Source organism: Kitasatospora sp. NPDC056181 (assembly GCF_042266225.1).
Lineage (GTDB): Bacteria > Actinomycetota > Actinomycetes > Streptomycetales > Streptomycetaceae > Kitasatospora.
Window position 1 is genome coordinate 1 of record NZ_JBHJUK010000035.1, and the last position, 57,671, is coordinate 57,671.

Below are 57,671 nucleotides of genomic sequence, written 5' to 3' on the forward strand. Positions count from 1 at the left end.
GCCGGCCGCCGGGGCCGCCGCGCCCGCCCCGGCGGCACCCGCGCACGCCCCCCCCGCCGGCCCGGCGCCGCCCCCGCCCGCGGCCGGGATGCCGCCCACCCGCCGCCGCGAGTTCCTGGCCGGCCGGTGGGCGGCGCGGCGGGCACTGCGCGCGGCCGGGGGCCCGGGGGGCGAGATCGGGCGGGCCGGGCGCCGCCCGCTGGCGCCGGCCGGCTGGGCGCTGTCCATCAGCCACTCGGCCGGGCTCGCGGTGGCCGTCGCCGCGCCGCTCAGCCGGTACGCCGCCGTCGGCTGCGACCTGGAGCTGCGTCGGCTGCCGGCCGCAGCGGCCCGCCTGGTGCTGACCGGGCCGGAGCGCGCCTGGGCCGGCGACGCCGGTACGCCGGGTGCGGAACACCGGCTGCTGGCCCTGTTCTCCGCCAAGGAGGCGGCCTTCAAACTGCTGTGCGGGCTGCGGCCGGAGACCTTCGGCGCGCTCACCGTGGCCCGCCTGAGCGCCGACCCGCCGCCGGCCGGCGCCCGGCCGCGGGTCTTCCGGCTGCGGCCGATCCTGCCGGGCGTACCGGACCCGCCGGGCGCACCGGACCCGCCGGGCCCGCCGGGTACGGCCCGGGCGCCGGGCACGCCGCCGCCCGCGGCACTGGTACGGGTCGGCGCCGCGGGCGACGGGGTGTTCTGCTGGACGGCGCTGCCCGCTAACGTCCGGCGTTGACCAGCACCGCCATGTTCCCCGGCGGGTGCTGGTTGTCGTGGATGAGCTGGTGCGCCAGCCCGACGTCCTCGAAGTCGAAGGTGCGCGACAGGCACGGGTCGACGAACCCCTGCTGGATCAGCGCCGAGACCTCCCGCGCCTCCCGGGCGCTGGCCACGTGCGAGCCCTGCAGGCGCTTCTGCCGCATCCACAGGAACCGCAGGTCCACGTCGCCGTTGTAGCCGGTGGTGCCGCCGCAGATGACCACCATGCCGGCGTTGTCGCACAGGTACATCGAGGTCGGGATGGTGTCCTGGCCGGAGTGCTCCAGCACGATCCGCGGCGCCCGCCGCTCGCCCAGCACCTCCCAGAACCGGCGGCCGAACGCCCGGGCCCCCTGGAGCCAGTGGGCCATCGCCTCCTGGTCGGTGGCGTCCGGCAGCCGTCCCCAGTGGTCGAAGTCGCGCCGGTCGATCCAGCCCCGGGCGCCCAGGCGCACGCAGAACTCGCCGCGCTCCGCGTTGGAGACCACCGCCACCGGGACGCCCCCGGCGTGCCGGACCAGCTGGATCGCGATGCTGCCCAGGCCGCCCGCGCCGCCCCAGATCAGCACCGGGTCGCCGGGCCGGACCGAGTGCGGCTCCCAGCCGAACAGCTGGCGGTAGGCCGTGGCCGCGGTCGCGAGGTAACAGGCGGCCTCGGCCCAGGACAGCCGGGCGGGCTTGGGGTGCAACTGGTACTCGCCGACCACCGCGAACTGCGCGAAGGAGCCGTAGTTCTCCTCGTAGCCCCACACCCGCTGGCTGGCGGAGGTCGCCGGGTCGGCGCCGAGCCGGATGTCCTCGGCGTGCTCGTCCCAGGTGCTGGCGAGCACCACCACCGCGTCCCCGGGCTTGAACTGCCGCACCCCCTCGCCGGTGGCCCACACCACGCCGGACAGGTCGGAGCCGCCGATGTGGAAGTCCTCGGTGGCGCCCTGCTTCTGCCGCGCCGCGATCACGTCCAGCGGGTAACCCTGCGCCGCCCAGACGTTGTTGTAGTTGACGCCGGCCGCCATCACCTTCACCAGCACCTGGTTGCGGCCGACCGGCGGCACGTCCACCACCTCGGTGCGGAAGGCGTCCGCGGGGCGGCCGTAGCGCTCCCGGCGGATCAGCGAGGCGTACATCTGCCGCGGCGTGTGCCCCAACTCGGGGGCGTCGCCCAGTTCGTAGAGGTCCTTCTCGGCGAAGGGGACCTGGCTCGGCTGGATCACCGGGAGACTCCTTGGGTGGTGGAACCGGGGGCGGAAGCGGCGGCCGCGTGCTCGGCGGCCGCCAGGCAGGCACGGTGGGAGGCGGCCGGCAGCACCTGCCGCCAGCCGGCCGGGGGCTCGGCGAAGACCGGCCAGAGCGAGTGTTCTCCAGCGGCGTTCACCAGGAGCACGTGCGACGCCTCGTCGCCGCGGTCCTCGAACGGACTGCGCATGGGTCTCTCCTGTCTTACGTGGTCGTTCACGACTTCAGCGCGGCGGCCAGCACCGCGCCGATCTCGGCCATCGGCCCGGGTTCGGTCATGCCGTAGTGGCTGCAGGCGACCGGGTGGTCGTGCAGGGTGCCGGTGACGTACGGGCGCCAGGACTCGGCCTTGCCGGGCCTCAGCGACGGGTCGACCGTCCCGTCCGCGGCGGGCCGGTCCGCGCTCGCGGTGAAGAAGAGCGCGTCGCCGTCGAAGACCCCGGGTGCGAAGCCGGGTGCGATCCGCAGGTTGTTGCGCATCACCTCGGCGATCCGTTCGGCCTCCGCCCCGGTCACCGGCGAAGTCCCGCCGTCGGTCCCGGACAGCCGCGCCAGCACCCCGGCCACGGTCGGCAGCGGCCCGTCGCCCGGCTCCAGGCCCGCCACCCGCAGCAGCAGCGCCGCCACCTGGGACTCGATCTGCTCCTCGGTCCAGTGCAGGCCGTACGGCTGCGGCGCGTCCAGCATCGCCAGCAACTCCACCTCCTCGCCCTGCCGTTGCAGGGCGCAGGCGATGGCGTGCGCCACGAAACCGCCGTACGACCAGCCGAGCAGCCGGTACGGGCCGTGCGGCTGCTGTTCGCGCAGCAGCGCCACGTAGGCGTCGGTCATCGCCGCGGCGTCGGAGGCCGGCGAGCGCCTTCCGTCCAGCCCGAGGGCCTGGATGCCGAAGACCGGCTGGTCGGCGCCGAGGTGGGGCAGCAGCCCGGAGTACCGCCAGGACACGCCCGCCCCCGGGTGCACGCAGAACAGTGCGGTCTGCTCACCCTCGGCGCGCAGCGGCAGCAGCGGCGCGAAGGCCTCGGGGCCGCCGCCACGGCCCGCGGCCGCGATCAGCCGGGCCACGGTCGGGGCCGACAGCAGCGCGGCGGCCGGCACGTCCAGCACCCCGGCCTCGCGCAGCCGGCCGACCAGCAGCACTCCGCGCATCGAGTCGCCGCCCAGGTCGAAGAAGTTGTCGTCGACGCCGATGCCCTCGACACCCAGCACCGCCTCCCAGACCTCGGTGGCCGCCTGTTCCAGCGGGGTGCGCGGCGGCACCTGCTCGGTCGTCAGGTACGGGCGCGGAGAGCGTCCGGCGGGGGTCCCGGCAGGGCCGTCCGCCGCCCCGGCCGGGCGGGCCCCGGGGGCGTCGATCCAGTACCGCCGGCGGTCGAACGCGTAGCCGGGCAGCGGGACCGGACGCACCTGCTCGGCCGGGTCCGGCTCGGGCAGCGCGGCCACGCCGGCGCTCCACAGCCGCCCGAGTGCGGCCGCCAGCACCTGCCCGTCCGGGCTCTCGGCCTTGGCGTGCCGCATCGTGGTCACCCCCACCACCGCGGCCTGTTCGCCGAGCGCGGCGCCGGCCAGCTTCAGCAGGGTGTCACCGGGGCCGATCTCCACCAGCACCGGGTTGCCGCGCTCCCACAGCGTCCGGACGCCGTCGGCGAACCGCACGGTCTGCCGGGTGTGGGCGACCCAGTGCTCCACCGAGCCGGCCTGCGCGTCGGTGGCCCAGCCGCCGGTGACGTTGGTGACGTACGGGACGCGCGGTGGGCGCAGGGGGGACGAGCGCAGGTGCCCGGCCAGCTCGCCGAGCACCGGGTCCAGCACGGCGGAGTGCGCCGCGGCCGGCATCCGCAGGCGGCGGAACGTCACCCCCGCCTCCGCCAGCCGCCGTTCCAGCTCCGCCACGGCGGCCACCGGGCCGGCGACCGTGCAGGCGGCCGGGCCGTTGACGGCGGCCAACGAGACCCCCTCGGTCAGGAACGGCCGCAGCTGCTGCTCGCCCAGCGCCACCCCGACCGTGGCACCGCCGCAGGCGGAGATCAGCCGGATCCGCTCGTGGACCAGCGGCAGCATCTCCTCCAGGGTGAACACCCCGGCCAGGCAGGCGGCCGTGTACTCGCCGAGCGAGTGCCCGATCATCGCGTCCGGGCGCACCCCGCGCTCGGCGAGCTCCGCGGCCAGCGCGTACTGGGTGACCACCAGCGCCAGGAACGCCTCGGCGGCCGCCGGGTCCACCTGCTCGAACAGCGCGGTGCGCAGGTCCCCGCCGAGCCCGGGCCGCAGGATGCGGGCGCACTCGTCCACCGCGTCCCGGTACACCCCGCCGGCCCGGTACAGCTCGGTGCCCATGCCCACGTACTGGGTGCCACCGCCGGGGAACAGGAACGCCACCGGCCGCGGCGCGCCGTCCGCCACCTCCACCGGTTCGGGCAGCGGCGCGCGCAGCGCGCCCACCGCCTCCCGGGCACTGCGTACGGCGACCGCGGAGCGCAGCCGCATCGCCGGCCGGTGCCCGGTCAGCGTGTGGGCGACGTCGGCCAGCCGTAGCCCGGGGTCGTCCGCCAGCCGCCCGGCCAGCGCCTCGGCCTGGCCGCGCAGGGCGCCCGGGGTGCGGGCCGACAGCGGCAGCACCCGCCAGCGTTCCTGCTCCGGCGCCCGGGAGTCCGCCGGGACGGCCGGCGCCTCCTCCAGCACGACGTGCGCGTTGGTGCCGCCCACGCCGAAGGCGCTCACCGCGGCGCGGCGCGGGTGCCGGCCGGCCGGCCAGTCCTCCAGCGCGGTCGGCACCCGGAACGGGGTGGCGGTGAAGTCGATCAGCGGGTTGGGCCGCTCGAAGTGCAGGCTGGGCGGGACCTGCCGGTGCTCCAGCGCGAGGACGGCCTTGACGAAACCGGCGATGCCCGCCGCCGCGCCCAGGTGCCCGATGTTGGTCTTCACGGAGCCCAGCGCGCAGTAGCCGCGCTCGTCGGTGGTCTGCCGGAACGCCTCGGTGAGCGCCGCGACCTCGATCGGGTCACCCATCGCGGTCGCGGTGCCGTGCGCCTCGACCAGGCCGATGGTGTCCGCGGTGATGCCGGCCGCCACCTGCGCGGCCAGGACCGCCTCGGTCTGGCCGACCGGGCTCGGCGCGGTGAAGCCGACCTTGCGGCGGCCGTCGTTGTTCACCGCCGAGCCGCGCACCACCGCCCGGATCCGGTCCCCGTCGGCGATCGCGTCCTCCAGGCGCTTGAGCACCACCACGCCCACCCCGTCGCCGGAGGAGGTGCCGGCCGCGTCCGCGGCGAAGGCCCGGCAGTACCCGTCCGGCGAGAACGGACCGCCGGGCACCCAGCGGTAGCCCAGCAGCGCCGAGGGGTTGACCGACACCGCCCCGGCCAGGGCGGTGTCGCAGCGGTAGTCGATGAGGTCCTGGCAGGCCTGGTGGACGGCCACCAGGGCCGTGGAGCAGGCGGTCTGCAGGGACAGGCTCGGCCCGGTCAGCCCCAGTTCGTAGGAGACCCGGGTGGCCAGGGTGCCCAGCGAGTTGCTGGTGGCCGCGTGCACCAGGGCGACCGAGCCGGGCCGGCCGGCGTACTGCGGGTGCAGGTGCGCCGGGTAGTAGCGGCTGTCGCCCGCCCCCGCGTACACCCCGACCTGCCGGTCGCCGAAGCCGCCGGCGTACCCCGCGTCCTCCACCGCGTGGTAGGCGGTCTCCAGCAGCAGGCGCTGCTGCGGGTCCACCACGGCGGCCTCGGTCGGGCTGTAGCCGAAGAACGCGGCGTCGAAGAGGTCGATGCCCTCCAGGGCGGAGACCCTGCGGACCACGTCGGGGTCGGCCAGGTCCGCCGGGTCGCCGCCCGCGGCCAGGAACTCCTCGTCGCCCACCAGCCGCATGGAGTCCCGGCCGGCGGCCAGGTTGGCCCAGAACTCGGCGACGTCGGCCGCGCCCGGGAACCGGGCGGCCATGCCGATCACCGCGATCAGCGGCGGGTCGTCGACCGTGCTCGGGTCGGTGGTGGCCAGGTGCTCGTCAGGCATGGTTGTCGCCCTTCTGCTGTGCGGTGGTACGGCGGGCGGCCTGCGCGGTGCGCCGCCGCTGCGCCTGCTGGCGGGCCCGGTCCAGAGCCGAGGGGACGCCGGGGGCGCCGGCGGCCGGCGGCCCGGCGGGTCGGCCGGCGGCGCCGGTCTCCGGTACGCCGGCGGCGGGCGCGGTGTCGTCGGCGGTGCGCACGCCGGTCTCGGCGAGGTGCCGGGCCAGATCGCGCACCGTCGGGTGGCCGAACAGGTCCACCACCGTCAGCTCGGTGCCCAGCGCCTCGTTCACCCCGGCCTGCGCGGCCACCAGCAGCAGCGAACTGCCGCCCAGGTCGAAGAAGTTCTCCTCCCGGCCGATCCGCTCCCGGCCCAGCACCCGGGCCCAGAGCCCGGCGATGGTCTCCTCCAGCCGGTCCGCCGCGCCGTCCGGGGCCCCGGACGCGCCGGGCTCGGCGGACCCCGCGGCCCGCAGCACCCAGTGCCCGTCGACGTCCAGCGTCCGGGCCGCCCCGGCCGCGCCCGTGCACACCGCTCCCAGGTCCGCGCCGTCGGCCAGCACCACCCGGCCGGCCAGTCGCTGCACCGGGCGGGCCGGGCCGGCCAGGTGCGCGCGCACCCAGGGCGCCGTGCGGTCCGCGCCGATCAGCAGGTGCGGCTCGGCCAGCGAGGCCGCCAGGTCGTACGAGCGCAGGGCCGCCACCGGATCGAGGGCGCGGTAGCCGCGGGCCTCGGTCAGCGCCGCCAACCGGTAGCCCTCGCTCATCCCGCGTCCCTTCCAGGCGCTCCAGGCGAGACTGCGCACCGGGCGTCCGTCCCGCCCGTGGCGCACCGCGAGCGCGTCGAGGAAGGCGCAGCCCGCCGCGTAGGCCGCGTTGAGCGAGCCGCCGAAGAAGCCGTTGACCGACGAGAAGGCGGTGTAGGAAGCGCCCAGCTCCGCGGCCAGCCGGTGCAGCACCCAGCCGCCCTCGACCTTGGCGGCCAGCGCGGCCCGCCAGCGCTCGGGATCCAGCTCGGTGATCGGCGCCTCGTCCCGGGCGCCGGCCAGGTGCAGCACGCCGGTCAGCGGCACCGACCACGCGTCGCGGGCCCGGTCCACCGCGGCCCGCAGCTGCACCGGGTCGGTGACGTCTGCCGTCTCGTAGCGGACCTCGCCCAGCGCGCGCAGCCGCCGGTACGCCTCGATCCGTTCGGCCGCCGGGCCGTCCGCGGCCGGCCCCCGCTCCCGGTCGGGCTCGTCGGGCAGGGCGGTGCGGCCGACCAGCAGCAGCCGGGTGCCGGGCGTGCGCAGCAGGTGGGCGGCGAGCTCCGTGCCGACCCCGCCCAGGCCGCCACTGACCAGGACGAAGCCGGGCGCGTCGGGGTCGGCGCTCTGCTCGGACAGCTGTTGTTCGGGCAGCCGTTGTTCGGCCTGCTGATGTTCGGCCGACTGGTGTTCGGCCGACGGCTGTTCCGGCAGCGGCGCCAGCCGGCGCAGGTGACGGACCCCCGACCGGTGGGCGACCTCCGGCTCACCGGGCGGCAGCGCCAGCTCGGTCAGCAGTGCCCCGGCCGCCGCCTCGGCGTCGACGTCCGCCGCCAGATCGAGGTGGACGGCGCCCAGCCAGGGCAGTTCCTCGCGCAACGTGCGCAGCAACCCGCCGGCGGCCGCGTGCAGGTAGCCGCCCCGCTCGGCCGGCAGCACCGGGTGGGCACCGGCGGTGGCGAAGACCAGCGGCAGCCGGGCGGTGCGGTGCGCGGCCCGGGCGGCCAGTGCCCGGGCCAGCGCGAGCAGCGACTGCGCGCCGTCGCGCTGCGCCTCGACCAGCTCCGCGACGCTGTCGGGCTCGCGGTCGGCGCCGTCCAGCGCACCCAGGTGCAGCACGGCGTCCACCGTGCGGCCGTCCTGCGCGAGCCGGTCCAGCAGCCGGGCCAGGTCGGCCTCGTGGTCCGGTCGGACCCGGTAGCGGGCCGCGTCGGCGCGCTCGAAGCCGGGGCCCGCCGTCACCACGGTGCAGCGGCCGTCCGCCGCCCGCAGCCCGGCGGCCACCCGCTCCGCCACGGCGCCGGCCCGCTCGCCGCGGCCGGCCAGCACCAGGGTGTGCCCAGGGGTGCCGCCCGGCGCGCTGTGCGGCCGGGCGGGCTGCCACACCGGGCGCAGGAACCAGTCCGGGACGGTGACGGCGGTGCCCAGCAGCTCCTCCGCCTGCCGCAGCACCTCGTCGAACTGCCCGGCCTCGAAGCGCTTGCGCAGCTGGGTGCGCTGGATCTTGCCGATCTCGGTCTTGGGGATCACGGCCGCCGCGACCGGCAGCAGGTGGGCCGGGCTCACCCCGATCTCCCGCGTCACCTTGCCGCGGATCTCGCGCAGCGCCGCGGCGGCGTCCACCCCGTCGGCCAGGTGGACGAAGAGCGCCAGCTCGTCGGTGCCCGCCGACGGATCCGGACGCACGGCCACCGCGGCGGTGAAGCTGCGCACCACGGTGGTGAGTTCCTCGACGCAGGCCTCGATCTCGTGGCTGTAGTGGTTGACGCCGTTGACGATGATGACGTCCTTGGCGCGGCCGGTGATGTACAGCTCACCGGCGCGGAGGAACGCCAGGTCGCCGGTCTCGAACCAGCCGTCCGCGGTGAACGACTCGGCGTTGGCCTTGGCGTTGTCGTGGTAGCCCGAGGTCACCGAGGTGCCGCTGACCTGCAGCCGGCCGACCTCGCCCTCGCGCAGCACCCGGTCGGTGCCGTCCACGATCCGCATCGCGAAGCCCGGGTACGGCAGGCCGCAGCTGACGAAGGACTCGTCGGCCCCGGTCGGTTCGCCCGGCAGGCTGACGTCGGTGACCACCGAGCAGGTCTCGGACATGCCCCAGCCCGGGTGCATCACGTCCTGCGGCAGGCCGAACGGGCGCAGCACGTGCAGGAAGCCGCGGGCGGTGGCGGCCACCACGACCTCGCCCGCGTTCATCACCAGCCGCATCGGCGACAGGTCCCAGCGGCGGCCGGCCATCCGGTCGGCGTGCTCGGCCACCAGACCGAAGGCGAAGTTGGGCGCCCAGGTGACGCTCACCCGGTGACGGTCGGCCAGGTCGAGCCAGCGCAGCGGGTCTTGGAGCAACCAGCCGGTCGGCGCGTGGACCTGACGACAGGTCAGGTAGACGTCGCGCAGGTGGAACATCACCACGCCGGTCACGTGGTCCAGCGGGATCCAGTTGAGCGAGACGTCGGCGGCCGACAGGCCGTTGGTGACGGCGGCGGCCGCCGAGCGGGTGAGCACGTTGCCGTGGGTCAGCCGCACCGCCTTGGGCAGGCCGGTGCTGCCCGAGGTCATCAGCATCAGCAGCAGGTCGTCCGGCCGCGCCCGGTACCAGTCCAGGTCCTCCGGGCCCCGGCGCAGCGCGTCCACCGTGGCCAGCCGCAGCTCCGGCCAGCCGCGGCGCTGCGCCAGGCCGCGCAGCCCCGGCTCGCCGGCCGTGGTGGTGACCACCGGCGGCATGCCCAGCATCCGCCAGATGCCCTCCAGCTTGGTCAGTGCCGCCGACGCGGCCTCGTAGGAGGCGGGCACGGTCAGCGGGACGGCCGTGATGCCGCCCAGGATGCAGCCCCACAGCGCGGCGACGTAGTCCTCGGTGTCCTCGCACTGCAGGATCACCCGGTCGCCGGGGCGCAGCCCGAGGGCCCGCAGCCCGCCCAGCACCCGGGACGCCTCCGGGACCAGCGAGGCGTAGCTGCGCCGGGTCTCCGAGCCGTCCGCGCGGACGTGCACCACCTCCGCGTGCTCCCCGGCCGTGGCGGCGCGGCGCAGTGCCGCCGCCCAGCTGCCCACCGTCGGCTCCGGAAGCTCGGGGCCGGTGCTCACCGCGAGGGGCGCGTCCGTGGTGGCCGCCGCCTCGGCGGCCTGCTCCGCCACCGGCCGCCGCCGGGCGGTGGCCGGTCGCCGGGTGCCCAGCTCCTCGGGCGCGTCCTCGAGTTCGACGGTGGCCGCGCGGACGCCGGGCAGCGCGGCCAGCGCGCGCTGCCACTGTTCGGCGGTCACCCGGTCCAGCGGCGGCAGGCTCAGCAGCGCGGCGGTGTCCAGCGCGCCGTCGGCGTCGTACGGCAGGGTGCCGACCGCGGTCAGCCGGGCGTCGGCGCCGAGCGCCCGTGCGGCCTGTTCGGCGGCCCCCGCGCGGGCGGGCACCGCGAACAGCCGTGCCCGGCCGTCCGGTTCGCGGACGGCGGCCACCGCGCGCAGCCCGCCGGCGGCCAGTGCGGCGCGCTCCGGCGCGGCCGGGTCGGGGCCGGGCCGGGCCGGACCGACCGCGCCGTGCGGTGGCGGGGGAGCGGGCAGGGCGCCGAGCCGCTGCGCCGGGTCGGCGGCGACCGCGGCCAACAGCCGGTGCAGCGCCTGCGCCAGACCCTGGACCGTGGCGGCGTCGAACAGCTCGGTGGCGTATTCCAGATGGCAGTCCAGGCCGGCCGGGGCGCCCTGCTCGTCGGACCGCTCGACCACGTCGAGGAACAGGTCGAACTTGGCGGTGCCGGTCGCGGTGGGCCGCAGCGGCGCCGTGACCGGGCCCAGCCGCAGCACGGCCTCGCCCGCGTTCTGCAGTGCCAGCATCACCTGGAACAGCGGGTGCCGGGCCGGGTGCCGGGGCGGGTTGAGGGCCTCCACCAGCAGCGGGAACGGAAGGTCCTGGTGGTCGTAGGCGGCCAGGTCGACGGCCCGCACCCGGGCCAGCAGGGTGCGGAAGTCCGGGTCGCCGGAGGCGTCGGTGGGCAGCACCAGGGTGTTGGTCAGCAGGCCGACCAGGTCGTCCAGCGCCGGGTCGGTGCGGCCGGCGACGGGCGTGCCGATCGCGACCACCGGGCCGGCGCCCCACCGGGTGAGGAGTGCGCCCAGCGCGGCCTGCAGCACCATGAACAGGCTGGCCCCGCCGTCCTCGGCGAGCCGCAGCAGTGCCCGGTGCAGCTCGGCGTCCACGGTCAGCGTGCGGGCCGCGCCGCGGTCGCCGGGCCGGGTGCCACGGGGCCGGTCCGCAGGCAGTCCCGCGTCCTCCGACAGGCCGGCCAGCGCCTCGCGCCAGAAGGCCAGTTGCTGCTCCAGCAGGCCTGCCCCGGCCGGTGGCGGGGCGAGCAGGCGGCGCTGCCAGAGCGCGTAGTCGGCGTACTGCACCGGCAGCGGGCGCCATCCCGGGCCCCGGCCGGCGGCCCGGGCCGCGTAGGCCGCGGACAGGTCGTCGGCCAGCGGGCGAAGCGACCAGCCGTCACCGGCGCTGTGGTGCAGGACCAGGACCAGGACGCGGTCCTGGCCGGTGCCCAGCAGCCAGGCACGCAGCGGCAGTTCACCCGCCAGGTCGAAGCGGTGGCGCAGTGTGGCGGTGAGCTGCGCGGCGACCTCCTCGGCAGGGCAGTCGACCTCCGTCAGCTGCGGGGCGCGCTCCCCGGCGGGCAGCACCCGCTGCCGGGGCCGGCCCTCCGTCTCGATCAGCAGGGTGCGCAGGCTCTCGTGCCGGTCGGCCAGGTCGGCCAGCGCCGCACGCAGCGCTTCGACGTCCAGCTCGCCGGCCAGCGGTACCACCAGGGGGATGTTGTAGGTGGCGCCGGAGGCGTCGATCCGGTTGAGGAACCACATGCTCTCCTGTCCGTGGGAGAGCGGCAGCAGTTCGGGACGCGCGGCTGGCGCGAGCGGCGGGCGGGCCCCCGGCCGCGGACCGTCGGGCGTCAGCCGCCCGGCCACCCCGGCGGGCGTCGGGGCGTCGAACAGCGCCGCCACGGGCACCTGTTGACCGGTCTCCAGGCGCAGCCGGGAGAGCAGTCGGGTGGCGCTCAGCGAGTGGCCGCCCAGGGCGAAGAAGCTGTCGTCGCGGCCGACGCTGCCCCCGGGCAGGGCCAGCACCTCCTCGAACAGCCTGCAGACCAGGGCCTGTTCGGCGGTGTCCGGGGCCCGGCCGCCGGCCGCGGCGGCGAAGTCCGGCGCCGGCAGCGCGGCCGCGTCCAGCTTGCCGTTGCCGGTCAGCGGCAGCGCCTCCAGCAGCACGCAGGCGGCCGGGACCAGGTGTTCGGGCAGCAGCCCGGCCAGGTGGGCCCGGAGCGAGCCCGGGTCGGGCCGCTCGCCGGGCGCCGGTACGACGTACGCCACCAGCACCCGGTCGCCGCCCAGTTCGCGGGCCACCACGGCCGCCTGGGCCACCGCGGTGTGACCGACCAGGGCGGCCTCGATCTCGCCGGGCTCGATCCGGAAGCCGCGGATCTTGACCTGCTGGTCGGCCCGGCCCCGGTACTCCAGGGTGCCGTCCCCGGCGCGCCGGGCGAGGTCGCCGGTGCGGTACATCCGGGAGCCGGGTGCACCGAACGGGTCGGCGACGAAGCGCTGCACGGTCAGCCCCGGCCGGTCCAGGTAGCCGAGCGCCAGGCCGGGACCGGCGACGTACATCTCGCCCACCGTGCCGGGCGGCACCGGCTGCAGGCAGTGGTCCAGCACGTACACGCGCAGGTCGGCGAGCGGGACGCCGATGGTGCCCCGCGGGTTGGGCTCCTCGACCGCTTCCCGGGTCACCCGGTGGTGGGTGACGTGCACCGTGGTCTCGGTGATGCCGTACATGTTGACCAGCTCCGGGCAGCGGTCCCCGTGCCGCTCCAGCCAGGGGCGCAGGTGCGCGGCCTCCAGCGCCTCGCCGCCGAGCACGACGTAACGCAGGGCCAGGGGTTCCGCCTCGGCGGGTGCCTCCTGGTCGGCCCGCACCAGCTGGTGGAAGGCCGAGGGCGTCTGGTTGAGCACGGTGACGCGCTCGCGCCGCAGCAGCTCCAGGAAGTCCCCCGGCGCACGGGAGACCGCGTACGGGACGACCACCAGACGGCCGCCGTGCAGCAGCGCGCCCCACAACTCCCAGACGGAGAAGTCGAAGGCGTAGGAGTGGAAGAGCGTCCAGACGTCCTCGGGTCCGAACGCGAAGTGCTCGGCGGCGGCGAACAGTCGCAGCACGTTGCCGTGCGGGACCGGCACGCCCTTCGGCCGGCCGGTCGAGCCCGAGGTGTGGATGACGTACGCCACGGTGTCCGGGGTGAGCGGCGCGGTCCGGTCGGCGTCGGTGAGGTCGGCGGGGGAGAGCGCGGCGAGTTCCCGCTCGTCCTCCGGGGCGCCGAGCACCACGGGCGTCGGGCCGTCCGCGGGCAGCTTCGCGGCGCTGCCGGCCTCGGTGACGGTGAGCAGCGGTGCGGCGTCCGCGGTCACCAGGCGCAGCCGCTCGGCGGGCTGGGCCGGGTCCAGCGGCAGGTAGCCGGCGCCGGTCTTGAGCACGGCGAGGACGGCGGTGACCAGCTCGGCGGTGCGCGGCAGGGCCAGCGCCACCAGGCGGCCGGGGCCGGCGCCGCGGGCCGCCAGCAGACGGGCGAGCCGGTTGGCCCGGTCGTTCAGCTGGGCGTAGGTCAGGGTGCCCTGCTCGTCGGTGACGGCCGGTGCCTGCGGGGCGAGGGCCGCCTGCTCCTCGAACCGGGCCGGCACGGTGCCGCGGGCCGCTGCGGTGAGGGCGGCGGGCAGCGGCGGCGCCGGGGCGAGCTCGGGCAGCTGCCGGTGCTCGTGCGGCAGCAGCAGGGAGGTGCGGGCGAGCGGCAGGCCGGGCTCGGCGGCGGCCAGTTGGTCGAGCAGGTGCACGAAGCGCTGCTGGTGCGCGGTCAGCTCCTGGTCGGTGTAGACCGCGGGGTTCGCGTCGAAGGCCAGCCACAGCCCGGGACCGTCCTCGGCGGGGCGCACGTTGATCTGCAGGTCCTCGACGGCGCCGCCGGTGAGGTGGTGCGAGGTGCACGGGTGCCCGCCGAAGCGCAGGTCCTCGCTGAACGGGATCAGGTTGACCACCGGCCCGTACAGCCGCCGGCCCCCGTCGAGCAGGCCCAGGTCACGGCGCAGGTACTCGCCGCGGTACTGCTGGTTGCGCCGCAGGGCGGCCAGCTCGGCGGTGACCTCGCGCACCAGCTCGCCCACGGTGGTGGCCGGGCTCACCGTGACCCGCAGCGGCAGGATGTCGGAGGTGGTGCCCGGTGTGCGCAGCGCGGCCGAGCCCGGGCGGCTCATCGTGGCCAGCCCGAGCACCAGGTCCTCCGCGCCGGTCGCCCGGTGCAGGTAGGCGGCCACCGCGGCCAGCAGCAGGTCGGTGCGGGAGGCGCCGAACCGGCCGGCGGCCGCCGCCAGGGCCTCGGCGTCGGGCAGGACGGTGGCGCTGCGGCGGAACGGGTAGACCGGCGGCGCGGTGCGCCCGCTCAGCCGCACCGGCGCGGGTGCGTCGGCGAGGCGGTCGGTCCAGTACGCGCGGTGCCGGGCGAAGCGCTCCGAGGAGCGGTACGCGGCGTCGGCCTCCAGGAGCGGGCCGATCGGGCCGAACGGATCCGGCGGGACTTCATCGCCCGCGGCCAGCGCGCTGTAGGTCTCGGCCAGCCGGCGGGCCACCAGCTTGTAGCTGTAGCCGTCCAGCAGGATGTGGTGGGCGCGCAGGGACCAGGCGTAGTGGTCGGTGCCCAGCGTGAACAGTGCGTGGGTGAACAGCGGGCCGCTCTCCAGGTCCACGGCGGCGGCCAGGTCGGCGCGGATCCACGCCTCGGCCGCGGTCCGCGGCTCGGGCTCCGCGCTCACGTCGACCCGGTGCAGCGGCCAGTCGGCCGGCTCGGCGGGCAGCACGCAGCACGGTCCGTCCGGGGTGTCGCGGAAGCGCAGTGCGAAGGTCTGGGCCTCCGCCACCGTGCGGCGCAGGGCGGTCTCGAAGAGCGCCGGGTCGATGCGGCCGTGGATCTCGACGTACTCGGCGGTGTTGTAGGCGCCATTGGTCGGGTCGAGCCGCTGGGCGAACCAGATTCCTTCCTGGGCGCCCGACAGCGGCCGGAGTTCTTCCTCATGGACTGACATGGCACCAACCTTCAGCGCGGAGCGGGAATACCGCCGGAGAGACCGGCCGATGTGATCGAGCAGGAGTCGGGGCGCGCGCGAGGAAATCTGCCGGCGTACCCGAGGAAAGCTCAAGGAAAGAAGGGTGAAATTCGGGCCCAACGGAGCCCGGCGTGGAGAGGCGTCGCCCCGGTGAATGCATTGGCGACGGTGATCACTCAGAGCCTCATTATCAGGAGGCACCCTTGTCAGGTCAAGGTCAACTTCGGTGGGGGCAACTGGGACAGAAGTGGACAACTGATGCGTTCGGCCAGCTCGGATGTGGATCTCCCGGCTCCCGTGTCGGGGTGGATTTGGCCGAGAACTCGCTGGAAGACGCGATTCGGCCATGTCTGAGAGGCGACCTTGGCGCATACGTGACCAGGTGAAAAGCTGAGCGCGCGGACTCCTTCAGCGGGTCCGCCGCAGCTACGGGGGATACGAATTGTGCTGCGGAAATGCGGATTCGGCTGGACCTGATCCGGTCGCCGTCCCGCAGGACCGAACAGTGCTCCGTTCCACAGCTCGAAAGGCTCACCATGCAGCGCTTGCTATGCCCCGTGGAAACGCTTTACGTCGGCCAGCGGAGCCGGGCCGTCATTTCCTGCGCGGTGTCGGGCGGGGTCGACCCGCAGGTGCTCACCGCGGCCTTCGCGGACCTGACCGCCCAGCACCCGCCACTGCGCTGCCGCATCGCACGCGAGGACGCCGGGTTCGTCCTCCAGGAGCTCGACGCCCCGCCGCGCCTGGTGGTGCGGGAGGGCGCCGACGACGGCTACGGCGACGAACTCAACGCCCCGCTGCCGGTGGGCGGGCCGCTGGTCCGCGCCACGCTGCTGCGCGGCGCCGGTACCGACACCCTGGTGCTGGTCATCGACCACGCCATCACCGACGGCCACAGCGCCATCGCACTGCACCACGCGCTCTGGGAGCGCTACGGGCAGCTGCTCGCCGCACCCGGCACGGCCCCGGAGCCGTGGCGCACCGACTGGCCGGCGCCGCTGACCGAGCAACTGCCGCCCTGCCCCGAGGAGGAGGTCGCCCGGTACTTCGACCGCCGCGTGGCCGCCGCCCGGTCCCGCCCGGTCGAGCTGCTGCCCTACGACGCCGCGGGCGGGGCCGAGGGTGGCCGGATCGAGGTTGCCCGACTGCGGCTGAGCGCCGAACGGACCGCCCGACTGCGCATCGCGGCAGCCGCGTTCGGGGTCTCGGTACAGGGACTGATCGCCGGCGCCCTGCTGGTCGCCGCCCGGCGGCGGCTGCCCGGTGAGGGTCCGCGGACGCTCGGCTGCCTGTCGCCCGTCGACGTGCGCTCCCGGATGACGCCCCCGGTGCCGCGCGAGCTGATGATCGCCGCCGTCACCTCCAACGTCCAGGCGCTCGACGTCGCCCCGGACAGCGAGCCGATGGAGCTGGCCCGCACGGTGACCGGCGGGCTGCGCCAGGCCCTGGAGGCCGGCGAACCGCTGTTGGAGGTGCGCATCATGCCCCGGGTGGCGGAGTTCCCGCCGCTGATGGCCGGCACGGTGATCGCCACCAACATGGGAGCCGTCGCGGCCCCGCCGCTGCCCGAGGGGCTGGAGCTGCTCGACGTGCGGCTGGTGCCGGCGCGGGAGCAGTACTTCCCGCAGGCCGGGCGCAGCCCGCTGATGGCCTGTGTGACCACCTTCGACGGGCGCCTCGCGGTGGAGTTCCCCTACTGGACCGAGTGCTTCAGCGCCCCCTTCATGGCCCTCCTGCGGGACGACGTGCAGTCCACGCTCCTGGACCTCGCCGCGCTCGGCGGGCCGACCGGGAGCGCCGCGTCGTGACGGCGGTCGACACGAGCCCGGCCGCGACCGCGGCGCCGCTGCTCGCGCGGGCGCAGGCCGGCGACCGGCAGGCGCTCAACGACCTGCTGGCCCACATCGCGCCCTACGTCTCCCGGGTGTGCACGCCGATCGCCCGGCGGCACGGCCCGGACGCCGTCCAGGAGGCCCTGCTCGCGGTCTACCGCGGTGTGCACGGCCTGCGGGACACCGGGGCGTTCTACGGCTGGGTGCGCGCCATCGCCGTCCGCGAGGCGGTGCGCGCCGCCCGGCTCTCGGTGGACTCCACCGCGGACGCGCTCCCCGAGGTCACCCAGGACGCCAACCCGTTGGACGTCGTGCACATCGACGACATCCTGGACCGCCTCTCCCGTCAGCACCAACAGGTGCTCTCGCTCAGGGTGTTGGGCCTGAGCGAGGAGGAGATCGCGCATGCCCTGCAGCTCCCGGTCGGCACCGTCCGCTCCCGCCTGCACCGGGCCCGGCGCCGCTTCCGCCAGCACTGGAACGCCACGCCGATCTGCTGACCCGGCTCCCGGCGGACGCCCTTCGCCCGCTGCGGCCCGCGGGCCGCACGGCCCGTGCACGCCGGGAGGGTCCGGCCCGTTGCGGGGTCGGCTCGGGTCAGGTCCTCGGTACCAGGGTGTTCTCGTTGGTGCGTCCGGCGCTGAAGTCCTCGATGTTGCGGGCGGTGGCGTCGATGATCTGGCCGACGGCGGTGCGGGTGAAGTAGGCCTGGTGCGAGGTGACCAGGACGTGGGGGAAGGTGACCAGGCGGGCGAGGGTGTCGTCGCTGATGCCCTCGACGGAGCGGTCGTAGAAGAAGACGCCGGTCTCCTCCTCGTAGACGTCGAGGCCGACGCCGGAGAGCCGTCCGGCGCGCAGGGTCTCGACCAGGGCGGCGGTGTCGACGAGGCCGCCCCGGCTGGAGTTGACCAGGATCGCGTCGTCCTTCATCCGGGCCAGCGCGGCGGCGTCGATCAGGTGGTGGGTGGCGGGCAGCAGGGGGACGTGCAGGCTGATCAGGTCGGCACGGGCGAGGAGGTCGGGCAACTCGGTGTAGGTCATGCCGAGTTCGCGGCAGGCGGGGTTCTCGGCGATGTCCCAGCCGAGCAGCTCGGTGCTGAAGCCGTGGGCGATCCGGGCGAAGCACTCGCCGATCTTGCCGGTGCCGATCACGCCGACCGTCATGCCGTGGACGTCGCGGCCGAGCAGGCCGTCGAGGCGGAAGTCGAACTCCCGGCAGCGCAGGGCGGCCCGGGTGAGCCGGCGGTTGACGGCCAGGGCCAGCGCCCACGCGTGCTCGGCGACCGCGTAGGGGCTGTAGTACGAGACCCGGGCCACCGTGAGGCCGAGTTCGGCGGCGGCCTCCAGGTCGATGTTGTTGAATCCGGTCGAGCGCTGGGCGATCAGCTTGGTGCCGCCGGCCGCGAGGAGGGTGAGGGTGCCGGCGTCCAGGACGTCGTTGACGCTGCTGCTGACGCCCGGGTAGCCGGCGGCCAGCGGGGCGGTGTCCCGGTTGAGGAAGACGCTCAGGCAGCGCAGTTCGTGCCGGCCCGTGAACGCCTGCTCCAGCAGGGGCCGCTCGTCGGCCTGAACGCCGTACGCGAGGATCTCCATCGGCTGCATCCTTCCCGTGGTGGTCTGCTCCACCGGCCACGCTAGCCCGCGGCCGCGCGCGGCGTGCGGGAACGACACCGGCCCCGGGCGGTTGCCCGGGGCCGGTGGGGGTGGGGGAGGGTCAGAGGACCGTCTCCGCCTCCAGGTAGCGATCCTGCGGCACGGTCTTCAGCTCGGCGACGGCCTCGCCCAGCGGCACCAGGTTGATGTTGGTGCCCTGCAGCGCGGTGATGTGGCCGAAGGCGCCCTTGTGGACGGCCTCCACGGCGTGCCAGCCGAACCGGGTGGCCAGCACCCGGTCGTACGCGGTCGGGGTGCCGCCGCGCTGGGTGTGGCCGAGGATCACCGGGCGGGCCTCCTTGCCGAGGCGGTGCTCCAGCTCGCGGGAGAGCTGGGTGGCGATGCCGGTGAACCGCTCGTGACCGTAGATGTCCTTGCTGCCCTCTTCCCAGTGCATGGTGCCGGCCTCGGGCTTGGCACCCTCGGCGCAGACCACGATCGCGAACTTCTTCTGCCGGTCGAAGCGCTCGCGGACGACGGCGGTCAGCTTGTCGATGTGGAAGGGGCGCTCCGGGACGACGATCGCGTGGGCGCCGGCGGCCATGCCCGCGTTGAGCGCGATCCAGCCCGTGTGGCGGCCCATGACCTCGACGACCATGACGCGCTGGTGCGACTCGGCGGTGGTCTTCAGCCGGTCCAGGGCCTCGGTGGCGACCGAGACGGCGGTGTCGAAGCCGAAGGTGACGTCGGTGCACGCGATGTCGTTGTCGATCGTCTTCGGCACGCCGACGATCGGCAGGCCGGCGTCGCTCATCAGCTTGGCGGCCTTGAGGGTGCCCTCGCCGCCGATCGGGATGACGGCGTCCAGGCCGAGGTCCGCGCAGTACCGCTTGGCGCGTTCGACGCCGTCGCGCAGGTGGCTCGGCTGCACCCGGGAGGAGCCGAGAATGGTGCCACCCTGGGCCAGGATGCCGCTCACCGAGTCCAGGGTGAGGGGGCGGTGCACGCCCTCCAGGAAACCGCGCCAGCCGTCCTCGAACCCGATGATCTCGTCACCGTGGTCGACCACCCCCCGGTGGACCACGGAGCGGATCACCGCGTTCAGGCCGGGGCAGTCACCGCCGCTGGTCAGCACTCCAATACGCATTGCTTTGCAACTCCCGAGCAGAACCGAGGAACGGCCGGACTACAGGCTGGGACGACGAACCGTCACCGTAGCGGCCCCGTTCCACGCCGTGATGGCGGGGAGATGACCGTGGGGTGAAGGACCGGCCGATCCGGACAGAACATCCGAAACCGGCCGCGAAGTCGAGCATACGGCCCCTGCGTCCGGCCGGGCAGGAGCCGACGCGGGAGCGGCGCCGTCGGCGCCCCCGCGCGGAAGTGCAGCCTGCTGCCGAGGAGGGTGTGCAGCCGGCAACCCCATTGTCGTACGTCCGGGCCCGTCCGTGGACCGGGTGACCGCATCGCGGGCACCCGGTCGGGGCGGACCGGCGCACGACGGCGTGTGTTACGCGGGGCGCGAAGTGGCCGCGATGCGCTCGGTGCGCAGCGCGTCGTACCAGGTGGTGTCGGCCGGCGGCAGGGCGTTGACGTCCAGTGCCAGCTTGATGAGCATGTCCGCCACGGCGGGGTTGCGGGCCATCACCGGCCCGTGCAGGTAGGTGCCGAAGACGGTGTCCCGCCAGGCGCCCTCGGTGCCGTCCCCGGTGCCGTTGCCCCGGCCCGCGGTGACGGTGGCCAGCGGCTGGACGCCCTGGCCGAGGTGGGTCACGCCCTGGTGGTTCTCGAACCCGGTCAGCTGCGGCAGGCCGAGCCGCGGGTCGACGTCGGCCAGCACGTCGCCGACGCACCGGGCGCCCTCGCCGCGGGCGGTCCAGACGTCGAGCAGGCCGAGGCCCGGCTCGCGCTCGCCGAGGTCGTTGACGAACTCGTGACCGAGGATCTGGTAGCCGGCGCAGACGGCGAAGATGATCGCGCCGTTCTCGGCGGCCCGCACCAGGCCGCTGTCGTTGCGCAGCCGCTCGGCGGCCAGTCGCTGCGGGCGGTCCTCGCCGCCGCCGATCAGGTAGATGTCCCCGCTGGTGGGCACCGCCTGGTCGGAGCGGACGTCGATCCGGGTCACGTTGAGGTGGCGCTGGCGGGCCCGGCGCTCCACGACCAGGGCGTTGCCCCGGTCGCCGTAGGTGCTGAGCAGGTCCGGGTAGACCCAGACCACGCGCAGGCTGCTCTCACTCATCCTCGAAGGCCTTCCATCGTGAAGTGGGCTGCTGGGCCGGGCATCAGCCGGCCACGACCTTCCGCAGCTGCTGGAAGGCGGTGTAGTTGGCGATCGCCTCGATCCGGCCGGGCGGGGCCATCCGGACGGCCTGCTCCAGCGACTCCACCACGTGGAACTGCAGCCCGGCGACCTCCAGACGGACGGCCAGGTCCAGCTTGCGCTGGCCCATCACGAAGACGGGGTGCCCGGCGAGGCGCTCGTAGTCGACGTCCCAGAGCCAGGAGGTGTCGGTGCCGTCGGCGTCGAGCGCGTTGACGGAGAGGATGACCGGCGCGGGCGGGCCGTCGATCAGCGAGAAGGTCTCCAGCCAGCCGGCCGGGTTCTTGGCGAGCAGCAGCCTTATGTCGCGGCCCTGGTACTGCACCACGTCGTAGCGGCCGGCCACGGCCGTGACCGACTGCATCCGCTCCAGCGCGACCTGCGGGGCGACGCCGAAGACGGCGGCGACGGCGGCGGAGCTGGTGGCGTTGGCCAGGTTGGCCCGGCCGGGCAGCTGGAGCGAGATCGGCCAGGCGCCGCGCTGCGGGTCGATCACGTGGGTGCCCTGGAGCGCCCAGTGCGGGTTGGGACGGCGGAAGCCGCACTCCTGGCAGAACCAGTCCTCGCCGGGGCGCTGCATCACGCCGCCGCACGCGGGGCAGGACCAGGCGTCCTCCTTCCAGGCCTGGCCGGCGGCCACCCAGACCACCTTCTTGCAGGAGGAGGCGGCCCAGGTCACCAGCGGGTCGTCGGCGTTGGCGATGACCACGGCCTCGGTGTCCTGGAGGCCCTCGCGCCACTTCTCGGCCATCATCCGGGTCTCGGCGGCGCGGTCGAGCTGGTCGCGGGAGAGGTTGAGCAGGGCGATCGCCTTCGGGCGGGTGTCGCGGGCGACCCCGGCCAGGTACTTCTCGTCCACCTCGATGACGCCGAAGCGGGCCTCCGAGCCACCGGCCAGGGCGGAGGTGATGCCGGCCGGCATGTTGGCGCCCAGGGCGTTGGAGACCACCGGGCCGGCGGCGCGCAGCGCCTCGGCGATCAGCCGGGTGGTCGTGGTCTTGCCGTTGGTGGCGCTGACCAGCACGACGTCCAGGTGGTCGGCGAGCGTGGCGAGCAGGTCGGGGTCGAGCTTGAGGGCGACCTTGCCGCCGATCACCGAGCCGCTTCCGCGGCCGGCCTTACGGGACACGGCGGCGGCCACCTTGCCGGCCGTGACCGCGATCTTGGCGCGGGCCGGCAGCGAGGCGTCGCGTGCGCCTGTGGGCTCCGATTCGGTGCCTGCCATGCTCAGTGGTTCCTCCTTGCTGCGGCACCGCCCGGGGCCGGATAACGAGCCGTTGGGCGGCGGGGACGGGGCCAGCCTACCGACTCCGCCACCCGGCTCGGCGATCCGGACCCCGTGCCGCCTGCTCCGGAGGCCCTGCCGGGGCCGTCGGCGGGCCCCTGACGCGGCGTCAGCAAAGACGGTGTACGGACGGGCCTTTCGCCGCTGGGGACGCCGTTCCGGGGGTCCTGCGGTCCCCGCGGGCCGGGGCGCGGCGGGGCCGGACGGCGCGGTCGCCGTCCGGCCCCGGGGTGTCCCGTGAGGATGTGGTGAAGAAACGACTACCGGCCCGGCCGGGTCGGCCAGGGCACGGGCAGCTCCTCGGTCGCCTCGGCCAGGTGCGCCGTGATCACCAGGGTGCCCTCCTCCACCTGGTAGTCCAGCGGGGCGGCCAGCTTGCGCATGGTGGCGATCAGCCCGGTGTTGGAGGACTGCGTGACGGCGTACACCGTCTCCACGCCCGCCTCCAGGGCCAGCGCCGCCATCCGCCGCATGAGGTCCAGGCCCAGCCCGCGCCGCTGCCAGGCGTCCTCGACCAGCACCGCGACCTCGGCGCCGTCCCCGTCCCACATCAGGTGCCCGAGGGCGACGATCCGCCCGTCCGCCGCCTCCACCGCGAGGGCCTGGCCGTGCCGGGCGTCCAGCAGGTGGTCCAGGTAGCGGTCGGCGTCCCGGACCGGGCCGTGGTAGCGCTTGCGCAGGGTGTCGGAGGAGCAGCGGTGGTGCATGGCCAGCGCCGCCTCCTTGTCGCCGGCGTCCGCGCGCCGCACGGTCAGGTCGGCCCCGGCGGGCTGGGCCAGCCGGGCCCGGACGTCCGGGACCCGCGGGCCGAGCAGGGTGTCCAGCTCGACCAGGGCCTGCGCCCGGGCGAACTCGGTCGGGGTGAACGGCAGCTGCGGGCGGCTGAGCTCGATCAGGTCGCCGGACGGCACCGGCAGGCGCATCACGTGGCCGTCCACACCGGCGCCGTCGCGCCCGGCCGCACCCGGGTACTGCCGGATGGTGCACTGCCCGAAGAGCTGGCGCAGCGCGATCGGCAGCTCGGCGGCGTCCAGCGCGGTGCGGGTCGCCAGCGCCAGCACGTGGGTGGGCACGTCGACCAGGTCGTGCGCGTCGGCCGGGGCGCTCCAGATGTCGTGCCCGCCGGCGGCGGCCACCAGTGCGGCCAGGTCCGCCCGGGTCAGCGACTGCGGCGCGCGGACGAAGAACTCGTCCACGGTGCCGGTGGGCAGCGGGTGCGACTGCATCGAGACGATGTTGACCTGCCGCTGCGCGAAGGCCGTGCAGACCCGGGCCAGGCTGCCGGGGGAGTCCTGCACCGTGGTGCGCACCCGCCAGAGCGTGGTCTGCTCGAAGTCGTGCAGCGGCCCCTTCAGCGGCTCCTCCGACACTCCCGGCTCTCCCGACACCCCCCGCGCCCCCGGCGCGGCCGGGGGTGCGGGCGCGTCCGGGGCCGGCGGCCCGTGCAGCTGGTGGCGGTGTGACCACCAGGTGTGGAAGAGCGCCGTGGCCACCAGGGCGACCGCGGAGGTGGCCAGCACCACCGGGCCGTCCGGACCGTGCACCACGACCTTGGCCACCAGGTCGGCCGCGGTCACCGAGAGGAAGACCGCGGCGAGCTCCACGGTGTCGCGGCGCCAGCGGTGGGTGCGGGCGCCGCGCCGCTGGGCACGGGAGGGGGTCGGCGTCGAGGAGGCGGTCGGTTCGGTCGTCGTCAGCTGCTCCGTGTGCTCCATGCCGTCAAATCTGCCGCTCCGGTGTTTCGCGATCACGAATCCTCCGTGACCTGTCGGTTAATGTCTCCGGGCCCCGGTTAAGGCAGCTCGCGGGCGGCGGCCTTCACCTCGGCCAGCAGCAGTTCGAGGTCGGCCTCGGTGGTGGCGGCGTTGAGCAGGCAGGCGCGCAGCATCTCGCGGCCGTCCAGCCGGGCCCCGGTGACGAAGACCCGGCCGCGCCGCTGCACCGCCACCGGCAGCTCCCGGTTGACGGCGTCGAGGGCGGTCTCGTCCAGCCCGGCGGCGCGGTGACGGAACGCCACGATCGATGTCTGCACCTCGGCGAGGAGCTCCAACTCATCGTCCTTCTCGATGAGTTCGCCGAGCCTGCGGGCCAGGGCGGTGCACCGGGCGATGTCCCGGGAGAGACCGTCGCGGCCGCGGTGGGCGATGGTGGCCCACACCTTGAGGGCGCGGAACGGGCGGGTCTGCTCGGTGCCGTACTCGGAGAACCAGCCGAGCGCGCCGGCCGCCTCGTCGCGCAGGTAGGAGGGGACGAGGCTGAAGGTCCCGCGCAGCTCCCCGGTGTCGCGGACCAGTGCGCAGCCGCAGTCCACCGGCACGCCGAGCCACTTGTGCGGGTCGAGGGCGAGCGAGTCGGCCCGCTCCATTCCGGCGTAGCGGTGCGCGATCGCCGGGTCCAGCACGCCGAAGGCCCCGTACGCGCCGTCCACGTGCAGCCAGAGCCGCTGCTCGGCGCAGAGGTCGGCGACCGGGTGGAAGGCGTCCACCGCGCCGGTGCCGACGGTGCCGGCCGAGGCGACCACCAGGAACGGCAGCAGTCCGGCAGCCCGGTCGCGCCCGATGGCGGCCCGCAGGTCGTCGACGTCGAGCAGGCCGTCCGGGCCGGTGGCGACGGTGCGCAGGTGCCTGCTGCCCAGTCCCAGCAGCTCGGCCGCCTTGCGGACGCAGGAGTGCGTCTCGCCGGTGACGTAGCCGACCAGCGGCGGCATCCCGGCGAGGCCGTCCTCGCGGACGTCCCACCCGGCCTCGCGGGCGGCCCGGTTGCGGGCGGCGGCCAGGCAGACGATGGTCGCCATCGAGGTGCCCGAGGTGAGCAGCCCGCCGCCGGCCGGGTGCGGGAAGCCGACCAGCTCGGCGATCCAGCGGACCACCGCCCGTTCCAGGTGGACGTCGGCGTGGTCGCCGCCGGCCGAGCTGGGGTTCATCGCGGAGGCGGCCAGCGTGGCGAGGACACCGGCCGGCGCGGGTGCGGAGTTCACCCAGCCGAAGAAGCGCGGGTTGCCGTTGCCCATCGGGTGCGGCAGGACGTCCCGGCCGATCGCGCCGAGCAGCTCGGTCAGCGGGCGGCCGGCGGCCGGCAGCGGCGCGTCCAGCAGGGCCCGGCGGGCCTCGTCGTCCATCGGCCGCCAGACCGGGCGGGCGGGCAGTTCGGCGAGGTAGTCGCTGACCAGGTCGGCGGCGGTGTGCGCGGCGGCGCGGAAGTCCTCGGAGGTCACGGCGGCTCCAGGTGGTGCAGGGCCTGGTGGCGCGGCGTCCTCGGCGCACCCGGGTCGGCCCGATCCTACGGAACCGGGCCCGCGCCGTGCGGCGCGGGCCCGGTGGGCGGGACGTGGCCCGGGGGCCGGGGCGGGGGCGGTCAGTCGAGCGAGGCGGAGAGCCCGCTCGCCGAGCGGCAGTAGCCCTGCATCTCCTTGTTGGTGATCTTGGCGCAGAGCCGTCCGGCCGCACCGGCGTCCGTGTAGTTCACCGTGTAGTAGCTGACCAGGCCCTCGGCGCAGGCCTTGCGCTGCCAGCCGTCGGCGGCGGTGGCGCACTGCTGGGCAGCCCAGTCCTCGCGGTCCAGGTTGTACTTCATGGTCCGCGAGCCGACGCCCCGGCTGCAGTCCACCGCGCCGCCGGAGGCCTTGCCGGCCAGGCACCACTTGAGCGCGTCGCCGTACACCTCGGGGTGGTTCGGGTAGTCGTGCGAGGAGAGGTAGAAGGTCGGCGCGTAGAAGTAGCAGGCGGACTGGAACAGCGCCGGCTGGTCCTTGCACGGGTAGAGCGGGTCCTGGGCGAGCTTGTCGGCGGGCAGGTTGGCCTTCGCCGTCTCGTCCTCCTCGTCCGGCCCGAAGAGCTGCATGAACAGGCCCTCGGAGCAGCGGATCCGGTTCTGGTCGGTGGTGAACTTGTTGCACAGGTCGCGGGCCTTGGCCACGTCCTGCTTGGCGACGAACATCGTGCCGTGGCCGACGCCGTGGATGCAGGGGCCGCTGTTCTTGGGCGCGCAGAGCTTCAGCAGGTCCACCTCGGGCTGGGTGGAGGCGTTCAGCATCTCCTCGACCGCGCCGTGCAGGTAGCCGGCCGCACACGTCTCGTGCGGGAAGGAGATGACCTTCTGGAAGTCGGCGTTGTACCGCTTGACCGCCTGGTGCCCGAGCTCGTGCGCGATCGGGTGGCAGAACCGGACGGTGTACGGCTTCTCCTTGGTGATCTTGTCGAGGTCGGCCAGCGCGACGCCGGGGTCGGTGGCCTCCATCTCGGCCATCATCTTGTTCCGCAGCGTCGAACGCGTCCAGACCGCAGGGTCACCGGTCGGGGTGGCCGCCGCCCCGGAGGCCTGGACGGCGCCGGCCCCCGGTGCGCCCGAGCCCGCCGCACCGGGGGCGGCCGACGCGGCCGCCTGGGTGCCGGTGGCGGGCGTCCAGTCGGTGACGGCCACCGATCCGAGGCCCAGGACCCCCAGCAGCAGAGCGGTGAGAATCGCGAAAGCTCGCGGTTGCATGACGGAGATCCCCCGGCGGATCGAGACGGACGGTTCGCTCCCCATCCTGACGGCACGCGGCTGCGAATCCGCGTTATCGGCCGCCATTCGGGAGGTGTCGGCGACGCTACCGCACGCCGTGCCCGCCCAACGAAGCGGGATGGCCGGGGGTCGCCACCCGGACGGCGCCGCGCCGTCCGGGGGCCCGCGCCGCGCCGTCCGGGGTGACGGCCGCTCAGAGCTCCAGCGAGACCCGGTACTCGGTCAGCCAGGTGTTGAGGTCCAGCGCCAGGTCGACCCCGAGGCGCACGGACTGCGGGTCGGTGTCCGGGGCGAGCGCGTCGACGAGCGCCCGGCGGTCCAGCAGCGGCAGGACGGGGGCGCCCGGGTCGGCGGCCAGCTCGGCCAGCTCGGCCCGCAGCAGCGCCGGGTAGCGCGGGTCCTGGACGACGGGGTACGGGCTCTTCAGCCGGTCCGCGACCGCCGCCGGGAGGACGTCCCGGACGGCGGCGCGCAGCAGGCTCTTCTCCCGGCCGTCGAAGCTCTTCATCGCCCACGGGGTGTTGAAGACGTACTGGACCAGCCGGTGGTCGCAGAACGGCACCCGGACCTCGAGGCCGTTGGCCATGCTCATCCGGTCCTTGCGGTCCAGCAGGATGCCGACGAAGCGGGTGAGGTTGAGGTACGAGATCTCCCGCATCCGCCGCTCCACCGGGTCGGCGTCCGGCAGGTGCGGGACCTCGGCCAGCGCCTCGCGGTAGCGGGCCCGCCGGTACTCGTGCACGTCGAGCTTGCCGACCAGGCCCCGGTCCAGCAGCTGCTCGCGCGGCCCGGTGCCCGTGCCGCCCAGCTGGGCCACCGCACCCGCCCAGGGGAAGTCGTCGGCGGCGACCAGCTGCGGGTCGTGGAACCAGCGGTAGCCGCCGAACAGCTCGTCCGCGGATTCGCCCGACAGCGCCACCGTCGAGTGCCGCCGCACGCCGCGGAAGAGCAGCAGCAGCGAGATGTCCATGTCGCCGAAGCCGCCCGGCGCGTCCCGGGCGCGCAGCACGGTGGCGCGCTGCGCCGGGTCGCTGAGCGCGGCGCTGTCCAGCTCGACGACGCTGTGGTCGGCGCCGACGTGCGCGGCCAGCAGCCGGGCGTACGGGCCGTCCGGGGTGGAGCGGACCTCGTCGGCCTGGAAGTGCTCGCTCTGGCCGGTGAAGTCGACCGCGAAGGAGCGGATGGGGCCGGCCCCGGCGGCGCGCAGCTGCCTGGCGGCGAGCGCGGTGACGGCGCTGGAGTCGAGGCCGCCGGAGAGCAGCGAGCAGAGCGGTACGTCCGACTCCAGCTGGCGGTGGACGATGTCGTCGAGCAGGGCCCGGACGGTGGCCACGGTGGCCTCCAGGTCGTGGGTGTGCTCGCGGGCCTCCAGCGCCCAGTAGCGGCGGATCGAGACGCCCTCGCGGCGGACCCGGACCACGTGGCCGGGCGGCACCTCGACGACGCCCCGGTAGATCGAGCGCCCCGGGGTCTTGGTGACGGCGAACAGCTCGCGCAGCCCGTCGAGGTCGACCACCGGCCGGACGTCGGGGTGGGCGAGCACGGCCTTCGCCTCGGAGCCGAAGACCACGCCGTGCCGGCTGCGGTGGTAGTGCAGCGGCTTGACGCCCATCCGGTCCCGGACCAGCAGCAGCTCCTCGCTGCGGGCGTCCCAGACGGCGAAGGCGAACATCCCGTTCAGCCGCTCGGCGAGGCCCTCGCCCCACTCCAGGTAGGCGTGCAGCACCACCTCGGTGTCGCTGCGGGTGCGGAAGCGGTGGCCGGCCGCGGCCAGTTCGGCGCGCAGCTCGCGGTGGTTGTACACCTCCCCGCTGTAGGTGAGGGCGGCCAGCACCCGGCCGTCGTGCTCCACCGTCATGGGCTGGGTGCCGCCCGCGATGTCGATCACGGCCAGGCGGCGGTGGCCGAGCGCGGCGTGCCGCTCCAGGTGGACCCCGCCGGCGTCAGGGCCGCGGCAGAGCTGGGTGGCCGTCATCGCGTCGAGCACAGGGCGTTCGGTGGTGAGGTCGCGGTCGAAGGCGACCCATCCGGTGATCCCGCACATCAGCAAGCCTCCGGTCTTCCGACACGCATCTCCGATGCGTGTGCGGAGAATCACGCTACGTGGCGATCCGGTGCCGCTTCAAGGGTGTGTCGACAAGGCGATGAACGTACTCCGCGCCCGCCGGGGCGGGCGGGTCGGGCGTCCGGCGGCGATCCTTGGGCCGAAAGCCTCGGGATCTGCCCGAATTCGGGCAGGATCTTTGATCTTCCCGGTTCTTCCGGCCTAGGCTCCTCACTCGTGTCCAGCTCACCCGGCGTCCCGCACCCCCACTCCTCGCACCACCCTCACGAGGAGCTGCTCGCCCACCTCACCCGGACCAGCCCGCTCGGGCCCCGGGAGGCGGCGCGGGTGGTCGCGGAGGTCCTGGCGTACTTCTCCGAGACGACCGAGGAGTACGTCCGCCGCCGCCACGGCGAGCTCCAGGCGCGCGGCCTGACCAACGAGCGGATCTTCGCCCGGCTCGCCGAGGAGCTTCCCGCCCGCCGGGTCGCGGCCCCCGGGCTCTCGGCCCGGCAACTGCGCCGGATCGTCTACGGCTGAGCACCGACCCCTGCTCGGCGAAGCCGCCCCCTCTGTCATTCGAAGGAGTCACCCAGATGTGCGGAATCGTGGCCTACATCGGCCCCAAGGACGCGACCCCCTTCCTGCTGGAGGGCCTGGCCCGGCTGGAGTACCGCGGCTACGACTCGGCCGGCGTGGCCGTCAGCGGCCGCACCGGCGGGCTGAAGGTCCGCAAGGTCAAGGGCCGGGTCGCCGACCTCGCCGCCGCCGTGCCCGCCCGGTTCAAGGGCACCACCGGCATCGGCCACACCCGCTGGGCCACCCACGGCGTGCCGAGCGACGCCAACGCCCACCCGCACCTGGACAACGCCGAGCGGATCGCCGTCGTCCACAACGGCATCATCGAGAACGCCGACGAGCTGCGCGCCCGCCTCACCGCCGAGGGCGCCGTCTTCCGCTCCGAGACCGACACCGAGGTGCTCGCCCACCTGATCGCCGCGCACGCCGCGGAGGGCGTCGAACTGGAGGAGGCCGTCCGCGCCGCGCTCGGCAAGGTGGTTGGCACCTACGGCATCGCCGTGCTCGACGCCGAGCAGCCCGACCGGATCGTCGTCGCCCGCAACGGCAGCCCGATCGTGCTCGGCATCGGCGAGAAGGAGATGTTCGCCGCCTCCGACGTCTCGGCGCTCGTCCGCTACACCCGCCAGGTCGTCCACCTGGAGGACGGCGAGCTGGCCACCGTCCGCGCCGACGGGTTCCGCACCTTCACCGAGGACGCCCGCACCACCCACCGCCAGCCGTCCACCGTGGACTGGGAGATCGACTCCTACGACACCGGCGGCTACGAGCACTTCCTGCTCAAGGAGATCCACGAGCAGCCCGGCTCGGTCGAGCGCACCCTCAGCGGCCGGCTCGACGAGCGGTTCAACACCGCCCACCTCGGCGGCCTCAACCTGGACGCCCGCGAGCTGCGCGAGATCCGCCGGGTCAAGATCCTCGGCTGCGGCTCCGCGTACTACGCCGGCGAGATGGGCGCCCAGTTGATCGAGGAGCTGGCCCGGATCCCCGCGCACAGCGAGCCCGCCTCCGAGTTCCGCTACCGCAACCCGGTGATCGAGGCGGACACCCTCTACGTCGCGGTCAGCCAGTCCGGCGAGACCTACGACACCCTGGCGGCCGTCCAGGAGATCAAGCGCAAGGGCGGGCGGGTGCTCGGCGTCGTCAACACCGTCGGCAGCGCCATCGCCCGGGAGTGCGACGGCGGCATCTACCTGCACGCCGGGCCCGAGATCTCGGTCGCCTCCACCAAGGCGTTCACTTCCACGGTCGTCGCCTTCGCGCTGCTCGCCCTGCACTTCGGCCGCATCCACGACCTCTCGCCCGCCGACGGCCGCCGCATCGTGGCCGGCCTCAAGGCGCTGCCCGGCCAGATCCGGGAGATCCTCGCCCAGAGCGACGCCATCGCCGAGCTGGCCGCCGAGTACGCCGAGTCCGAGGGCATGATGTTCATCGGCCGGGTCCGCGGCTTCCCGGTGGCCCGCGAGGGCGCGCAGAAGCTCAAGGAGATCTCCTACGTCCACGCCGAGGCCTACCCCGCCAGCGAGCTCAAGCACGGCCCGCTCGCGCTGATCAGCCCCGAGCTGCCGACCGTCGCCCTGGTGCCCGACGACGAGCTGCTGGACAAGAACCTCACCACCCTCGGCGAGATCAAGGCCCGCTCCGGCCGGGTGGTGGCCGTGGCCCACCGCCGGCCCGAGGCCAAGCTCGCGGACCACTGCATCCTGGTCCCGAAGAGCGAGCCCGAGCTCGACCCGCTGCTCCTCAACATCCCGCTCCAGCTGCTCGCCTACCACGCCGCCGTGGCGCTCAAGCGCGACGTCGACAAGCCGCGCAACCTGGCCAAGAGCGTCACGGTCGAGTAGCGGGCCGGGGCCGGACGTGCGCAGGCCCGCCGGGCTGCTGGGGCCGGGCGGGCCTGCGGGGTACCGGGCTACCGGCGGGGCCGGTGGCGTCGGAGCGGATGGGGGACGTTACAGCAGGTAGAGCTTGGCGAAGGGTGCAGTGATCCTCTTCTCCTGCGAGCCGAAGTCGACGAGGATCGCGGTGGCTCCGTCCTCGACGGCGACGACACGGCCGAGGCCGTACTCGTCGTGGGAGACGCGGTCGTCGAGGGCGAAGTGCTTGGGCGGTGGTGGCACCTTCGCGCGGAAGGGGCTGGTGGGCAGATGGCGCCTGGGCACGGGCTGGTTCGTCATTGCTGCCAGTATGCGCCCCTCCGGGCTCAGCCGGCCCGGTGGACCACCTCGCCGCCGACCACGGTGAGGTCGGCCCGGGCGTCAAGGAGGGCCTTCGGCTCCAGTGCGAAGAGGTCGTCCGAGAAGAGGACGAGGTCGCCCAGCTTGCCGGGGGTGATCGATCCCAGGCGGTCCTCCAGGAAGTTCGCGTGCGCGCTGCCGAGGGTGTAGCCCCGCAGGGCGGCGGCCAGCGTGACGGTCTCGTCGGGCATCCACGCCTCGCCGCCGGCCAGGCCCTGGCGGGTCACGGCGGTGTAGAGGCCGACCAGCGGGTCCATCTCGGCGACGTTCCAGTCGCTGGAGAAGGCCAGCACCGTGCCGGCGTCCTGGAGGCTGCGCATCGGCCAGGCCTTGGACCAGCGGTGCTCGCCGACCGCCTCGGCCCAGTCCTTGCCCGGGCCGGCGATGTCCGGGGAGCAGTGCCGGGGCTGCATGCAGGCGACCACGCCCAGCTCGGCGAAGCGCGGCACGTCGGCCGGGTCGAGGCACTCGACGTGGACCACCTGGTGGCGGGCGTCGCGGGGGCCGTTGACCCGGCGGGCGTGCTCGACCGCGTCCAGCACGGTGCGGATTCCGCGGTCGCCGGTGGCGTGCACGAAGGCCTGGAAGCCGGCCGCGTCGAGGCGGGCCAGCACCTCGGCGAACTCCTCGGCCGGGTAGAAGGTCTCGCCCCGGTGGCTGTGGTGGCCCGCGTAGGGCTCCAGCAGCGCGGCCGTGTGCGGCTCCACGACGTCGTCGATGTACAGCTTCAGCGGGCCGACCCGGAACCGCTCGCCGTCGTGCCGGCGCGCCGCCGCCGCGAACTCGGCGAGCTCCGCGTCGGTGGTGCCCCGGGGGTGGAACAGCGCGGCGACCAGGCGGGACCGGAGCCGGCCCTCGGCGATCGCCCGCTCGTACAGGGCCAGGTCGTCGAGGGAGTTCTGCGGCTCGACGACGGTGGTGATGCCGTAGCGGGCGGCCAGGTCGAGGCTGGCGGCGAGCCGGCCGTACTGGCGGTCGGGGTGGGCCCACGGGACGCCGGCGGCGCGCAGCGCGCGGTGGCCGTCGCGGGAGAGGCCGCGGACCGCGAAGTCGGTGAGGAAGCCGGTCGGCTCGCCGGTGCCCGGGTCCTTCTGCACCGTGCCGAAGGCGAGCTCGCGGGTGTCCGCGGTGATGCCGAGGCGCCGCAGGGCCGCGGTGTTCAGCCAGGCGGTGTGCACGTCGTAGCTGAGCACGAAGGCGGGCCGGCCGCCGGTGTACGGGTCCAGGTCGGCGGCGGTGGGCATCCGGCCGCCGGGGATCGCGGTGTAGTCGAACGCCTCGGCCTCGATCCAGTCCGCCCCCGGGTTGCGGCGCAGCCAGTCGGCGATCCGGCGGCCGATCTCGGGCAGGTCGCCGGCGCCGGCGAGCTGGACGCAGGCGGAGTCGGAGCCGAGCCGGACGTGGTTGTGGCTGTCCACGATGCCGGGCACCAGCAGCCGGCCGCGGGCGTCCACCACCTCGGTGGCGGGGCCGGCCAGTTCGCGCCAGCCGTCGCCGTCGCCGACCCAGACGATCCGCCCGTCGCGCACGGCGACCGCCTCGGCGCGGGGGCGCCGGTCGTCGACGGTGTGGACGTGGGCGTTGTGGACGATCAGTTCGGCGGGGTGGTTCACGAGGTCTCCGAAGTGGCGGCGTAGGCGGAGGAGGCGGCGGTCGCGGAGGAGGCGTCCGCGGGGCCGGCCTGGTCGGCGGGGAGGCTGAGCACCCAGTGGGTGGCGCTGCGCGGGCGCAGGTAGAGGAACCAGTAGAGGACGCCGACGACCAGGACGGCGAGGGTGATCAGCAGGTCGCGCCCGGCCTGCTGGGTGAGCGTGTAGCCGAGGACCACGGTGGTGATCACCGGCGCGACGGGCCAGAGCGGCATCCGCCAGGCGTCGGTGGCGCGGTGGCGGCCCCGCCGGGCGGCCAGGGCGGCGACGCCGAGCAGCAGGTAGATCACCGCGACGACCACGCCGGTGAAGCCCAGCAGCGCGTCGATCGGCACGGTCAGCGCGAGGACGGCGCCGGGCAGGCCGATCGCCAGGGTGGCCACCCAGGGGGAGCCCCAGCGGGGGTGCAGGGTGCCCAGGGCGCGGTTCACCGGGCCGGGCCACGTCCGGTCTCGGGCCGACGCGTACAGCACCCGGCCGTTCTGGATCACCATCACGATGACGGCGTTGAGGATGGCGGCGGCGATGCAGAGGCTGACGAAGGTGCCGACGGCGCTGCCGGCCCAGTCGTCGACGATGGCGACCAGGTCCCCCGCGGCGAGCTGGTCCGGGGAGCTGACACCCAGGCAGATCGCGATCACCGGGAGGGTGATGACGAGGACCCCGGCCAGCAGGGACCAGAGCACCGTCCGGGCGACCGAGCGGCGCGGGTCGCGCAGGTCCTCGGACAGGTAGACGGCCGTCCCGAAGCCGTTGTAGGTGAAGATCGCGACGGCCAGGCCCGAGATCAGCAGCCCCGCGGTGAACGGGCTGGTGCCGCCCTGCCCGTCCGGGACGACCGCGTGCACCAGGGTCGAGGCCGGCTGGTGGACGTGGGTCAGGCCGAGGACGGTGACGACGCCGGCGGCGAGGACCTCCAGGCCCAGGAAGACGCCGGTGATCAGGGCGTTCGACTTGATGTCGAGGACGCCGACCGCGACGGCGAGGGCCATCACCGCGCCGCCGGCGACCGCCGGGTCCAGCGACAGCACCGAGCCCAGGTAGCCGGCGGTGCCCAGCGCGATGATCGGCGGGATCACCAGCAGCGAGACGATCGAGATCACGAACACCAGCCAGCCGGCCAGCCGGCCCAGCACCTGGCCCACGATCGAGTACTCGCCGCCGGCGCTGGGCACCAGCGTGCCGAGCTCGGCGTAGCAGAGGCCCACCCCGAGCGAGAGCACGGCGGCCACCAGCAGGCTGAGCACCGCGCCGCTGCCCTGCGACTGGAGCAGCGGGGGCACGACGATGAAGAGCGAGGACGCGGGCGTGACGCAGGACAGGGTCAGCAGGACCCCGCCGAACACGCCCAGGGAGCGCGGCAGCGCCTCGACCTGCGGCGGTGGGGGAGGAGAAGACGTCATCGGGGGACCGGATCTCTCGCGGGGGAAGGTGTCCGGCCATTGAAGGCGTGCGAAAAGAACGCGTCAAGAGTGGTTTGGAAACGATTAGCTTGCGACGGTGGCCATGCTGGGCGATTCGATGGTGAGGCTCTTTTCAGACGACGGAATCGCCTAGTCGATGGGCAGATCGTAGGTGTAGGACTCCTTCACGATGTCCAGGTGCACCCACGACTCCGAGCGGGAGACGCCCGGCAGGGCGCGCACCGCCTCCAGGCCCGTGAGCAGCACCGACCGGTCCGGCGCGTCCAGGCCGCAGACCACGTCGAAGCGCCCGTAGCCGGTGGCCACGTAGTTCACCCCGGGCAGCGTGGCCGCCGCCTCCGCCACCGGCCGGACCGGCCCCCGCACCCCCAGCCCCACCCCCGCCGCCTCGCGCACGCCCAGCGCGCGGGACTCCACCAGCCCGGTCACGTGCACGGCGCCCTCCTCCAGCAGCCGCAGCACCCGTGCCCGGGTCGCCGGCTGGGAGAGGCCGATCCGCTCCGCGAGCGCGGCGAAGCTGGCGCGCCCGTCGAGCTGGAGCAGGCCGAGCAGCCGCCGGTCCGCCGCGTCCAGCTCGGGCGGCGGCCCCGCCCGCAGGCCCGCGACCTCGGGCGAGTAGGCGTCCCGGACCAGCTCGGCACAGCGGAACACCTCCAGCCCCCGCACGCCCGGGATCGCCCGCAGCGCCGCGAACTCGCGCTCCAGGGCGGCTCCGTCGGCGACCCGGACCTCCGCGAGCACGCTCTGCGGGCCCGCCGTGCAGGAGACGAAGCTGGTCGACCGCCGCCCGGCCGCCATCGCCGCGACCGGACGGCCGGCACCGGCGACGTCCAGCGACACGTGGGCCACCGTCGTGATCCCGGCGACGGCGGGCGGCACGATGCCGACGATCCGCACCTCGCCGCGCTGGAGCAGCCGCTGCACCCGGGCCCGGGCCGCCTCGCGGGAGATGCCGAGCAGCTCGGACAGCCGCTGGTAGCTGACCCGGCCGTCGTGCTGCAGTTCGCGGACGAGGGCGGCGTCGGTGGTGTCGAGCACGGGGGGGCTCCTGGGGCTCCGGGGGCGCGGCGGGGAGTCCCGGCAATCTACCGCCCTGCGGGCGGGGCGGTTCGGGGCGGGGTTTTCGGGGAGGGGCGGGGCTTCCGGGGAGGGACCTTGCGGCCGGGGCACCGGGGCGCCGGGGCGGGGCTGCCGGGGCGGACGGGGTGGACGGGTGGCGTCAGGCGTCGGTGGGCTCGGGCGCGGTGGGCTCCGGGGCGGCGGCGCGGAAGGCGATGAGGGCGATGTCGTCGCGGGCGTCCGGGACCCCGGCGAGCAGCCGGTCGCAGAGGTCCGGCAGCGGCAGGCCGTGGGCCTGCCCGGCGGAGGCGGCCAGCCGGGCCAGGCCGGTGGCCAGGTTCTCGCCGGGGACCTCGACCAGCCCGTCCGTGTAGAGCAGCAGGGTGTCGCCCGGGCCGACGGGAGTGCGGTGGGTGTGCCGCGGCTCGGTGGGGGCCACGCAGAGCGGGACGTCGGCCTCCCCGGTGTCGAGGAAGCGCGGCGCGCCGTCGGCCGGGAGCAGCAGTGGCGGAGGGTGGCCGGCGTTGGACCAGGCCGCCAGCCAACCGCCGTCCGTCCCGGTGGCACGGGCGAGGTGCAGGTGGACGGCGGTGGCGAAGACGGCGACGCCGAGCCCGTCGGCGGCGGCGTCCAGCCCGGTGAGGGCGTCGGCCGGGGTGTGCAGGTGGGTGCGGTTGTAGGCGATGGAGCGCAGCATGCTGCGCAGCTGGCCCATGGTGGTGGCGGCGGTGAGGTCGTGGCCCGCCACGTCGCCGATGGTCAGGGCGAGGGAGCCGTCGGGCAGCACGAAGGCGTCGTACCAGTCGCCGCCGACCTCGGCGGCGCGGTTGCCCGGCTGGTAGCGGGCGGTGAGCTCGGCGCCCGGTACGGCGGGCGGGGCGGTGAGCAGCGCCCGCTGGAGGACGAGGGCGACGTCCCGGGTGCGCTGGAGCTCCAGGCTCTGGCGCAGCGGCAGCTGGGCGCGCTGGAGGACGTCCTGGAGCAGCTCGATGTCGGCGCGGCCGGGTGGCGGGGTGTCGTCGCAGCCGGCAGCCGCGGCGAGGGCGACGGTCACGCCGTCGAGGACGATCGGCAGCAGGGTGAGACTGGTGGCGCGGGCCCGGGCCAGCCAGCGCGACGACTCCTCGGGGACCAGCCCGGGCGGGACGTGGCCGGCCGGGAAGGTCAGCAGGGCGGGGGCCTGCTCGGCGACCGCCCGGCGGGCCCTGGGCCCGAGCAGGAAGCTCTGCTGGCGCAGTGGCGGCAGCGGGGGCAGCCCGGGCCGGGCGGTGGAGGCGATCCGGGTGCCGCGGATCTCCCCGGGCTGCGAGGAGTACTCCCGGCCGGAGAGCACGAACACCGTGCAGGCGTCGGTGAGGTCGGGCACCACCAGGCCGGCGACGGCCGCGAAGGCGTCCTCCGGGCGGGGGGCCTCGGTGACCGCGACGGCCCGGGCGAGCAGGCGCTCGCGCAGCCGGTTGCGCCAGCGGTCCTCGATGTCGGAGGTGGCGCCGATCCACTCCACCAGGCGCCCGTCCCGCACGATCGGCACGGCCCGCGAGGCGACGTGGCGGTACTCGCCGGAGACGGTGCGGACCCGGAAGCCGTGTTCGAACATACTCGGCTCGCCCCCCGCCGCGTCGAGCCAGCGTCGGGCCAGGCCCTCCCGGTCCTGGGGGTGGATGAGCTCGAACCAGCTCTCGTCCATGGTGTCCCGCCACGGGTACCCGGTCAGCTCCTCCCAGCCCGGGACCAGCTCGACCATGGTGCCGTCCGCGCGGGTGAGCCAGACCAGCTGGGAGACGGCCGACATCAGCGCCTCGTAGCGCTGCAGCGCGTGCAGGCGGTCAGTGGACAGCCGCTCGGCGCGCTGGGCGGAGTGCACCTCGGCGGTGGTGTCGATCGCGCTCACCAGGACACCGGGCCCGAAGCGGGAGGAGACCGGCGAGCAGCTGTAGACGAAGTGCCGGTGGCTCTCCGGGTCGTCCTCGGCGGTCTCGACGGTGCGCGGCGTGGTGACCTGGCGGGCCGTCCCGTCGGCGCGGACCAGGTCCAGGGTCTCGAAGAACCGGTCCACCCCCGGCTCGGTGAACACCTCCCGGATCGGCACCCCCATCGGGCGCGGGCCGAAGAGGGCCAGGAAGGCGTCGTTGCGGTAGACCAGGCGGTGTTCCGGCCCCGCGGTGAGGGCGATCGCCACGATGGCCCGGTCGAAGACCTCCGGAGTCAGCTGAGGCTCGGGCAACCCGTCTCGTCCCCTTCGGTGGTGCACGGCCGGGGCTCGCGCAGCGCGGCGGCCGGTCGGTGATCGACGGCTCCGACGGCGGGCGGGCGAGCAGCGTGATCGACAGCGGCCGTCCCCCGAACGCTACCGGCGCAGCGGCTGCCCGCGCGCCGCAGAGCCGCCCGGGCGGCCTGCGTGTCGCGACGGCGAGGCGCTCCGGGCGGCCGCGGCCGCGGGCGTTGGGCGCGGGCGTGGGCGCGGGCGTGGCGGGGGAGTGCGGGGCGGCTCCCGGTCAGCGGTCGGCGGGCCGGGCCGTCATGGAGTTGAGGAGTGCGGCGCCGCGCTCGGCATCGTCGACGCTGACGGCGAAGTCGGAGCCCTTGCGCGGGTGGACGACCAGGCAGTCGCCGCGGCGGAGCATCACCGTGGTGCCGAGGCCGCTGAGGCGGTAGCCCCAGCCGCCGACCTGGGCCGGGGTGCGCTGTTCGGAGCGGGCCGACTCGATGGCGTCCAGGTGCCAGCGGCGCACCGGCCAGCCGAAGGGGCCGAAGGCGACCTCCAGCCCCTTCGGCGTCACCAGGGCCTGGACGGTGGAGCAGGCGGACACCGCGACGCCGGTGATCGCGAGCGCGGGGGCGACCGCCCACAGCACGTCGGCCAGGCCGGCGGCCGCGGCGCCGACGCCGGCGGTGGCGGCCAGGCCGAACAGGGTGGCGGTGAGCTGGAGCCAGGGGTTGACGGTGCGGGAGAGCCAGGCGAAGCGCTCGCCGGCGGGGACGTCGAGCCGGGGGCCGCCGGTCGTTCCCTCGTTCGGTCCGCCGGCCGTTCCATCGGCCGTTCGATCGGTCGTTCCGCCGGTCCGGGCGGTTTCCGCGCTGGTGGCGCGACGACCGGCGAGGTGGCCGAGCAGACCGGCGGCCGCCGAAGCGGCCAGGACGACGACGACCTCGAATCCGACCGGGGCCGCGTCCGCCCAGGTGGTCCGGTCGAGGTTGGCGTGCACGATCGACGCCTGGGCGCCGGTGAGCAGGACACCTCCGGAGAGCAGCACCACGCCGGCCCAGGACCGTGCCGCGGCGCCGGTCCACCGGACGGTGAGGGCGAGGGCCAGTACCGTGACCGCCCAGAGTCCGGCCGGGAAGAGCGGCACCGCCCAGAACGGCATCGAGTCGTCCGGGTGGCCGTTCGAGCCCCAGTGGGTGGCCATCTCGTCCGGCAGCCGGCCGGCCGCCGCCAGCGGCATCGCGACCAGGGTCGCCAGGACCCCGGCCGTCCAGGCGGCCGCGCTCCACCACGCACCACGTATCCGGTTCCCCCCGCCGTTCACGGCAGCCTCCTGATCAGTTCCACGAGATCGGTCCTGCTGTAGCCCAGCCGTGCGGCCTCGGCGACCAGGGCGGCCGCCCTGGCGGACAGTTCGGCCCGCTGGTCGGCGCCGGCGGCCACCGTCACGCCGCGGCCGCGGCGGAACTCCAGGACCCCTTCGTCCCGGAGTGCGCGCAGGCCGCGCAGGACGGTGTTGGCGTTGACGCCCAGCGCCCGGGACAGCTCCCGCGCGGGCGGCAGTCGATCGCCGGGCGCGCACTCGCCCTCGGCGATGGCGCGGCGGATCGCACCCGCCACCTGCTCGTGCAGGGGGCGGCTGTCCGCGAGATCGAGCTTCAGCAGCATGATGCTAGCGACAGTAGCACCATCGTTTCCGGGTGTGCTGCCGGGCTCCGGGCGGTGTGCTGCCCGGCATCGGGTGTGTTGCCGGGCATCTCGGCGGCGTGCCGCGCGGCCGGAGCCGGTGGTGGCAGGCGTTCGTGGGGGGGTGTGTGACGTCATGGGTGCGGCCGGTTGCTCGCGGAGGGTTCCGCGGGCAACCGGCCGGGGTGGGGCCGTGCCGTCGTGTGTGCCGTGCCGTCGTGTGCCGCCCGGTGGCTCGGCGGCGGCTCAGTAATCGACGCTGGGGGCGGCGGCGGTGGGGCCGAGGTCGGGCTGGTCGCGGAGTTCCACCGCCTCGGCGTGGGTCTCCAGTTCGAGGAGGACCAGCTCGTTGGCGCCCGCGCGCCAGAGCGGGGCCGGGGCGTAGAGGGTGCGCTGCGGGCCCTGGTGGGAGTAGCGGCCGAGCAGGAAGCCGTTGAGCCAGAGCAGCCCGCGGCCCCAGCCGGGGAGGGCGACGAAGGCGTCGGCGGGTGCGTCGAGGACGGCCTCGAAGCGGTGGAAGACCGGGTCGCCGTCGCTCGCCCCGACGGTGTCCGAGAAGGCGAGACCGCCGAGGTCCGCCAGGGGCAGCGGCCGGATCTCCCAGTCGTACAGGCGCTGGTGGCCGTGCGAGACCCCGCGGCCGATGCCCTTGCGGTCGTTCTCCAGGAGCGGCCCGTAGTTCACCCGGCCGAGCGCCTCGACCAGGATGTCGAGCGTCGTGCCGGCCGGGCCGGTCTCCAGCGGCAGGGTTCCGTCGGGGGCGTTGCGGTCCAGGACGCCGAGCGGCACGCCGTCGGCGAACACATGGGCACGGTCGCCGATGCCGTCGATCCGCAGCGGCAGCGCGGCCCGCGGGCCGGGGACGCGGGTGCGGTAGTGGATCAGGCCGAGCGACTGGCCGACCTTCTCCATCGGCTCGGGAGCGGCCCGGTGCAGCGGGGCGGACAGGCCGTCGAGGGCGGCCAGCAGACGGGCGCGCCCGGTCGGGCGTTCGATCCGCTGCGGGGTGACGCGCGGCAGCGGTTCGGGGAGCTCCGTCTCGGGCAGCGGCGCGTACTTGCCGATGACGGCCCGGAACGCGTGGAACTTGGCGGTGAGTTCGCCCGCCTCGCCGATTGGCGCGTCGTAGTCGTAGCTGGTGACGGTGGGCTGGTGGCCGGCGTCCTCCGGCCGGGTGCCGGTGTGGTTCGCGCCGGCCCAGAAGCCGAAGTTGGTGCCGCCGTGCGCCATGTAGAGGTTGACGGAGGCACCGGTGGCGAGCAGGTCGTCGAGCGCGCGGGCGGACTCCCCGGCCTCCCGGACGTGGTGCGGTTCGCCGAGGTGGTCGAACCAGCCGATCCAGAACTCCATGGCGGTCAGCGGGCCCTTGGGCTGGTGACGCCGGAGCACCTCGAACCGCTCGGCGGGCCGGGAGCCGAAGGTGGCGGTGGCGAGGTGGCCGGGGATCGTGCCGCCCTGCTGCATGGTGTCCTCGGCGCCGTCGGCGGTGAACAGCAGGCAGTCGACGCCCCGGGCGATCAGGCCGTCGCGGAGGTGGGCCAGGTAGGCGGCGTCGTTGCCGTAACTGCCGTACTCGTTCTCGACCTGGACGGCCACCACCGGACCGCCCCGGCTCGCCAGCAGCGGCAGGATCTCGGGCACCACGGCGTCGAACCAGCCGTCGACCTCGGCCAGGTAGGCCGGGTCGGCGCAGCGCAGCCGCAGGCCGTCGGTGGCGAGCAGCCGGGCCGGGAAGCCGCCGAACTCCCACTCCGCACAGATGTACGGGCCGGGGCGCAGGATGACGTCGAGACCGTTGGCCCGGGCCAGTTCGGCGAACCGGCCGAGGTCCCGCCAGCCGGTGAAGTCGTACTCGCCGGAGGGGAGTTCGTGGAAGTTCCAGGGGACGTAGGTGTCGACGGTGTTGGCGCCCAGGGCGCGCAGCCGACGCAGGCGGTCGTCCCAGAGATCGGGGTGGATGCGGAAGTAGTGCACGGCGCCGGAGATGATCCGGTGCGGCGCGCCGCCGCGGCGGAATCCGGTGTCGTCGAAGTCGAGCATGAGGACCGGCTTTCGGTGGGAACTCGGGCTGCTGGGCAGGATAGGCGGGCGGGCCGGGCGGAAGGCCGGTCCGGCGGCCCGGGCGAGCCGGGCCCTCTGGGGTGAGCGGCCGGGACCTCCGGGGTGGGTGTGCGGGCCCTCGGGGGTTGGTACGCGGCGCGGTGGACACCGTCCCGGGCGTCCTCGCGGACTCCCTCGCGGTCGACGGGTGGGGTGGGTGAACGGCAGCCCCCGTGCATGGCGGGCGAGTTCGTCGGCAGGCGCGTCGTAGCCGGAGAGGGGTCGCGTTCGGGGCGGGCGAGGCGACTGCGCGCGGTGCCCACGGGGGTGGCGCCGTTGCGCGTCAGGGCGGGCCGGCGGCCGTCGGTCGGGTGGCAGGGCCCGGTGAGTGGTCGCCGCCGCGCGCCGGGCGGGCGGTGGCGTGGGCGGGTGCCGTGCGCGGGGTGCGGTGCGTCACTGCCGGGTCTTGAGGCCGCGGTTCTTGAGCTCGGCGAGCGTGGCCTGCTGGGCGGCGTCGAGGGCGCCCTGCACGCTGCCGCTCTGGGGGAGCCTGCCGAAGGAGTCCTTCAGGGAGGTGTTGGTGGCGCCCATGACCGGGCCCCACTGCCAGTTCGGCCTGATAGACCTGGCTGCGTCGGAGTACACCGCGTAGATGTCCTGGCCTCCGTAGAAGTCCGCCTTGAACGCCGCCTTGGCGACCGGCACCAGGGCGGGGGCCGCCGGGTAGGCGGAGGAGGTGCCGGAGGCGATCCGGGCCTTGATGCCCTCGGGGGTGGTGGTGGCCCAGGTGGCGAACTCGACGGCGGCCTTGGCCTTCTTACTGTCCTTGGAGACGGCGAAGGTGGTGCCGCCGACCATGCCGCTGGCCGCGTTGCCGTCCCAGGTCGGGACCGGCGCGACGGCCCACTTGCCGGAGGCGTCCGGCAGGGTGCTCTTCAGCACGCCGCCGCCCCAGGAGGCGCCGAGGTAGCCGGCGGTCTCGCCCTTCTGGAGGGAGGCCGTCCACTGCTGGCTGAACGACGGCTGGACCCGGACCAGGTCGTCCGCCATCAGCTGCTGCCAGTACTCGGCGACCTGCCTGGTCTTCCCGCCGTTGACGTCCACCGTCCAGGTGTCGCCGACGCCGGTGAACCAGTGCGCCTCGGCCTGCCAGGCCATCGCCTCGAAGGTGACCGGGTCGTCCGGGAAGAAGGTGGCGATCCGGGTGTCCGGCTGGGCCTGCTTCAGCTTCTGCGCGGTGGCGCGGAACTCCTGCCAGGTCTTCGGCGGGGTGAGGCCGGCCTTGTCGAAGAGGTCCTTGCGGTAGTAGAAGGCCTGCGGCGAGGCGTCCAGCGGCAGGGCCCAGGTCGAGCCGCCGAGGGTGGTCAGCTCGACGGCCTGGGGGAGGTACTTGGCCCTGAGGTCGCCGCCGACCAGCTTGCCGATGTTCTGCACGGCGCCCTGGCTGACGAGGTCCGGCAGTTGTGAGTACTCGACGTTGAACACGTCGGGCGCGTTCCCGGCCTTCACCGCGTTCGTGATCTTCGCGTAGCCGCCGGCGACGCCGGAGGGGATCTCCTCGAAGACGACCTTGATGTTCGGGTGCGAGGCGTTGAAGGCCTCGACGACCTCCTTCGTCCCCTTCGACCACGCCCAGAAGGTCAGGTTCACCGGTTGGCCGTTGGAGCCCGCGGCGTCCGGACCACTGTCGCCGCCGCTGCCGCAGGCCGCGAGGAGGGTGGCGCAGAGCGCGGCCGCGGTGGCGGCCCGGAGGGCTCTGTGGGGGGAGGACGAACGTGAGGGCATGCACGGCTCCTGGGGCGGGGGCGCGGTCCGGGACGGGGGCGTGGTGGCCCGCGGACCGCGAGGGTGGGGGCGAATGCACGCCATCTTGGGGCGGGCATTCGATCGGAGTCAAGGGAATGGGATCAAGTGATCCGATGTGATCGCCGATCAGGAGGGTTGGATGAGGCCGAAGGAGGCCTTTTACCCGCATATTTCGGGCCTCGGTGGGGTGGCTGGGCGCTGTCACGATCTGATCACATGGATCATTTGATCGACGAGGTTCCAGGGCGCGGGGCACCGGCCGCCGTTTCGCGGGTCGGTCGGCGGTGGCCGGGCGACGGCCAGTGCGGCGACTGTCAGTGGCGGTGACGTCCCGGCGGACGGTGAGCGCCGGGACGCCGATGCGGGCGGCGAGGTCGGTCGGTCGGACGGGCCCGTCGGGCTCGAGCAGGCCGTCGAGGATCAGCTCCCGACGCTCCTCGGCCGACATGGCCATGGTGTTCCCCCGGGCTGATCCGGACGGCGCCTCTGCCTGATCGGACTGTATCGTTCGATCAATGTCCGAGTGGAGTCCGACCTTGGTCGGATCAAGATCCGACCAAGGTCGAGGGCTCCGGGGCGCTCCCGTCCGTCCCCGCCGGGTACGGGGCTACCGGACGGCCGCCCCGGCGTTCCCCTGGAGGTCCGCCTGCCAGGGCGGGTTGGGCCCGGCGACAGCGCAGGTCAGGGCGGCCACGCGGGCGGCGAATCGGCAGGCGTCGCCGACCTCCTCCACCGTCAGTCCGTCGAGCCGGCCGCCGAGCCGGCCGAGTCCGCCGAGGTGGTGCAGCAGGCCGCCGGTGAAGGAGTCGCCGGCGCCGATGGTGTCGACCACGGTGGTCGCGGGTGCGGCGACGGTCAGCCGCTCGCCGTCCAGGGAGGCGAGGGCGCCCCGGCTGCCGAGGGTGATCACGACCAGCCGGACGCCCGCCAGGTGCCAGGTGTCGCAGGCGCGTTCGGGGGTGACGCCGGGCATCAGCAGGTCGAGGTCGTCGGCGCTCAGTCGCAGGACGTCGGCCAGCGCGCACCAGCGCGGGAGCCGGGCGCGGTAGACGGCCGGATCGACCAGCAGCGGGCGGACGTTGGGGTCGATCGAGACGGTCGCGTCGGCCCGGCCGCGGGCGAGCAGCTCCTCGATCCGCGGGCCGCCCGGCTCGCGGACCAGCGCGAGCGAGCCGGTGTGCAGGCAGTCGGCGCCGGCCAGTGGCAGGGCCGCGAGTTCGTCGGAGGTCCACGCCCAGTCGGCGGTGCCCTCGGCGTGGAAGGTGAAACTCGCCTGGCCCTGCGGGTCGAAGGAGGCGACGGCCAGCGTGCTCGGCTCGGCGGCGTCCACGCAGCCGCCGAGATCGGCACCGGAGGCGCTCAGGTGCTGCCGGAACAGGGTGCCGAACGGGTCGGCGGAGATCCGGCCGAGGAAGCGGGTGGGCGTGCCGAGACGGGCCAGGGTGACGGCGGTGTTGGCGGGGCCGCCGCCCGGCAGGACGCGCAGGGCGAGTTCGCCGGGCCGGTGCTCGGCGGAGGGTTCGGCGAACGCGTCGGCGACGCACTCGCCGATGACCGCGACCGGGCGCTGGGGCATGGTGACCACTTTCGGGAGACGGAGGGGAGGCGTCCGAAGGCCTCAGCCGCCGACCGGCGGGGAGGGCGGGGAGGGTTCGACCGGTGGCGGCAGCGGTGAGTAGCGGGCGCGCCTGGCGTTGAAGTGTGCCAGGTGGTAGGTGACGCCCTCGTGCTCCAGTTCCATGGGCGGCGGGTCGGTGACCGCGGTCGCGTACCGGAGGAACTCCTCGCCCGCCCACTGGACCTGGGCCGCCAGCCGGGGGACGGCCCGGTACCGCACGTACCGCTCCGCCTCCTCGGCGCTCCAGGACCCGCCGCCGAGGGCGCGGTGCAGCGCCGGGCTGTGGACGGCGCCGACCCGGAAGTTCTCCAGGAAGCGTTCCTGGACGACGATCGTGGTGTAACGGCGGCCGTTGCCCCGGTGCCGGCCGGCCACGGTCACATGGCCGTTCCACCACCGCGGCGGCGCGATCCAGAGCTTGGCCCCGGGTGCGAAGTGCCGTAGGCCGGCGCGGATCTCCAGCCCGCCCTCGCCGTGGTCGGTCTCCTGCGCGACGTTGGCCACCACGCAGAGGCCCAGTGCCTCGGACGCGGCCCGGTCCGTCTCGTTCGTCCTGTCGGTCACGGCGCCATCATGGCCGGTCGGGGCCGGCCGGCGGTAGCCGGTTTCCGGGAAGGGTGACGGGGTGTCCGGACGGACCGTCCGCGCCTAGACTGCGGAACTCGCGCGCATTACCGGCCGGTAGGGATGGGGAGTTCGCATGGCGGATGAGCGGGTCCACGCGTTCGGGGACGATGCGCTGGGGGAGCACGACGCGGTGGCGCTGGCGGCCCTGGTGCGGGCCGGTGCGGTGAGCCCGGCGGAGCTGGCGGCGGCCGCCGTGGCGCGGGCCGAGCGGGTCGACGCGGCGCTGGCGCCGGTCGCGTTCGCCGCGTACGGGCAGCCGCGGAGCGCGCCGGCCGGTGACCGGGGCGCGCTGTTCGGGGTGCCCAGCTACCTGAAGGACAACGTGGACCTGCGGGGGATGCCGACCGGGCAGGGGAGTTCGGCGTTCCGGGCCAAGCCGGCGCGGCGGACGGCCGGCTTCGCCGAGCAGTTCCTCGGCACCGGCCTGGCCGTGCTCGGCAAGACCCGGTTGCCGGAGTTCGGCCTCAACGCCTCCACCGAGTTCGCCGAGGCCCGGCCGGTGCGCAACCCGTGGCGGCCCTCGCACTCGCCCGGGGCGTCCTCGGGCGGGGCGGCGGCGCTGGTCGCGGCGGGCGTCGTCCCGATCGCGCACGCCAACGACGGCGGCGGTTCGATCCGCATCCCGGCGGCCTGCTGCGGGCTGGTCGGACTGAAGCCGACCCGGGGCCGCACCGTCCTCAACGACCAGGGCCGACGGCTGCCGATCGACCTGGTCACCGACGGCGTGGTCACCCGCTCGGTCCGCGACACCGCCGCCTTCTTCGCGGCGGCCGAGCGGCACCACCGCAACCCGTCGCTGCCGCCGATCGGACTGGTGGAGGGGCCCGGCGACCGGCCGCTGCGGATCGGGCTGGTGGTGGACTCCCCGGTGGCGGTCACCGACGCCCCGACCCGGCACGCGGTCGAGCGGACGGCGGGGCGGCTGGAGGCCATGGGCCACAAGGTGACGCCGGCGGTCCTGCCGTTCGGCGAGGAGTTCTCCCGGGACTTCACGGCCTACTGGGGGTACATCGCCTTCCTGATCGCCGCCACCGGCCGGCTCGTGCTGGACCCGGGCTTCCAGGCGCGGAAGCTGGACGGACTGACGTCGGGGCTGCGGCGCTCCTTCCACCGCGAGTTCCACCGGCTGCCGGGGGTGCTGCGCCGGCTGCGGCAGGCCGAGGCGGCGTACGCGGGCCTGTTCCGCGACCACGACGTGATCCTCTCGCCGGTGCTCGCGCACACCGCCCCGCCGATCGGCCACCTGAGCCCGAACGTCGCGTTCGAGGAGTTGCTGGACCGGCTGCACCGCTACGTGGCGTTCACGCCGGTGAACAACGTGACGGGCGCACCGGCGATCGCGCTGCCCGCCGAGGCCGCGGGCAACGGCCTGCCGATCGGCGTCCACCTGTCGGCGGCGTACGGCCAGGAGCGGCTGCTGCTGGAGCTGGCCTTCGCCCTGGAGGCGGACCGCCCCTGGCGGCGGATCCAGGACCAGGACACGGCCGTCTGACCAGCCGTCAGGCCGGGTGTCAGCCCGCCGGCCCGTTTCTCAGCCTGCCCGCCTGGCCCGCCCGCTCGCCGGCCCGTTTCTCAGCCTGCCCGCTTGGCCCGCCCGCTCGTCGGCCTGCTTCTCGGCGGGCGTGCGCGTTCAGCCCAGGGGGTCGGGGGCGGCGATCGCCAGGGCCGCCCGGACCTCTTGGTGCAGCGGGGCGAGCACACCGTCCGGCTGCTCCTCGGGGCCTTCCGGGCCGTCCGATCCGTCCGATCCGTCCGGGCCGGCCTGCGTCGGCGGGGCCGCAGGTTCCGCGCCCGCGTGCAGGGCGTCCGCCAGCTCGTTCAGCTCCCGGGTGATGGCCGCGACCTCGGCCGCGGGCGGCGCCGGGTCGCCGTGGTCGATCCGGACGCGGGTGGCGGTGGTGGCCTCCACGATCCGCTCGACCGCGATCACCAGCGGCCACCAGGCGGCCGCCAGCGCCCCGGTCGGCGGTGGTTCGGTGAGTGCCCGCTGGAACTCCGAGCGGACGGTGGACAGGTCGCGGTAGAGCCGGCGCCGGTTGCGCAGCCGTACGGCCTGGTCCCGCCCGGGCGCCGCGGCGAAGGCCAGCGTGACGTAGGAGGCGGTGTCCGCCACGGCGTCGGCGAGCCGGTCGCCGATCCGGGTGTGCCAGGACTCCGGCCAGAGCAGGTAGCCGGCGATCAGCGAGATCGCGCAGCCGAGCAGGGAGTCGAGGAGCCGGGGCAGCACCAGTTGGAAGCCCTGGTGGTTGATCTGGTCGGAGAGGATCAGGATGACCGGGGTGATGGCGGCGGTCTGGAACGCGTATCCCTTCGCCGAGAAGGCCGGGATCAGCATCGCGAGCAGGGCCGTCATCGGCACGTCCCACCACCCGCGCGGCACTTCGGCGAGGACCGGGATCGCGATCAGCAGCCCGGCCGCGGTGCCGAAGGCGCGCAGCACGGCGCGCGAGAAGACGGAGCCGAAGTCGGGCTTCATGACGAAGGTGACGGTCAGCGCCACCCAGTAGGAGCGGGGCACCGGCAGCGTCGAGACCAGCACCTGGGCGAGGCCGATGCAGAGCGCCAGCCGCAGGCCGTACCGCCAGGACGCCCCGGAGACCAGCGCCGCGCGTGCGGTGCGCCGGGCTCGGACCTGGAACGCGGCGGGGCGGCCGATGCGGTCGGCCGGGCCGAACGGGTCGGGGGCGGGTTCGGCGGCGACGGCGGCCGCGTACCGCAGCGCCTGGTCGATGGCGCGCTCGGAGGGGCCGGTGGGCGGCGGCAGGTCCAGCGCGGGCGCGTCGGGCCGGCCCTGTTCGACGGTGGCGGCCAGCTCCCGCACCGCCGCCGGGTACGCCTGCGGCAGCGGGCCGAGCGAGGGCGGGCGCAGCTTGGCCGCCGAGCCGGCCTCGACCACCGGGATCACCGAGTTGAGCTGGGCGATCAGCCGGGCGAGGCCGGGGGAGCGGCCGTGCCGACGGGTGCGGTGGGCGAGCAGCAGGTCGTAGGACTCGTTGAGGGAGTGGGTGACGGCCTGCCGCCGCTCGTCGTGCACGGGTGTGCCCGCGGCCTGGAGGAAGTCGGCGACGGTCCGGTACGTCGCGGCGACCGCCGTCCGTTCCGGCACGCCGCCGCGCAGCGGCCAGGCGAACAGGGTGAGCAGCAGCACCACCAGCCCGCCGAGGGCGAGCAGCAGCGGCGGCTTCCACCAGGGCGAGGGCATCGGCAGGCCGGCGCCGACCACGGCGTTGAGCAGGAGCAGCAGCCCCGAGGCGGAGGCGACGGCGCCGATCGACGAGATCATGCCGGAGACCAGCGCGGTCACGGTGAGCACGGCGACGGCCGTCCACCCCTGGCCGTACACCAGCGATCCGAGGGTGACGCCGAGGGCACCGAAGAGCTGGGGGACGGCGATGTTGAACAGCCGCATCCGGTAGGCGTCGGCGGTGTCGCCGATGACGGCGGAGAGCGCGCCCATCGACACGAGTGCGCCCTGGCCCGGGTTCCCGGCGGCCATCCCGACCGCGAGCGGCGCGGAGAGTGCGACGGCCGCCCGGGCGACGGCGGCCCACGGGATCGGCGCCGAGTGCGGCCGCAGGCCCGCGGTGAGCCAGCTGGGGGGTGCGAGCCGGCCGGCTCGTTCGCTCCGTGCCACAGGAACAACGTACGGCGCCGGGGCCGCCCGGGCTCGGCACCGGCGGGTGCCCGGGTGCTCGGGTGGCCTGGTGCCCGGGTGCGCCACGCGCCCCGGGGCGGGCACGGGAACGGGTCCCGTGTCCGCCCCGGGGCCGGTGCGGTGGTGCGGGTGCGCGGTTACCGGCGCAGCGGGCCCTCGCACGAGTACTCGGCGCTGCCGGCCCGGCCGGTGGGCCAGACGTCGACCTTGCCGAACCAGCAGTTCATGTCGGCGAGGTTGTTGGCGGCGGCGCCGCCGCGGGAGAGGAGGAAGTGGTCGATGGTGGCGGCCATGTCCTTGCGGACCTGTCCGGCGTCGGCGGAGTTGGTGAGGTTGGCGGTGATGCGCCCGGTGCAGCTGAACCGCATCTTGTTGTTCCAGTCGGCGTTGTCCTTGCAGACCGGGGTGTTCTGGGTGGCGGCGGCGAAGGCGTTCTGGACCTCGGAGGCCCAGGCGTACGTCAGGCTGCCGTTGGCGGTGTAGTGGGTGACGGGGACGTAGAGGGAGTCGGCGAGCGGGATCTCGGCATCGAGGTAGGCGGTGTACTCGCGCTGGAGGGCGGTGTCGCGGCCGAGGCGGTCGCGCCAGGCGTTGTAGCCGTCGAGGTCGTCGGCGCGCAGCAGCCGGTACATCTCGGCCAGCTGGTCGGGGTGCTTTTCGCCGAGCAGGTTGAAGAACGTCGCCGCGTACGGGTAGGCGGAGAAGCCCTCGCCCTCCCAGGTGGCGTGGAGGATGCGGTCGACGCTCAGGCGGGGGGTGCCGGCCTGGTCGTCCCAGCCGATCTGGCGGACCATGTACTTGCGGGCCTTGACCCCGTCCTTGCCGGTGGAGCCGGCGAAGTACTCCGCGGTGCCCTCGTTCATGGCGAAGGTGGCCGCACTGGGCCAGCGCTTGGTGTACCCGACCTCCGGGATCGCCCAGCGGGCGTTGAGGTAGTGCGTGTACTCGTGCCGGAAGAGCTCCTCCAGGCTGAAGTAGGACTCGGTGCTGGTCCGCTGGTAGGTGTAGAAGCTGGACTGCTCCTCCAGGAACATGCCGCCGTTGTTGACGTCGCCGATGCCGAACAGCGGGGACTGCAGCGCCTGGTAGTGGGACTTGGTGTCGTACAGCTGGACCGTCAGCACGGGGTGGTTGTCGCCGGCGAGCGGCTGGTCGGTGCCGAGGACGCGGAAGAACTGGGCCTTGACCTGCTTGGTGGCGTAGTAGAGCTGGTCGGCGGTGGCGCGGTCGAGGGCGGTGCGGACGATCAGCGAGCCGTTGTCGTAGGTGTACGTGTTGGGGAAGAACTCCTGCTTGAGGACCTCGCGGCAGACGTTGTACTGACCGCACAGGCCGAGGCTGTTGACCGGGCCGACGAGGTTGCCCCAGGGGCGGCTCAGCCGGCCGAAGACGCCGGTGGCCTGCTGGAGCGTGGGGCCGATGTCGGCGGTCAACTCGGCCTTGAGGGAGGCGATGCCGGCGAAGCGGCCGTACTCCAGCATCGCGTCGCCGGCGGCCCACTCGCTGTCGGTGCCCTTGAGGTGGGTGTAGCCGGCGTACGCGCGGAAGGCCTGGCGGTAGTCGGCGTCGGCGGCGACCGCGGCGCGGAAGAGGCCCTGCGGGTCCTCGCCGACGTTCTCGATGCCCTGGAAGTTGATCTGGAGGGCGCCCTGCACGGCCCAGTTCCAGCCGTGGTCGCCGACGACGGGGCTTCCCGGGGCGAACATCCGCAGGACCTGCTTGACCAGCGGGAGGCGCGCCACGCGCAGGCCCGGGGCGGTGCTGGTCTGGAGCAGCTCGCCCATCGTGTCGCCGTTGGTGCTGGTGGGGTCGAGGACGCGCGGGTTGGCGGTGTAGGCGCGGATGGCCCGGTCGATGGCCCCGACACTGGCCGCGTCGGAGATGTCGATCTCGGCGTGGCCGAAGTCGAAGAGGACGGCGACGTGCAGGAAGTACCAGAGTTCCTGCTGGTTGAGGTTGTTGGCGCCGTCGAAACGCGGGGCGAGCTCGGTGATCCGGTTGGCGACGGCCTGGACGTGCGCGGGCGTCATCACCTTGGCGGTTTGAACGTTCCAATTGACCAGCAGGGGGCGCAGGCACTTCTGGTACGTGTGGCTGCGGTCGGAGAGGAAGTCGGCGAGCGCGGCCGGGGAGAGGGAGGTGAACGCCTCCGGGGAGCAGGTGGTGGCCTGGCCGGCGACGTCCGCGAGGGCCGGGGCGGCGGGGTCGCCCGGCTGGCTGCCGGTGGTCGGCTGGAGCGCGGCGGCTCCGGGCCAGCCCTGGGGGCCGGCCGAGCCCGCCCCGCCGGGGGCGGCCCGGTGCGCCGCCTGGTCGGCCGGGGCCGGGGCGGCCTGGGCCGACGCGGCGCCCTGGGCCGCGGTGGGTGCCGAGGGGGCCGCGGCCTGGGCGCTCTGGATGAGCGGCACGGCGAGGGCGGCGGTGAGGGCTGCCGAGAGCAGGGCGTTGCGAACGGACGTGGTGGGGGGCACTGATGATCCTCCGGTGAAGGTGTGGGGGTTGCACGTGGTGCGGGCGTCTGCCGGGGGAGGAGGCGGCAGGCGTTTCCTCGCCGCTGTTGGGGTGCGGGAGGGGCCGACCTGTGTCGGCGATGTGATGTGTAACATAGTAATGTGAAATAGCATTCACAAGAGGGTGGGAAGTCCGTTACACATCCGTGCTGTAGTCGGCCCCTCCTGACGAGCAGCCGAAGAGGCCCCTCGGCGCTGGGGGCCGAGGGGCCTCTTCGGTTCCGTGCTGTGCGGGCGCCGGGCCCGCCGTGGATGTCCGGCCGGCGCTACTTCTTCGCCTGCGAGATCCGCACCATGTTGCCGGAGGGGTCGCGGAAGGCGCAGTCACGCGGGCCCCAGGCCTGGTCGATGGGCTCCTGGAGCACCTCGGCCCCGGAGGCCCGGACCTGCTCGAAGGCGGCGTCGAGATCGTCGGTGCGGAAGACGATCATCGGCAGCACGCCCTTGGTGAGCAGCGCCTGGAGGGCGTCGCCGTCGGCCTGGGAGCGGCCGGCGTGCGGCTCGGAGAGCACGAACTCCAGGTCCGGCTGGGCCGCGCTGCCGAGGGTGACCCACCGGTGCTCGCCCGAGGAGACGTCGTTGCGGACGTCCAGGCCGAGCGCGTCGCGGTAGAACGAGAGCGAGTCGTCCAGGTCGTTCACGGTGATGTGGCAGTACTGAAGTGCGATGTCCATGCGGGCAACGCTAGGCGGCGGACCGGTCGTCCGCTTCTCGATTCCTGCTCGATCCGCCCGCCGGTCCGCCCGTCGGTCCGCCGCGCGAAGGGCGGGTGCGCTGCTTCGCCACGCAGGCGGGCATCGCCGTGACGGCGGCGTGCTCACGACTGCGGTAGACGCTCGGGGTGACGCCCACCACCTCGGTGAAGCGCGAGCTGAAGGAGCCCAGCGACGTACAGCCGACCGTCATGCAGGCGTCGGTCACGCTCATGCCCGCGCGCAGCAGCGCCATCGCGCGCTCGATCCGGCGGGTCATGAGGTAGCTGTACGGGGTCTCGCCGTAGGCCGCCCGGAACTGCCGCGAGAAGTGTGCCGGCGACATCAGCGCGTGGCCGGCCATCGTGGGCACGTCGAGCGGACGTGCGTACTCCCGGTCGATCAGGTCCCGCGCGCGCCGCAGGTGCGCGAGGTTGGCCAGCTCTTCCGGGGTCATGGGTCAAGGGTACGGACCGGTGCTCAGCCGTGTTCCGCCGAGCCGGTGAGCCGGAGCTTGCGCTGGGCCCGCTGGTAGAACGTGGTGTGGCCGAGCCGGACGACGCGTGCGGCGGCGGGCAGCATGGTCACCTCGATGACGTCGCCCGGTGAGACGTGGCCGGCCAGGAGGCCGTCGGCCTCGACGGCGAGGTCGCCGCTGTGCGGCAGGACCTCCAGGTCGAGCCGCTCGCCGCTGGAGAGGAAGACGGAGCGGTTGAACGCGGCGTGCGGAGCCACGGGGGTGATCAGCAGCCCCTCCGCGTTGGGGGAGACGATCGGGCCGCCGGCGGAGAAGCTGTACGCGGTGGAGCCGGTCGGCGTGGCGACCACGACCGCGTCGGCGGTGTAGGCCACGAAGGGCTGACCCTGCACCCGTACGGCGACCGCCGCGGACTTGTGTCCCGGGCTGCGCAGGAGCACGACGTCGTTGAGCGCCGTCTCCTGGGCGGCCCCGAAGCGGGCGTGGACGCCGGAGCGGGCTTCCACGGTGAAGCGTCGGGCGTCGATGGCGTCCAGTGCGGCGGGCAGTTCCGGTATGTCGACCTCGGCGAGGAAGCCCAGGCGTCCGACGTTGACGCCCAGGACGGGCGCGTGGCCCCCGGTCGCGAGCCGCATGGCGCGCAGCATGGTGCCGTCCCCGCCGAGGCTGATCATCAGGTCGGCGCTCGTGGTCATCTCCTCGGCCCCGACCGGAATGGCGTCGCAGCCGATCCGTGCCACTTCCGCGGCCAGCCCCAGGACCTTCGTCCCCCGGGCCCGGCTCCAACGGACCACGGCCTCCACGGTGGGCGCGCAGGTGCGTTCGGGGTGGAGCACCAGCCCCACCGTGCCGATGAATCCCATCCGGAGCACCTCGATGTCGGCCGGGCCACTGTTGCTCCCTCCAGTCACGCACAGCCGGTCGCCACCTTCAAGGTCACCGCCGGGCCCTCGTGAACACGTCGGGGTCGCAGCCGACGCGACCGCTTCCCGTCGGCCCGGCCCGCCCGGGGCGACGGGAGGCGGTCGGCCCGGGCCGACGGGACCGCCCGCTGCTGCTCGCCGCGGAATCCCCGTGCGGGCCGGCTGGTTGGGATTCCAAGAGACGGTCCGACGGCTGCGGCCCCGACGTGCCGGACAGGCGCGCCCGGCCGAGCCCTCACCGGGAGGCGTGTCCCATGGCTGACAGCCCGATCCGGGGGATTGACCCCTCCGCGCGGCCGAGCGGAGAGGGGTGTGTGGAGTGCCTGGCGGGGGACGGGCCGGGGTGGTGGTTCCACCTGCGGCGCTGCGCCGCGTGCGGGCACATCGGCTGCTGCGACTCCTCGCCCTCGCAACACGGCACGAGGCATGCCCGGGAGGCGGGGCACCCGTTCCTCGCCAGTTTCGAGCCCGGTGAGGCGTGGTTGTGGAACGTCGAGACCGAGCAGTACTACGAGGGGCCGGAACTGGCGGCGCCCGCCGCGCATCCGGACTCGCAGCCGGTGCCCGGCCCGCGCGGCAAGGTCCCCGCCGACTGGCAGCTGCACCTGCACTGACGTACCCACAAGGGCGGGCCGGCAGCCGCGGGCACTGGCGTGCTCAGAGCGGCGGGGCCGGCAGCCGCGGGTCCGTGATCCCACCCGGGCAGGCGAGGCGGCCGACGTCCCAGCCGGCCCGGGCGGCCCCGGCCTGGTACGCGCTCTCGTAGAAGGCGAGCACGGCCGCTCTCGGATCGGGCCGGGTACGGGCGTCGTCGTAGCGCAGGACCGCCAGGTGGCTGTCGTTGAGTTCGATCCACCGGGCGGAAGCGGGAGTGAGCGGGTCCTCGGCCAGGTGCGCCGGCTCGGGAGTCGTGTAGGAGTAGAAGGCCGGTTCGCCCAGGTTGGCGTCCCCGGGCCAGAACCCGAAGCTGATCAGCTCCCGGGAGTACGCCTCGCGGGTCACCGGGTCCACCTGCGCCGGCTGGTCGAGGGCGCTTCCGGAGAACCGGGTGTGGGCGATGTCGAGCGAGTGCCAGAAGAGGTGGACGGGGCTGACCTTGCCCGAGAACCGCGCCGCGAACTCCTCCAGCACCAGCCCGACCTGGCCGAGCACCTGCCAGTAGCGGTTCGCCCAGGCGGGATCGTAGGTCGCGTGCTCGAAGTCCTCGGCGAACGGGCGGTCGGAGTCGGCCAGTCGGTAGGGCCGGGGAACCGGGATCTCCACCCGGACGCCCGAGGCCGCCAGCGTCTCCAGGGTCTGCCGGTAGAACGAGGCGACGGACAGGCCGGTGAGGGGGAAGGACGCCGCCCTGCCGTCCGCCGTCGCGACGACCAGCCGGTGGTCGACGAAGTCGAAGTCGACGGTGAAGACCGGGTTGCCGTCGACCAGTCCCATGGGCCGGGTGGTGATCCCGCGCCCGGTGAGGTGGAAGGGGACGTTCCACCAGTGGTTGCGCCGCACGCTCGCCGCGAGACGGACCTTGCCCACCACCTGCGCGAAGCGGTGCAGCGTCTCCTTCGTGTCCCGCCACTCGGCGAGCGGCATCGGTGGGAACAGCTCCATCGTGTGTCCCTCCTGTCCGTCGGCCGCAGTTCCATGATGACCACGGTGGTCCGGACGGTGCAGACCGGAGGCCGGATCCGGCGCCCCGGCAGCGGCTTCGGAGGGTCACGCCCGCCGGGCCGCGACGAGGTTCGGTCGGCAGCCGGTCGGCGTGCTCCGCTCCCGCGGCCTCCCGGCTCGCCTCGGCGCTGCGACACGCCGCGATCTAGCATGAGACGAGAGGTTCGGCTCGATGCCCCGCACCACGGGGTGAGGAGGCCGCCATGGCGCAGTACGGCAGCGGCGGATTCGGGCAGCCGGACGGTTCCCGGTATCCGCCGATCTCCGAGCACGGCCTGATCGGCGATCTCCGTACCGCCGCGCTCGTCGCCACCGACGGCACCATCGACTGGTACTGCTGCCCGCGCTTCGACGCACCCAGCGTGTTCGCGTCCATACTCGACGCCGACCGGGGCGGCAGCTTCGAACTGTCCGCGGACGTGCCGGCCCGGACCCGGCAGTTCTACTTCCCCGACACCAACGTCCTGATCACCCGGTTCTTCGCCGCGGACGGGGTGGCGGAGATCCAGGACTTCATGCCCGTCGTCGACGAGTCCCGCGAGGCGGGCCGTCACCGACTGATCCGGCGGGTGGTGTGCGTCCGCGGGGTGCTCCCGTTCAGGGCGCGGATCGCCCCGCGCTTCGGCTACGGCGCCGAAGCGCACACCGTGCAACTCGACGGCCACGAGGCCGTGTTCCGCTCGCCGTCACTGACGCTCGCACTGACCTCCACCGCACCCCTGGAGGGCGAGGGGGTGGACGTGCGGTCGCACTTCAAGCTCCTCGAGGGCGAGTCGCACGTGTTCGCCCTCGACCGGATCGGCGACGGCGTCCCGGCCCGGTCGTGTCCGCGTGCCGAGGCGCAGGAGCAGGCCGAGGCGACCGTCCGGTTCTGGCGTCACTGGCTGTCCCGCTCGCAGTACCACGGGCGGTGGCGGGAGATGGTGCACCGCTCCGCGCTCGTGCTGAAGCTGCTCACCTACGCGCCCACCGGCGCGATCATCGCCGCGCCGACCACCAGCCTGCCCGAGCAGGTCGGCGGCGAGCGCAACTGGGACTACCGCTACGTCTGGGTCCGCGACGCCGCCTTCTGCATCTACGCCCTGCTCCGCCTCGGGTTCACCTCGGAGGCCGAGGCGTTCATGGGCTTCATCTCCGAGCACGGGATCATGCGGGGTACCAGGGAGACCGGCCCGCTGCAGATCATGTACGGCATCGACGGGAGCTGCGACCTGCCCGAGTACGAGCTGTCCCACCTGGAGGGGTACCTCGGGTCCGCGCCGGTCCGGGTGGGGAACGCCGCCACGAGGCAGCTCCAGCTGGACATCTACGGCGCGCTGATCGACTCCGTCTACCTCTACGACAAGTGGGGGCAGCCGATCAGCAGCGGTCACTGGGACGAGGTCGGCGCCGTGGTGGACTGGCTCTGCGACCACTGGGACCAGCCCGACGAGGGGGTCTGGGAGACCCGTGGGGGCCGGCGCAACTTCGTGTACTCGCGGCTGATGTGCTGGGTCGCGCTGGAGCGGGCGATCCGGGTGGCGAACCGGCGCGGGCTCCCCGCCGACCTGCTCCGCTGGCGGCAGTGCCGCGACGCGATCTACCGGCAGATCATGGCCCGCGGCTGGTCGGCCGAGCGCGGCGCGTTCGTCCAGGGGCTGGACCACGAAGTCCTCGACGCGTCCCTGCTGATGATGCCGATGGCCAAGTTCATCTCGCCCACCGACCCCAAGTGGCTCTCCACCCTGGACGCGCTCACCTCGGACCTGGTCTCCGACTCGCTGGTCTACCGCTACGACCCGGAGGCCAGTCCGGACGGACTCCGGGGCTCCGAGGGCACCTTCTCGATCTGCTCCTTCTGGTACGTCGAGGCGCTGGCCCGAGCGGGCCGGCTGGAGGAGGCCCGGCTGGCCTTCGAGAAGATGCTCACCTACGCCAACCACGTCGGCCTGTTCGCCGAGGAGATCGGCCGGACCGGCGAACAACTCGGCAACTTCCCCCAGGCGTTCACCCATCTCTCGCTGATCAGCGCCGCGTTCAACCTGGACCGCGCCCTGGGCTGACGGTGGCGTCACCGGAGTCCGCCCCGACGTCGCACGAGTCGGCGCCGACCTCGCAGGAGTCCGGGCCGACGTCGCAGGACAGGCCGCCCGGTTCGCCCTCCGCGACGGTGCGGGCGAGCCGCGCGAGCAGGGAGCGCAGGACCGCCCGTTCGTCCTCGTCGAGGACGGAGAGCAGCGCGTCCTCCGCCGCCCTCACCTGTCGTTGGAGGTCACGGAGGGTTTCGACGCCCAGGGGGGTCGCGACGATCCTGCGGCGGCGCCGGTCGGCAGGGTCGAGCCGGCGTTCCACCAGGCCCGCCGCCACCAGGTCGTCGAGCAGGTAGGTCATCACCGTGCGGTCGATCCGCAGGTAGCCGGCCAGCGCGATC

General features: G+C 74.5%; 38 protein-coding genes (1 of these 38 running past the window's edge). 8 read left to right on the plus strand and 30 right to left on the minus strand.

Annotation, left to right across the window (positions count from 1 at the left end; genetic code table 11):
* Positions 1-712: 4'-phosphopantetheinyl transferase superfamily protein (locus ACFC1F_RS16035; RefSeq protein WP_376158759.1), on the plus strand; the 712-nt coding region annotated here is incomplete at its 5' end.
* On the opposite strand, the gene ccrA is transcribed toward ACFC1F_RS16035, so the two are convergent.
* The 4 genes from ccrA to ACFC1F_RS16055 all read right to left on the minus strand — a co-directional run bounded on the left by ccrA (position 696) and on the right by ACFC1F_RS16055 (position 14,815).
* Positions 696-1,859, minus strand: coding sequence for a crotonyl-CoA carboxylase/reductase (gene ccrA, locus ACFC1F_RS16040; protein ID WP_209412607.1), 1,164 nt, complete (start codon positions 1,857-1,859; stop codon positions 696-698). The two genes, ACFC1F_RS16035 and ccrA, sit on opposite strands and share 17 nt — an antisense overlap.
* Before the next feature lie 83 nt (positions 1,860-1,942).
* Positions 1,943-2,158, minus strand: a complete 216-nt coding sequence (locus ACFC1F_RS16045; RefSeq protein WP_376158761.1) for an MbtH family NRPS accessory protein — start codon at positions 2,156-2,158, stop codon at positions 1,943-1,945.
* A 26-nt stretch (positions 2,159-2,184) separates the two neighbouring features.
* A complete protein-coding gene (locus tag ACFC1F_RS16050; protein WP_376158763.1) occupies positions 2,185-5,973 on the minus strand; it encodes a type I polyketide synthase in 3,789 nt (1,262 codons plus the stop codon).
* A complete protein-coding gene (locus ACFC1F_RS16055) occupies positions 5,966-14,815 on the minus strand; it encodes an amino acid adenylation domain-containing protein (RefSeq protein WP_376158765.1) in 8,850 nt (2,949 codons plus the stop codon). Before ACFC1F_RS16055 ends, ACFC1F_RS16050 begins: the two co-directional genes overlap by 8 nt.
* 578 nt (positions 14,816-15,393) lie before the next feature.
* On the opposite strand from ACFC1F_RS16055, the gene ACFC1F_RS16060 reads away from it, so the two are divergent.
* Complete coding sequence (locus ACFC1F_RS16060; protein WP_376158767.1) at positions 15,394-16,644, plus strand: protein kinase; 1,251 nt, start codon at positions 15,394-15,396, stop codon at positions 16,642-16,644.
* Positions 16,641-17,168: an RNA polymerase sigma factor gene (locus ACFC1F_RS16065; protein WP_307853114.1), complete on the plus strand. Its 528-nt coding sequence runs from the start codon at positions 16,641-16,643 to the stop codon at positions 17,166-17,168. The genes ACFC1F_RS16060 and ACFC1F_RS16065 overlap by 4 nt, the downstream gene beginning before the upstream one ends.
* 97 nt (positions 17,169-17,265) lie before the next feature.
* Here the strand turns inward: ACFC1F_RS16065 and ACFC1F_RS16070 are convergent, their stop codons facing one another.
* From ACFC1F_RS16070 to asnB, 8 genes are all read right to left on the minus strand, one after another.
* On the minus strand, positions 17,266-18,261 hold the full coding sequence (locus ACFC1F_RS16070) for a 2-hydroxyacid dehydrogenase (protein ID WP_376158769.1): 996 nt from the start codon (positions 18,259-18,261) through the stop codon (positions 17,266-17,268).
* A 121-nt stretch (positions 18,262-18,382) separates the two neighbouring features.
* Positions 18,383-19,408, minus strand: coding sequence for a 6-phosphofructokinase (locus ACFC1F_RS16075; protein ID WP_209412432.1), 1,026 nt, complete (start codon positions 19,406-19,408; stop codon positions 18,383-18,385).
* 363 nt (positions 19,409-19,771) lie between these two features.
* Positions 19,772-20,500 (minus strand): type 1 glutamine amidotransferase, encoded by a 729-nt coding sequence (locus ACFC1F_RS16080; protein WP_376158771.1) that lies wholly within the window; start codon positions 20,498-20,500, stop codon positions 19,772-19,774.
* A 43-nt stretch (positions 20,501-20,543) separates the two neighbouring features.
* Entirely contained in the window at positions 20,544-21,806 is a 1,263-nt protein-coding gene (locus tag ACFC1F_RS16085; RefSeq protein WP_376158773.1) for a MurT ligase domain-containing protein, read from the minus strand.
* Between the two features lie 320 nt (positions 21,807-22,126).
* Positions 22,127-23,581, minus strand: coding sequence for a GNAT family N-acetyltransferase (locus ACFC1F_RS16090; protein WP_376158775.1), 1,455 nt, complete (start codon positions 23,579-23,581; stop codon positions 22,127-22,129).
* Between the two features lie 77 nt (positions 23,582-23,658).
* Positions 23,659-25,080, minus strand: coding sequence for a pyridoxal phosphate-dependent decarboxylase family protein (locus ACFC1F_RS16095; protein ID WP_376158777.1), 1,422 nt, complete (start codon positions 25,078-25,080; stop codon positions 23,659-23,661).
* A gap of 140 nt (positions 25,081-25,220) precedes the next feature.
* The gene (locus tag ACFC1F_RS16100) at positions 25,221-26,348 is read right to left on the minus strand and encodes a hypothetical protein (RefSeq protein ID WP_209412428.1); all 1,128 of its coding nucleotides are present in this window, start codon (positions 26,346-26,348) and stop codon (positions 25,221-25,223) included.
* A 214-nt stretch (positions 26,349-26,562) separates the two neighbouring features.
* Entirely contained in the window at positions 26,563-28,413 is a 1,851-nt protein-coding gene (asnB, locus tag ACFC1F_RS16105; RefSeq protein WP_376158779.1) for an asparagine synthase (glutamine-hydrolyzing), read from the minus strand.
* Positions 28,414-28,650: 237 nt separating this feature from the next.
* Between asnB and ACFC1F_RS16110 the strand changes: the two genes are divergently transcribed.
* Positions 28,651-28,953, plus strand: a complete 303-nt coding sequence (locus ACFC1F_RS16110; protein WP_307853113.1) for a hypothetical protein — start codon at positions 28,651-28,653, stop codon at positions 28,951-28,953.
* A gap of 56 nt (positions 28,954-29,009) precedes the next feature.
* The gene (gene glmS, locus ACFC1F_RS16115) at positions 29,010-30,836 is read left to right on the plus strand and encodes a glutamine--fructose-6-phosphate transaminase (isomerizing) (RefSeq protein WP_209412426.1); all 1,827 of its coding nucleotides are present in this window, start codon (positions 29,010-29,012) and stop codon (positions 30,834-30,836) included.
* Positions 30,837-30,944: 108 nt separating this feature from the next.
* Here the strand turns inward: glmS and ACFC1F_RS16120 are convergent, their stop codons facing one another.
* The 11 genes from ACFC1F_RS16120 to ACFC1F_RS16170 form a co-directional block, all read right to left on the minus strand.
* Entirely contained in the window at positions 30,945-31,169 is a 225-nt protein-coding gene (locus tag ACFC1F_RS16120; RefSeq protein WP_148641305.1) for a hypothetical protein, read from the minus strand.
* A gap of 26 nt (positions 31,170-31,195) precedes the next feature.
* A complete protein-coding gene (locus ACFC1F_RS16125) occupies positions 31,196-32,842 on the minus strand; it encodes an amidohydrolase (protein ID WP_376158782.1) in 1,647 nt (548 codons plus the stop codon).
* The gene (locus tag ACFC1F_RS16130; protein ID WP_376158784.1) at positions 32,839-34,281 is read right to left on the minus strand and encodes an APC family permease; all 1,443 of its coding nucleotides are present in this window, start codon (positions 34,279-34,281) and stop codon (positions 32,839-32,841) included. The genes ACFC1F_RS16125 and ACFC1F_RS16130 overlap by 4 nt, the downstream gene beginning before the upstream one ends.
* A gap of 150 nt (positions 34,282-34,431) precedes the next feature.
* Positions 34,432-35,340, minus strand: coding sequence for an Lrp/AsnC family transcriptional regulator (locus ACFC1F_RS16135; RefSeq protein WP_376158786.1), 909 nt, complete (start codon positions 35,338-35,340; stop codon positions 34,432-34,434).
* Positions 35,341-35,521: 181 nt separating this feature from the next.
* Positions 35,522-37,585 (minus strand): SpoIIE family protein phosphatase, encoded by a 2,064-nt coding sequence (locus tag ACFC1F_RS16140; protein ID WP_376158788.1) that lies wholly within the window; start codon positions 37,583-37,585, stop codon positions 35,522-35,524.
* Between the two features lie 271 nt (positions 37,586-37,856).
* Positions 37,857-38,891 carry a DUF1648 domain-containing protein gene (locus tag ACFC1F_RS16145; RefSeq protein ID WP_376158790.1) on the minus strand — a complete coding sequence of 345 codons (1,035 nt, stop codon included), beginning with the start codon at positions 38,889-38,891 and terminating at the stop codon, positions 37,857-37,859.
* Positions 38,888-39,235 carry a GntR family transcriptional regulator gene (locus tag ACFC1F_RS16150; protein WP_376158792.1) on the minus strand — a complete coding sequence of 116 codons (348 nt, stop codon included), beginning with the start codon at positions 39,233-39,235 and terminating at the stop codon, positions 38,888-38,890. The genes ACFC1F_RS16145 and ACFC1F_RS16150 overlap by 4 nt, the downstream gene beginning before the upstream one ends.
* A 264-nt stretch (positions 39,236-39,499) precedes the next feature.
* Entirely contained in the window at positions 39,500-41,293 is a 1,794-nt protein-coding gene (locus ACFC1F_RS16155) for a beta-galactosidase family protein (protein WP_376158794.1), read from the minus strand.
* Between the two features lie 453 nt (positions 41,294-41,746).
* Entirely contained in the window at positions 41,747-43,078 is a 1,332-nt protein-coding gene (locus tag ACFC1F_RS16160) for an ABC transporter substrate-binding protein (protein ID WP_376158796.1), read from the minus strand.
* Between the two features lie 628 nt (positions 43,079-43,706).
* Positions 43,707-44,675: a carbohydrate kinase gene (locus ACFC1F_RS16165; RefSeq protein ID WP_376158798.1), complete on the minus strand. Its 969-nt coding sequence runs from the start codon at positions 44,673-44,675 to the stop codon at positions 43,707-43,709.
* 42 nt (positions 44,676-44,717) lie between these two features.
* The gene (locus tag ACFC1F_RS16170) at positions 44,718-45,281 is read right to left on the minus strand and encodes a hypothetical protein (protein ID WP_376158800.1); all 564 of its coding nucleotides are present in this window, start codon (positions 45,279-45,281) and stop codon (positions 44,718-44,720) included.
* A 136-nt stretch (positions 45,282-45,417) separates the two neighbouring features.
* On the opposite strand from ACFC1F_RS16170, the gene ACFC1F_RS16175 reads away from it, so the two are divergent.
* Positions 45,418-46,836 carry an amidase gene (locus ACFC1F_RS16175; RefSeq protein ID WP_376158802.1) on the plus strand — a complete coding sequence of 473 codons (1,419 nt, stop codon included), beginning with the start codon at positions 45,418-45,420 and terminating at the stop codon, positions 46,834-46,836.
* Positions 46,837-46,974: 138 nt separating this feature from the next.
* Here the strand turns inward: ACFC1F_RS16175 and ACFC1F_RS16180 are convergent, their stop codons facing one another.
* The 5 genes from ACFC1F_RS16180 to ACFC1F_RS16200 all read right to left on the minus strand — a co-directional run bounded on the left by ACFC1F_RS16180 (position 46,975) and on the right by ACFC1F_RS16200 (position 53,539).
* Positions 46,975-48,978 carry an FUSC family protein gene (locus tag ACFC1F_RS16180; RefSeq protein ID WP_376158804.1) on the minus strand — a complete coding sequence of 668 codons (2,004 nt, stop codon included), beginning with the start codon at positions 48,976-48,978 and terminating at the stop codon, positions 46,975-46,977.
* A 158-nt stretch (positions 48,979-49,136) separates the two neighbouring features.
* Complete coding sequence (locus ACFC1F_RS16185) at positions 49,137-51,467, minus strand: collagenase (RefSeq protein ID WP_376158806.1); 2,331 nt, start codon at positions 51,465-51,467, stop codon at positions 49,137-49,139.
* 305 nt (positions 51,468-51,772) lie between these two features.
* The gene (locus ACFC1F_RS16190) at positions 51,773-52,180 is read right to left on the minus strand and encodes a VOC family protein (protein ID WP_376158808.1); all 408 of its coding nucleotides are present in this window, start codon (positions 52,178-52,180) and stop codon (positions 51,773-51,775) included.
* A 10-nt stretch (positions 52,181-52,190) separates the two neighbouring features.
* Positions 52,191-52,655, minus strand: coding sequence for a helix-turn-helix transcriptional regulator (locus ACFC1F_RS16195; RefSeq protein ID WP_376158810.1), 465 nt, complete (start codon positions 52,653-52,655; stop codon positions 52,191-52,193).
* Between the two features lie 23 nt (positions 52,656-52,678).
* Positions 52,679-53,539, minus strand: coding sequence for an NAD(+)/NADH kinase (locus ACFC1F_RS16200; protein ID WP_376158812.1), 861 nt, complete (start codon positions 53,537-53,539; stop codon positions 52,679-52,681).
* 314 nt (positions 53,540-53,853) lie between these two features.
* Between ACFC1F_RS16200 and ACFC1F_RS16205 the strand changes: the two genes are divergently transcribed.
* Positions 53,854-54,213 (plus strand): UBP-type zinc finger domain-containing protein, encoded by a 360-nt coding sequence (locus ACFC1F_RS16205; RefSeq protein WP_209412413.1) that lies wholly within the window; start codon positions 53,854-53,856, stop codon positions 54,211-54,213.
* A 43-nt stretch (positions 54,214-54,256) separates the two neighbouring features.
* Here ACFC1F_RS16205 and ACFC1F_RS16210 read toward each other — a convergent pair whose 3' ends face one another.
* Positions 54,257-55,201: a DUF5996 family protein gene (locus ACFC1F_RS16210; RefSeq protein WP_376158814.1), complete on the minus strand. Its 945-nt coding sequence runs from the start codon at positions 55,199-55,201 to the stop codon at positions 54,257-54,259.
* 263 nt (positions 55,202-55,464) lie between these two features.
* Here ACFC1F_RS16210 and ACFC1F_RS16215 point away from each other — a divergent pair, with 263 nt between their 5' ends.
* Positions 55,465-57,303, plus strand: a complete 1,839-nt coding sequence (locus ACFC1F_RS16215) for a glycoside hydrolase family 15 protein (RefSeq protein ID WP_376158816.1) — start codon at positions 55,465-55,467, stop codon at positions 57,301-57,303.
* Here ACFC1F_RS16215 and ACFC1F_RS16220 read toward each other — a convergent pair.
* On the minus strand, positions 57,278-57,671 hold the 3' portion of the coding sequence (locus tag ACFC1F_RS16220) for a MarR family winged helix-turn-helix transcriptional regulator (RefSeq protein ID WP_376158818.1). 206 nt of this gene lie beyond the right edge of the window; only the last 394 of its 600 coding nucleotides appear in the window; the start codon falls outside the window, past its right edge; its stop codon occupies positions 57,278-57,280. The genes ACFC1F_RS16215 and ACFC1F_RS16220 overlap by 26 nt on opposite strands.

Coding starts and splice junctions, on each gene's coding strand:
- ccrA (WP_209412607.1), bottom strand. CDS start 1,859: ATGTACGCCTCGCTGATCCGCCGGGAGCGCTACGGCCGCCCCGCGGAC.
- ACFC1F_RS16045 (WP_376158761.1), bottom strand. CDS start 2,158: ATGCGCAGTCCGTTCGAGGACCGCGGCGACGAGGCGTCGCACGTGCTC.
- ACFC1F_RS16050 (WP_376158763.1), bottom strand. CDS start 5,973: ATGCCTGACGAGCACCTGGCCACCACCGACCCGAGCACGGTCGACGAC.
- ACFC1F_RS16055 (WP_376158765.1), bottom strand. CDS start 14,815: ATGTCAGTCCATGAGGAAGAACTCCGGCCGCTGTCGGGCGCCCAGGAA.
- ACFC1F_RS16070 (WP_376158769.1), bottom strand. CDS start 18,261: ATGGAGATCCTCGCGTACGGCGTTCAGGCCGACGAGCGGCCCCTGCTG.
- ACFC1F_RS16075 (WP_209412432.1), bottom strand. CDS start 19,408: ATGCGTATTGGAGTGCTGACCAGCGGCGGTGACTGCCCCGGCCTGAAC.
- ACFC1F_RS16080 (WP_376158771.1), bottom strand. CDS start 20,500: ATGAGTGAGAGCAGCCTGCGCGTGGTCTGGGTCTACCCGGACCTGCTC.
- ACFC1F_RS16085 (WP_376158773.1), bottom strand. CDS start 21,806: ATGGCAGGCACCGAATCGGAGCCCACAGGCGCACGCGACGCCTCGCTG.
- ACFC1F_RS16090 (WP_376158775.1), bottom strand. CDS start 23,581: ATGGAGCACACGGAGCAGCTGACGACGACCGAACCGACCGCCTCCTCG.
- ACFC1F_RS16100 (WP_209412428.1), bottom strand. CDS start 26,348: ATGCAACCGCGAGCTTTCGCGATTCTCACCGCTCTGCTGCTGGGGGTC.
- asnB (WP_376158779.1), bottom strand. CDS start 28,413: ATGTGCGGGATCACCGGATGGGTCGCCTTCGACCGCGACCTCACCACC.
- glmS (WP_209412426.1), top strand. CDS start 29,010: ATGTGCGGAATCGTGGCCTACATCGGCCCCAAGGACGCGACCCCCTTC.
- ACFC1F_RS16120 (WP_148641305.1), bottom strand. CDS start 31,169: ATGACGAACCAGCCCGTGCCCAGGCGCCATCTGCCCACCAGCCCCTTC.
- ACFC1F_RS16130 (WP_376158784.1), bottom strand. CDS start 34,281: ATGACGTCTTCTCCTCCCCCACCGCCGCAGGTCGAGGCGCTGCCGCGC.
- ACFC1F_RS16150 (WP_376158792.1), bottom strand. CDS start 39,235: ATGCTGCTGAAGCTCGATCTCGCGGACAGCCGCCCCCTGCACGAGCAG.
- ACFC1F_RS16155 (WP_376158794.1), bottom strand. CDS start 41,293: ATGCTCGACTTCGACGACACCGGATTCCGCCGCGGCGGCGCGCCGCAC.
- ACFC1F_RS16160 (WP_376158796.1), bottom strand. CDS start 43,078: ATGCCCTCACGTTCGTCCTCCCCCCACAGAGCCCTCCGGGCCGCCACC.
- ACFC1F_RS16165 (WP_376158798.1), bottom strand. CDS start 44,675: ATGCCCCAGCGCCCGGTCGCGGTCATCGGCGAGTGCGTCGCCGACGCG.
- ACFC1F_RS16175 (WP_376158802.1), top strand. CDS start 45,418: ATGGCGGATGAGCGGGTCCACGCGTTCGGGGACGATGCGCTGGGGGAG.
- ACFC1F_RS16190 (WP_376158808.1), bottom strand. CDS start 52,180: ATGGACATCGCACTTCAGTACTGCCACATCACCGTGAACGACCTGGAC.
- ACFC1F_RS16195 (WP_376158810.1), bottom strand. CDS start 52,655: ATGACCCCGGAAGAGCTGGCCAACCTCGCGCACCTGCGGCGCGCGCGG.
- ACFC1F_RS16200 (WP_376158812.1), bottom strand. CDS start 53,539: ATGGGATTCATCGGCACGGTGGGGCTGGTGCTCCACCCCGAACGCACC.
- ACFC1F_RS16205 (WP_209412413.1), top strand. CDS start 53,854: ATGGCTGACAGCCCGATCCGGGGGATTGACCCCTCCGCGCGGCCGAGC.
- ACFC1F_RS16210 (WP_376158814.1), bottom strand. CDS start 55,201: ATGGAGCTGTTCCCACCGATGCCGCTCGCCGAGTGGCGGGACACGAAG.
- ACFC1F_RS16215 (WP_376158816.1), top strand. CDS start 55,465: ATGGCGCAGTACGGCAGCGGCGGATTCGGGCAGCCGGACGGTTCCCGG.